This is a genomic window from Natrinema amylolyticum (genome assembly GCF_020515625.1).
In the GTDB taxonomy this organism is placed as follows: domain Archaea; phylum Halobacteriota; class Halobacteria; order Halobacteriales; family Natrialbaceae; genus Natrinema; species Natrinema amylolyticum.
Genome location: NZ_JAIWPJ010000001.1, coordinates 1,632,858 through 1,685,418 on the forward strand (window position 1 = coordinate 1,632,858; position 52,561 = coordinate 1,685,418).

Below are 52,561 nucleotides of genomic sequence, written 5' to 3' on the forward strand. Positions count from 1 at the left end.
ACCGGTCCTCGGCCGCGCGAGCCGCCGTCGCGCTCGTCGGGTTCGATACCGATCCCCCAGGCGCGCTGCGTGAACAGCCAGAAGACGACCGATGCGGTCCCCATCCAACCGATGTGCCACCACAGCCAGACCGGAAGTCCGGCGACGACAGTCGCCGACCCCCACAGGAACCACGGAATCGCGAGTCCGGCGAGGACGAGTCCGACGACGATCCAGAGCCCCAATTCGTTCCGGCGCATGCATGACACTTCGTCCCGACGTGGGTAATTCTTACTATTCGAATGCCGATATCGAAGAGAATTATTCATCGATCTAACTCGCCGGTCTCGTCTGGCGGTTTTCGATAGCTGAAATCGCTCTTTCACCGAGGAAAAAGAGTATATGTGTTTGACATCGAATAGGAATCGAACCACGATATGGCCCGTCTCTTCCCCTTTCGCTCCGACACGGCCGCCGAAGAGGGCCAGCCCCGCGTTGTCGACCTCGAGGGCGAGGACGCCGACGCGGTGTTCGGCGCGCTCTCCTCGACGACGGCCCGTGAGATCTACTCGCGTCTCGACGACGAACCCGGCACGCCGAGCGACGTCGCCGACGCGGTCGACTCCTCGATCCAGAACGTCCGATATCACTTGGAGAATCTCGAGGACGCCGGCCTCGTCGAGATCGTCGACACCTGGTACTCCTCGCGCGGCAACGAGATGAGCGTCTACGCAACTACCGACGGGCCGCTGATCGTGACGAGCGACGAGTCGCGAGCGAGCCAGTTGAAGGAGGCGCTCTCGCGGTTGATCGGCGGGATCGGCGTATTGGCCGGCGGTAGTTTGCTCGTCCAATACGCGATGACGCGGTGGCTCGCGCCGACCGGAACGGGAGCGACGGCGAACGGCGGCGCAGAGTCGGCGGGATCGGACGGTGGACGCGACGGCGAGTCGTCTCAGGAGACCGACGACGGGGCAGCGGACGGCTCGAGTTCGGAGCCGACCGAACAGCACGAGAGCGACGAGTTCAGTGCTGCGGACACCGAAACGACGGACCGCGGCTCGGCCGACGGCGCCAGCGGCGGCGATGCGGGGACGACGGAGTCGGCCGATGACCCGGGAGCGACGGATCCGACGCTGGACGCCGACAACGAGACGCTCCAGAACGCCACCGACGGCGGCGCGGAGGCGATCGAGACGGTGTTCGGAACCGTCCCGCCGGGACTGCTCTTCTTCCTCGGCGGGTTGGTCGTTCTCCTCGCGATCACGGTCTACTGGTACTGGTATCGGCCGGCGTATTGAGTGACGGGCGGCGCGGGGGACGCGCGGTTCGGATTGCGGTACGGGGGACGACACGCTTCGGACTGCGACGTGGGCGCAGATATCCTTCAGACCATTGTCGCTCCCGTCGACTGCTCGCGCTATAGTTACCGCGTATGCTCAAGGAATTGTCTTATGCTACCATATATCATAGTCGGTTTCGGGGTGGGAGACAGTGGCCAAAACAACGGTAGACCCCGAACAGCTCGTCAACCAGTACGTCGAGATTTGGAACGAACAGGAGTTCTCGAGGCTATCGGACGTCGTCGCCGAATCGTTCACCTTCACGTCACCGACGACGGGGACGATAGAGGGGCGCGAGAACGTCGAGGCGTACGCTCGCGACGTCGTAGAAGGCTTTCCTGACTTCGAGATAACCGTCCACGAGATGCTCGCCGACGAGACGCTCGTCATGTCCGAAGGGACGCTCTCGGGGACTCACGAGGGAGCATTCGACGGCATCGAACCGACCCACGAGACGCTCGAGATTCGTGACATGGCGAGGTTCGTCGTCGAAGACGGCAAGCTTCAGGAAGAGCGGGCGTTCTTCGACCGACACGAGTTCCTCGAGCAGCTCGGACTCCTCGAGGAGTGACCGGCGCTCTCCTCTTTTCGACGCCGTCGCGTTTTCGGTCCCGGTGCGGCCAGTTCGCAGTCGTCGCGACCGCCCGTCGCGTCTCGCGGTCCGCGGAACCGCGGCGACCGGTGGATTCGGAGGTCAACAGCTATTTGCCGCTCACGAACGAAATCCTATATAAATCGGTCTCCGACGCGATTCCCGCGTCATCGCCCCTCGCGGGGACAGATCTCCAATGGAAGACACTTCGAAATACCTCATCCACGCGGACGTCACGGCTGACGGGGTCGTCGAGCGCAGCGACGTCGTCGGCGCGATCTTCGGGCAGACGGAAGGTCTGCTCGGCGACGACCTCGACCTCCGCGACCTCCGGCAGTCCGGCAAAGTCGGCCGCATCGACGTCGAAATCGCGAGCACCGGGGGTCAGTCCCACGGTCAGGTGACGATCGCCACCAGCCTCGATAAAGTCGAAACCGCCACCCTCGCCGCCTCCCTCGAGACGATCACCCGGGTCGGTCCCTGTCGGGCCGACCTCGAGGTGCGCGAAATCGAGGACGTCCGGGCGGCGAAGCGCAAGGAAGTCGTCGATCGTGCGAAGGAACTCCTCCGGACGGGCTTCGACGACACGATCATGTCCTCCGAAGAGATCCTCGCGGAGGTCCGCCAGCACGTCCGCGTCGAGGACATCACCGAGTACGAGGGGCTGCCCGCCGGTCCCCGCGTGACGGACAGCGACGCCATCATCGTCGTCGAGGGCCGCTCCGACGTGCTCACCATGCTCAAGTACGGCATCAAGAACGCGATCGCGGTTGAGGGGACGAACATTCCCGATTCCGTGGCCGAACTCACCCGCCACCGGACCGTCACCGCCTTCCTCGACGGCGACCGCGGCGGCGATCTGATCCTCGAGGAACTCGCGCAGGTCGGCGACATCGATTACGTCGCCTTCGCTCCCGCCGACAACTCCGTCGAGGATCTCGACCACCACGAACTGTTCGCCGCGCTTCGGAACAAGGTCCCCTACGAGACCGTCTCGGAACTGAACGAACCCCGGGAAGCCGTCGCCGCGACGGATGGCAGTTCGTCGCCCGCACCGCGGCCCTCCGAACCCGCGGCCGCGTCGCCGAAGACCATCGACGAAGGGCCGACCGGGCCCGACGGCGATTCGAACGACCAGACCGAGCCGTCCGCCGGCGCGAACGAGTCGGCCGCGGTGGCCGACTCGAGTGACACCGGTTCGACGACCGAGGCGACGGCGGAACCGGCGGCGAGAGCGAAGACCGAACGGGCGGACGCGGAGCCGACGTCGAACGGGTCCCAGTCCCCGGCACAGCGAACCGAGAGGGTCGAGAGCGGATCGGCCACCGAAGAACCCGGCAACGAGAGCGGATCCAATGCCGCGACCGATGCGGCGGACGGTCCTCAAACCGTCTACGGCCACGCGACCGCCGTCATCCGGTCGGAAACCGACCGCGTTCGGTTCCTCGATGCCGACGGTGAGACGATCGACGAAGTCGACGCGTCTGATACGTACAGCGCCCTCGAGGACGTCGAGACGGTGCCGACGACGGTCGTACTCGACGACATTCTCGGCCAGCAGCTACTGGATCTGGCGGCCGATCGCGGCGTCGAGCGGATCATCGCACGCTCGCTCGGACAGTTCACCAAGCGCCCGACCGGGATTCGGATCCACGCGGTCGACGAGATCGCCGAACGGCCGCCGGAGAGAAACTGATTGCCACCCCGGTTCTCCGACCGGTTCCGATCCGTGTCGTTCATATATCGACGGCGCAGACCCACCCGCAATGACACCGCCACCGATGGCCGCGCTCGCACTGCTCGGCGGTACCATCTTCATGATGCTCTGGGCGACGACGAGAGTCAGAACGCCCGGATCGCGGATCGATGACGGATACGAATCGATCGATCCCGACACGCACTGCGAACGGTCCGATTGGTCGACCGACGACGGCCGCTCAGCCCGCTCTTTCTCCGACGCGGACGACTGACCGCCGTCCGCGACCGATCGATCCGAATCGATACATCGCGTCCGGTCGGCCCGTTTCGAGTCGAACGCGTCGACGGCGATCCGCGTGACGGTCGTGTCGTCAGCCGAGCACGGCGAACGACAGCACAAGTAACGCACCCACGAGCGCACCTGACAGCGTCGCCAGGAAGTTCACGCCCTGATTGCCGAGGAGCGTGCCCTCGAGCGTCGCACCGAGCAGGCTGTCGACGGTCATCCCGACGACGCCGGCGGCGACGATGACGGCCGCGCCGACGAGTTCGACCTCGGGGAAGAGCCCGTAGGCGATGCCGGCGACGACGGCCGCACCGACGATTCCGGCGAGTTCCCCTTGCCAGGTGACGCCGCCGTCGGTCCCGGGATCGACCGGCTCGAGGGTCGTGATCAGTCGCGGGCGCTCGAAGACGCTGCCGATCTCGCTCGAGAGGGTGTCGCTCATCGCGGTCGCGATAGAGCCGGCGAAGGCGAAGAGGAACAGGTCGGGTTCGTGGGGCAGGAGAGCCGCATCGCTGGCGGCATAGCCGAGGACGGCGGCGAGCGCGACAGCGGCGTTACCGAGGACGTTGCCGCTGCCGCGTGCGCCGTTGTTATCCTCGGCGACGCCGAGGGCCTCCTTTCGGTCGTAGCGGAACTTCGTCGAGAGCCCGCCGATAGCGAAAAAGGAGATGAGGACGGCGAACCAGCTGTAGCCGCCGAGAACGATGGTCAACAACCCCAACAATACCCCGGTCAGCATTCCCGCAATCGAGGCCGTCTCGAGGGCGTAGGAAGCGTATCCGAACGCGACCGTGACGGCGAGCGCGATGACGATCTCACCGGTGGCGATGCCCGGCTCGAGTTCCGCGAGCAGCCAGAGGAGGAGGCCGACCGCGAGGACGACGATCGGATCGTCCGAGCGCAGCAAGACGTCGCGGAGGAGGGCAGCGAGAAGGGCACCGCTGGCGGCCAGAAAGACGAGTACCGGGACTGCGGACGCAGCGGTGTTGCCAGTGAGGGTATGAGTCACCGTCTGGCCGGCGACGGCGGCCGCGATCGCGACCAGACAGAAGCCGCCGACGCGGACGACCGCGTTCTCCGTGCGCAGTCGGACGAGTTGCTCGCCGAGATTGCCGTAGCCGACGAGCAGTATCGTCCCGACGAAGACGGCGACCGGCATCGATGTCGCGGTCGCGATGAGCCCGAGCGCGACCCCCGCGAGGACGAATGTAATGAGTCCGTAGAGGCGCGAATCCTCGTAATCACCCGGATAGGCGAGCAGATCGAAGAGCGGACCGTCGGGAACGACGTACGCCCCCAGCAGGACGACGCCAGCGACGGCTGCCCCCACTCGCGGACCGAAAAGCGGAACGGCGAGCGAGAGCGTACAGAGGGCCGCGAACACGCCGGCTCGCCGAACGGGTGCTGTCACGATATCGATCCCTTTCTGTGGCGTTCACTTGAAGGTTCGTGAACCCGTCTCGAGACGGGTTTCACTGCCCTCAGACGCTCGGAAAGTGCATTCAGATTCTCAGAACGATCGTCGGACGAGCGCGACCCGTAACCGGTATGCCACCGGCCGTGAAAGTCGCTGGCGTGGGACTGTACGAACGGTATCTGGCGCTTCGCATCCGTCGCCACGAGGCCGAGCCGCCCGATCACGTCGCGCTCGTGATCACCGAACGCGACCTGTTAGAGCGGGGCGCGTACGAAACGCTCACGGACTTCTTCGAGTGGGCCGTCGAGTACGCCTCACAGATAACGGTCTACGTGAGCGTCCTCGATGCGGCGGCGGTGCCCGCCTTACAGCGCGAACTCGAGACGATCGACGCGCCGCGGCCGGTCGCCGTTCGCGGTCCGGAAGACAGAGCGCGGGCCGACGCGCCGATCCGGATCGGGATCGGTCTCGGCGGGAAACACGAGTTCACCAGCGCGGTCCGGACCCTCGCGGAGCGCGTCGAAGCGGGCGATCTCGAGCCCGACGAAATCGACGACGAGCACGTCGAGGACCACCTCGTCTTCCCGTCGGAGCCGGACCTGGTGATCAAGACCGGGGCGGAGCGGCTCTCGGACTTCATGATCTGGCAGTCGGTCTACTCCGAACTGTACTTCACGGACGTGAACTGGCGGGACTTCCGCAAGCGGGACTTCCTGCGGGCGGTCCGCGAGTACTGCAATCGGTCGCGACGCTTCGGTCGTTAGTCGGCCGAGTCACGCGGCGGCGAGGGACTCGAGCCCATCGATTCGGGTCGATCGACGAGCGCCGCGACCGGGTCGTCGACGGCGACGACCGGCCGGTCCAACTGGACCGTCCCGACGTCGCGATCGTACTCGAGGACGTCGTGAGCCTCGAGTTTCGGGAGGACGCCGTGGCTCAGCGCGGCCCGAATGGTGCGCTCGTCGGCGTCGTCTCGACTGGCCACGGCGTCGGTCAGTCCCTCGAGCGAGAGCGGTGATTCACACGTCGAGAGGACGTGGAGCGTGAGACGCGTTCGGGGGTTCGCGAGGAGCGCGTACGCCTCGTCGAGGGGCACGTCCGTGAGGCGAACGAACCGCTCGACGTCGACGGCAGGGGCGCTGTTCGATGCCGACATCGTGTATACCGTTGCTATAATGACAAATAAATGTCTTTGGGTGGGGTTACGTCCGGCGGCCGATCCGTTGTGCGACGAGGAAGAGCGCCATCACGGTCGCGACCGCAGTGAATCCGGGGATATCGTCCTCAGTCGGCGGTTCGTCGGCGGATTCGTCGTCGCTCGCGACCGTATTCTCGGGTTCCGTCGATCCGTCGGTCGCGCTGGTTCCGGCCGCGGACTCGTTCTCGGTCTCCGACCCCGAGTCGACGATGTCCGTAGTCGGCGTCTCGAAATCGGCAGCGTACCGCGTCACCGATCCGTTTTCGTGGATGACTGCGGCCGGTGATCCGTTCGGATAGTGCGTCTCGAGCGCTGCTGGTTCGCGCTCGAGATGGATGTGAACCGATTCGTTCGCGGACGGGGAAACGTTATACAACGGGAGCAACGAAGTGCGTTTCTCACTCGGATCGACGTGTTCGACATCGAGGACGGATCCACCGGTCGGATCCGTTACTCTGATTTCGCCACCGTGAGAGAGTTCGACCGCCACCCTGATCGCCTTCGAGACGTTTCGGCGAGATCCGTTCGCCGTCGCGTTGACGTCCTGTACCTCGAGTCTAGCGTGGGACTCCAGCACGGATCCCCTCATCGTCCGGAGGGACCGGCCGTCGCGACGCAGCTCGAGCGTGTACGCCGTTCCGTGGTCGACGTCGCTGAGATCGAACGAGAAACGGCCTTTTTCGCGATCCCCGTCGACCGGTTCGACGGCCGCAGTCCGTGTCACGCCGTCCTCGAGTTCGAGACGCGCCTCGAGATCGTCGACTGTGCCGATGTTCGCCACAACGTCGTGCCGGATCCGTTCGGTCGGAAGTGGCTCACCGTCGGACAGATACGACACCTCGATTTCGTTCTGGTAAAACCGAACGGCGGGTTCGTCCGAGTCGAGTGTCACCGCTTCAGTGTCCAACCGAAGGGAATAGGAATACAAGTCACCTCGGAAAACCCGTTTCCCTCGCTGATTGACGGAGCGGCTATCGACGAGTACGTAGGTCGCGTTTCCGCTCCGCCGAAGGGTCGTATTCTCTGGCCCGAGAGGGACATCAAACGTCGCCAGTCCCGGTGGCTTCGGCTTCGCCGAGAGAACAACGTCCCGGCCAGTGGTACCCGCCTCGCTCGAGTCGAAGAGGGCCTCCGTCGGAGAGCTGTTTTCCGCCTCGAGTTCGGCGGCTAATCGGTCGGACTCGATTTCGACCACCAGCGTTTCGTTTACCACGAGCCCCGAGGTGTTCTCGATCGTTCCGTTTTCGATCCCCGCTCGTATGTCGGATACGCTCTCGAGGTCGGCGCTGTCGTGTGCACGGTACATCGTCACGTTGCCGTCGGGGGTGTCAGCGGTGGCAGTCGCACTCGCGGGGGACACGGTGGCGACTCCACAGAGTAGCACGACGGCGAACAGGGTCCAGCGGAGGTGGCGGTGCATATACCAGTCACCGCACCTGACAGATTAGAATGCTGTGGTGTTCAGCCCGGAATCAGTCGGCGGCTCGACCGTCCGAGTCGCTCGCCTCGAGCGTCTCCGTGTCGGGCCGTTCGCTCGACGGCAGCGAGTCGCGGAACCGATCGACGATCGAGCGGGCCTCGGCGAGTTCGGGTTCGCTGACGGCTCCGAGCAGTGCCAGTGCGCGGCGCGCGCGAGTCCGTCGCCAGGATTCCGCCCGGTGTTCGTACGTTCGAATCCCGCGCAGGAAGTCGGCCTTCGAGAACTCCGGCCAGTAGGGGGTACAGAAGAAGACCGCGGCCTCGTTGCCGTTCGCGTGCCAGGGCAGGAAGTTCGACGTGCGCTCTTCGCCGCCGGGCCGGATGATGAGGTCGACGTCTCGCACCGGCTGGTCGTACAGCCGACGCTCGATGTCCTCGACGCCGATCTCGTCGGGCTCGAGGTCGCCGGCCGCGACGCCCTCGGCGACGCCGCGGGTCGCGTTGAGCAGCCGCGAGCGGCCGCCGTACGCGAGCGCGATGTTGAGCACGAACCTGTCGTAGCCGCGCGTGCGCCGTTCGGCGTAGTCGACGGCGTCCCGGACCCGATCGGGGAGCATCTCGGTCTCGCCGATCGCGCGGATACAGACCTCGTTCTCGTGGACGCGGTCCGCCTCCGCGAACTCCCGGAGTTTCTCACAGAGGAGGTCGAACAGCGCCTCGTTCTCTTCGGCCGGTCGCTCGAAGTTCTCCGTCGAGAACGTGTACAGCGTCAGTTCCTCGACGCCGATCTCCTGACACCACTCGAGAACGCGTTCGGTCGTTTCGGCACCCGCACGGTGGCCCTCGGGGGCGTCGTCGCCCTGACTGCGGGCGTACCGTCGGTTCCCGTCCTGAATCACCGCGACGTGGGTCGGCGCGCCGGAAACTTCGCTGGAGAGCAGCCGCTCGTATGCCGCGTCGACGCGCTGACGGAGCCACCGCTTCATTACTCGAATAAAAGTCAGCGACGACTATGTGTCTTGTGTGTGAAGTCCTGCCATCGAGAGAAAGCGATACACTCACGGTCCGCGGCACCGATACCGTATAAATTCCCGTCGAACGACGGGTCGTTCGCGCCATCGGAATCGTGACGGCTATCAGTCCGGCCCCGCTCGAACCTGACAATGGCAAACACGAACTCCGACGCGCTCGACGAGGACCTCTACCAGCGGACCAAGGCGCTGCTCGAGCCCGGCGAGGTCGAACTCAACGGAGCGATCGTCCACACCGATTACGACGGACAAGAGGACGTCAAGATGATGCAGGCGACAATCGACGTCGGCGACATCATCGCCGAACACTCGGGGTACGACCCGCAGGACTGTTTCGTCCACTCGGGCAACGACGACCCCGACTTCTCTTCGAACCAGCATCAGGGACTGACCTTAGAGGACGAGGCGTTCGTCTGGGAGTGCCAGCAACTGCTGCGCGAGGGCAGCTTCGATATCGTCATCTACTACGAGGCGAGCGCGGACCACGAGGCGATCCTCGAGGACATCGAGGGCCTCGGCTTCGACGTAACGGGCGTCGAAGGGGAGTGACTGCAGCGGATCCCCGATTCCGGGGTCTCCGACGGACACGCTTCTCGAGGGTGCTATCGAAGTCCGCGTCGTTCGCCGCGCCACGGCACGCGTCGCCGCGCGGAGACGCGTCGATCTGACGGTTCGGAAAGTACACTCCTTCTGACCTCGAGTCGCCGTTCCAATCCGCTTATACACCGTCAGCCGTGAGTAACGCGTATGACAACGGACGTCGACCTCACGGATGGCGAGCGGGCGGTCGTCAACGCCTTTCAGGGCGGGTTCCCCGTCGTGGAACGGCCGTTCGAGGACGCCGCGGCCGCCATGCGCGACCACGGGGTCGACATCGATGCGGCGGGACTGCTCGCGACGATTCGCGACCTCGATGAGCGGGGCGTCCTCTCGCGGTTCGGGGCCCTCGTCAACGCCCAGGAGATCGGCGGCGCGGCGACGCTGGTGGCCATGCACGCCCCCGAAGACCGGTTCGACGAGATCGTCGAGGCGGTCAACGACCACCGCGAGGTGGCCCACAACTACGAGCGCGAGCACCCCCACCTGAACGTCTGGTTCGTCGTGAGCGTCGCCGACGAGGACCGCGTCGAGGAGGTGCTCGCCGAGATCGAGGACGAAACCGGCCAAGAGACGTACAATCTGCCGAAGCGAGAGGAGTTCCGCGTCGAAGCCAAGTTCTACGTCGACGGTCCGCTCGACGGCGACGGGGACGTCGCGGCCGCCGGGATCGACTGCTCGGCTCTCGGTCCCGACATCGCACCCACCGACGAATCCGTGCTCTCGCCGGCCGAACGGGACCTCGTCCTCGAGATTCAGGACGGGTTCCCGCTGACCGAGACGCCGTACGGGGACATCGCCGACGCGATCGGGCAGGAAACGGAATGGGTGCTCGAGACAGTCAAACGGTTCGAACGGGAGAGAAAGATTCGGCGGATCGGCGTCGTGCCGAACCACTACGCGCTGGGCTACACGGAAAACGGGATGACGGTCTGGAACGTGCCGGACGAGGTCGTCTCCGAGGTCGGCCCCGAAGTCGCCTCGCTGCCGTTCGTCACCCACTGTTACCGACGCCCGCGCCACGAGGGCGTCTGGCCGTACAACTTCTTCGCGATGACGCACGGCCGCAGCGAGGCCGAGAGTCAGCAGCGCATCGAACGGGTGCGCGAGGTCATGAGCGAGCGCTGGGACGTGTCTGACGAGGACTGGGACTCCCTGTTTTCGACGCAAATATTGAAGAAGACCGGTATACGGATGGCAGAGCGCGCCGATGCAAACACCAGAGAGCAGTAATACCCCACGTCTGATCCATCTCACCTTCAATGATTCCGCTTTTGCACGATTTCACGAACGAGACGGTGCTCGTCGTCGGCGGCGGTCCAGTCGGTGCCCGAAAGGCCCGGCGGTTCGCCCGCGAGGCGCGGGTCCTCGTCGTCAGCCCGGCCTTCGCCGATCGGGACTTCGGCGACGCCGAACTGATCCGGGCCGCGCCCGCTCCCGACGAGATTCCGGACTGGCTCGAGCGATCCGCGCCCGCGCTGGTCGTCGCGGCGACGGACGACGAGGCGATCAACGAGGCCGTCGCCGACGCGGCCCGCGAGCGAGGGATCCTCGTCAATCGGGCCGACCGATCGGGAGAGCGCGAGGCCGGCAGCGTCGTCGTTCCCGCGACCGTGCGCGAGGAGCCGGTGTCAGTCGCAGTCGCGACCGGCGGGACCGCGCCCGCGCTGAGCAAGTACCTCCGAGGGGAACTCGAGGAGACGCTCGACGGGGCCGGTGAGATGGCGCGGGTCTGTGCGGGGTTGCGCGAGGAGCTCAAGACGCGCGACGTGTCACCGGACCGACGTCGTGAGATCGTCACGGACGTCGTCAATTCTCCGGACCTTTGGACAGCTTTACGTACGGGTACTTCCAACTGTCGGCAAGTGATCGAGGACGTGCTCGGCGAGGAACTGTCAACTGGGGGTGAACGGCCGTGATGTCGACCGGCGTCGTGACCGCCGCGCGGGTGACCCACGAGAGCGGAAGCGTCGACCAGCTGGCCGCTGCCAGCCCCGAGAGCCAAGAGAGCGCCGTAGCGGAGCTCTTGACCGTTCCCGGTATTGAGGAAGCGTACGTCCTCTCGACGTGTAATCGGGTCGAAGCCTACGTCGTCGGCACCGACCACGCCGTCGGCCGGGCCGCGCTCGAGGAGTTCTTCGCCGGGATCGACGACGAGGCCGTCGTCACGACCGACCACGATGAGAGTCTGCGACACCTGCTACGGGTCGCCGCCGGCCTCGAGTCAGTCATTCTCGGCGAGGATCAGATCATCGGACAGGTCCGGACCGCATACGAGGACGCTCGCGACGCCGGCGGGATCGACTCGATGCTCGAGGCCGCCGTCACGAAGGCCATCCACGTCGGCGAGCGTGCACGCACCGAGACGGCGATCAACGAGGGGGTCGTCTCGCTCGGGTCGGCCGCGACGCGGCGGGCCGCCGACGAACTCCCGCTCGAGGGCGCGACCGCGCTGGTTGTCGGGGCCGGCGAGATGGGACGACTCGCCGCTCGCAGCCTCGCAGACAGCGGCGTCGACGAACTCGTCGTCGTCAACCGGACCGTCGCCCACGCCGACCACCTCGTCGCCGATCTGGAAGCCGAGACCGACGCGAGGGCCGCGCCACTGGAAGCGCTCGATACCGTCGCGGCCCGTGCCGACGTCGTGGTCACGGCGACCGGCAGCGAGGAACCGGTGCTCGGCCCGCGCCAGCTCGAGACCGACACCGACGGCGACGCGGCCGAGACCGAAACCGGGACCGAGCAGGTGATCGTCGATCTCGGTCAGCCACGGGACGTCGCCCCGGCGGCCGACGGACTGCCGACAGTGCAGGTGTTCGATCTGGACGACCTTGAGTCGGTCACCGAGGAGACCCGCGAGCAGCGGGCCGACGCGGCTCGGGAAGTCGAGGCGATGATCGACCGCGAGTACGACCTGCTCACGGAGCAGTACAAGCGGGCCCGCGCCGACGAGGCGATCGCGGCGATGTACGAGTCCGCCGAGCGGATCAAGGACCGAGAGGTCGAGACCGCGCTCTCACACCTCGAGGGCGAGGTCACCGAAGGACAACGCGAGGTCGTCGAGGCGATGGCCGACTCGCTGGTCAACCAGTTGCTCGCGCCGCCGACCAAGAGCCTCCGCGAGGCGGCAGCAGAAGACGACTGGAGCACGATCCATACCGCACTGCAGCTGTTCAATCCGGAGTTCGATGCGGACGACGGACCGCTCGCACCGCCGTCAGTCGCCACCGCGAACGCCGATTCGGGAATCGGCGCGACGGACGACGACTGAGCGAGTGCCAGGCGAATTCGATTTTCGTTTCGGTTCGGACCCACTCGAGCGCCGACGGCTCAGTACCGAGCACTGGCGGTTTATTACGTCACAGAATTGCTCCGATAGCACCCGAAACCCCCATCCCACTCACCTCACTCGGTACCGCGTTACCGGTTCGGCGCGCCGTACTCCACGTGGACCGTCGGGACGCTCGGAGAGTCGGGCGCTTCGTCGCCGTTCCAGTCGACGAGACGGACGTTCGCCATCTGCCCCGAGAACCGGAACCGCTGGACGCCGACGTCGATCGCGCCCTCGGCGACGCCGCCCGCGACGACCGTTCCCTCGGCGACCGGATCGTCCGCGAGCATCTCGAGGTCGCCGTCGACGGCGATCTCGTAGTTCGACGGGACGCCGCGCCCGACGATCGTGACGAGGTTCGGGAGTTGACTGGCGTTCGCGGCCGCATCGGTTCGATTTCGTGCTGACTTATCGCGTGTCATGCTTCGATAAGCCCAGCATCCCGGCATAAGCTTTCTTGTCGAAAAAATGGTAAGATGAGATGAATACGGCGGGCTGACAGTCTCTCGACGCAACCAGTGGGCGTCTGGCTAACGTTTACGTCGTGCGGGATGGTCGACAATTATGTGCTCGAACTCTATCAGGCGGAGGGCTGTCCGCACAGCACGGCGGTTCGCGAGAAACTGACGGAACTCGGCGTCTCGTACGTGATTCACAATCCGCGGCGGCCGGGTCACGAGGGCGGCGACGTGCTCAACGAGTGGGCCCAGCGGGCGATGACGGATCTCGGTGGCGAGGATTCGATTCCGTTTCTCGTCGACACTGACCGACGAGAACAGCAATACGAGAGCGACGACATCGTCGACTACCTCGAGGAACACTACGGATAGCGAGGGCCGCTTCCGCGAGTCGGTGGCGACCGAGTGAAGCCGCCGCGGCCGCTCACTCGTTCGAGGGAACCAGATCGCGAACGAGAACCGTCCCGGAGACGTCGGGGACGGTCGGTCGGACGATCGATTCGCTCGAGTCGATCGTGTGTCCCGTTTCGACGTGGTGTTCGATCGCCGCCCGCGAGCGGCTCCGTTGGGACGGTTCATCGGCGGCGGTTTCGCTCCAGTCGCAGTCGAGACAGTACTTCATCGTGACTTCGTCTCCTGCTGTGATCCTGAATCCTTTTCGGTCTCGGGATCGCCCTCGAGCGCGACTCGGCCGTCGCTCTCGACGCGGATCTCGTGTCCGCGATACGTGAACGAGACGGTACCGTTCGGTCGCTGACTGGCTCCCGTCGGTTCGAAGAGGTCGTCCAGTGCGGTCGGATCGAGGACGTCGTGGAGCGGCGGCGACACCTCGAGCGGATCGATTCCCTCTCGTGCTGCGACCGCTTCGATGACACGGATCGAAACCGGAGCCTGGGCATCGGGGGAGGGTCGGTTCGATGACTGGGTATCCATTATCCGAGTAAGGCCGTCGCGATGTATAAGTATCGTGGTAAGTATCGTTGTGCACTGCCAGCAGCAAATATTCGTTCTGTCCGCTATCCACGAAACAAAGCTGCAATCCGTTGCAAGCGATGAATAAAAGATAGAGGGAGATCTCACTCCGATCCGGAGTCGTCCACGACTTCGGAGCCGAAGTGATCGAACGGGCGGCTGTACTCCGTGCGAAGCATCTCGGAGTGTTCGATCTCGAGGCCGAGGGCGTCGAGTTCTTCGGCGACGGTCTCGATGTCCTGGGATTCCATCCCGACGACCTCGACGTGCAGGTTCCGGGCCCCCGTCAGCAGTTCGCGAGTGCGGACCACGTTCGAGACCTCGACGACCTGCTCACAGAGGGACTTGCGGTCGGCGATCGGCGCCGTACAGATGAACAGGATGTGGTGTGGCGCGCCCGCCGCTTCGTAGTCGATCACCGGATCGAACTTCTCGAGGATTCCCTCCTCTTCCAGTCGTTGAATGCGGTTACTGACTGTGCTCGAGGAAACGTCGAGTCGCTCGGCGATCTCGTCGTGGGTGAACCCCGCCTGGGTCTCCGCCTGCAGGAGATACAAAATCGCGTGATCCGTGCTGTCAATGTCCATACTGTCCCTTTTCCCTCCATCAGAAAGGGAGCTTCCCTTGAATTGTCGGTCCGCGACGGGTCAGGACAGTTCGTCGAACGAGCGGACGCGATAGTCGCCGAGCACGCACTGGCCCCGGCGCTCGTGACCGACCCGTTCGACGTGAATCGCGTCGAGCCCGGCGTTCCAGGCCGCACCGATGTCGCAGGCACCGTCGCCCGCGAGAACGCCCCTATGGCCGTTGTGGCCGACCCCGAGGTCGGCCATGACGGACTGGACCGGCCCAGGGTCGGGCTTCCACCCCGTCTCCTCGGTACAGCACAGCCGCGCATCGAACCAGTCGCGGATCCCCACCTCGTCGAGGACGGGCTCGGCGAGGAACTCCTGACAGTGGGTTACCAGCCCGACCGGGACGTCGAGGTCGGCGACGAACGCGGCGTCCTCGTGGAGATAGGTCTGCTCGGCCCGGACCAGGGGGTCTTCCTCCTCGTGGAAGGCCGTCCAGAACGACGTCGGATCGACCCCCCACTCCTCGAGCTGGCGGTCCCGGGAGCCGGTGAGGCCGTTCCAGAGGATGTCGGCCTCCCGATCGGTGAACTCGCGGCCGAGCCGGTCGCCGACCCGGTCGAACACCTCACGAGTGTAGGACCACTCGACGTCGACGAGCGTCCCGTCGAGGTCGAGCAGCCAGAAATCGTACTCGCGCTCGAGAGTCATGCGGAGCCGAACGTAAGGGGCTCTCGAGTAAATGTCTATCGCCGATCGCCGGGCGGCAAGCGCGCCCGGTCTCAAATTCCGGATCGGCCATCGCTCCCGGAAGGAGCAAACGACCGCCGCAAAATTTAGAGGTAATCTAGTAAGATCTCACGGAGATATTCCGGAATATCATCCCAAATACATATTTTAGTGGTGCTCCCTCCTACTGTCATGGTCGAGACGGATCCCGACTCCAACGGCGGTCACCACAGCAACGGACCCGAACGCGAACCGATCGTCGCTTCGAGCGTCGCCGACGGCGGGGTGCCCGATCTCGACGAACTGTTGCGGGTACTGAGTAATCGGCGTCGGCGATGTGTGCTCTACTGTCTGCTCGCGGACGACCTCCGAGACGTCGACGCGCTCGCGAAACACGTCGCCGCCCGATTGGAACGGACGGGCCCGGAGAGCGTCGAGGACGCCCGCTACGAGGAGATCAAAGTCACGCTCGTCCATGCCGATATCCCGATGCTGGCGGAGACCGGCGTTGTCTCGTACGATCGGCGAACGGGCGACCTCCGTCTCGACTATCCGCCGACACCGATCGAAACGCTCCTCGAATCGTGTGCCGCGGTCGACGAGTACGCTGACGCGGACGAAGTGAGAGGCGACGGCTCGGACAGGGCGTCATCGCGCGATCGGTAGGGTCAGTTCGCCTTCGGGTCCGTCACTCCGCCGTCGGTCGGACCCGATCGGCGTAGTCGTCGACGATCGGCTCTCCGTCGGGGCGGAACGTCTCGGTCCACACCGCGTCCGGATCGATCGCTCCCTCGAGCAGCGCCGTCTCGGAGAGCGTCTCGCCGAGGCGCTGCCAGCGGGCCGGATCCTGTGCGCCCCACCCGTGATCCCGGACGTACGGCGTGAACTGCAGCCGGTGGGCGGCGGTTTCGAACTTGAGGCGCTCGATCTCACGGTTGCGCTCGAGCGTGGCGTTGCGCTCGACGAGCGCGTCGACGGCCCGCTCCGGGTCGCGGGTCGCGGCAGCCCAGCCGCGGGCGGTCGCACGGAGGAACGACCGAATCGTCTCGGGCCGTTCGTCCGCGAACTCGGGCCCGGTGACGAGCGTCATTCCGTAGATGTCGAGATAGTCGCCGATCGGGAGCTCGTCGGGCGTTCGATCGTGTTCTCGGCCGATCTCGATCCCGTTGGTGACCACGCCGACCGCCGCGTCGACCGTCCCGTCGATCACCTTGTGCTGGACGCGGTGGTGCGTGTGCGGATCGACCTCGAGGAGGTCGACCTCGTCGCGGATGCCCGCGTTCTCGAGCAGCTGGGCGGTCAGGATTCGCGTCTTCGTCGCGGAGGGCGCGACGGTTCGACCCGCGAGCTGCTCGGGTTCGGAGAGGGGGTCGCCGAAGACGTCCCGCAGCGTGTAGACGGCCGCCGGCGTCTTCTGGGTCACCGCCGCGACCGCGAGCGGCTCGAACCCCTCGCTCTGGACCGCCAGCACGGCGCTCGCACCGGCGAGTGCGATATCGGCGTCGCCGCGGGCGGCGCGTTCGGCCGCGTACGGCGAGCCGTGGCCCTCGACGAACTCGATCTCGAGGCCCTCCGCCGCGTAGAACCCCTCCTCGCGGGCGAGGAAGTACGGCGACTGGAAGCCGTTCGGCTCCCAGTTGAGCTGGAAGGAGAGCGATTCGGTCGCGGTCATGCTTCCACCTCGAGGTCCGTCCGAAACAGCCCATCGGGGAGTTCGTCGATGCCGAGGGCGTCCGCACCGGCGACGGATCTGAGGTGGTCGAACAGCCGTTCCATCCCCTCGACGGTGGTCTCGTCCCAGTCGGGGACGACCATCTCGCGCCACTGATCCCGCACGGCGCGGACGACCGCGGGATCGTCCTCGTACATGAGCCGCTCGCCGATCTCCGTCCAGAGTTCGTCGTCGCGTCGGAGCCGCGCGACTGCGTCCCGAAAGGCACCCCGGAACCCGCGGACTGCATCAGGGTGGTCGTGCAGGTACGCCTCACTCGTCAGGAACGTCGAGATGGGGATCGGCCGATCGTCGTCGGTGTCGGCGAGACGGTCCACTAGCCGTGACATCGGCAACACCTCACGGTACGGCCCGGTCTCGACGATCTCCGGGATTATCTGCCAGAACTGGAGGATCGCGTCGACCTCGCCGTCCTCGAGCAGCCGGGTGAGTTCGACCTTCGACCCGGCCTCGACCGGCGCAGCCGTCTCGTCCGGATCGAAACCGTGGAACTCCCGGCAGGCCGCCCGGACGAGGATCCAGTTCTTGTCGAGCCGTCTGACGACGCCGATCCGGTGACCCGAGAGGTCCTCGAGCCCCTCGATCGCCGAATCGGTCGGCGTGACCAGTCCACCGACGGTCTGGCCGTACGGGTGGAAGGCGACGATCGGCGCGCCCGCAGCGCGCTCTCGGGCCGTCGAGATGTAGTCGATGTCGATCAGATCGGCGTCGCCCTCCTGTAGTTTCGCCTCGACCGTCTCGCGGCCCTCGTCCAGTTCGTCGGAGACGAGTCGCAGGTCGAGGTGGAAGTCGTGGTCGTGGTCGTAGCCGAAGCGCTTGATCGTATAGAGCATGTACCGCGGGCTACCGTTGTGCTCAAACCGCGCTCGTAAAACGGGACGGTCGCCGGAATCGCCCTGAAACTCGTCGATCGCGGCCTGCTGGGAACTGATGTCGATGTCGGTCATAGTTTGGTCGTGGTATTTCTGGTGGTCGGTGGAAGCGGTTACAGCGGCGCGACGATGTCGTCGATCGCCGCGCTCTCGTCGATCAATCCGCGATCCTGCATCCAGGCGAGGTGCTCGTCGAGTTCCTCCCGGTCGACGGGCTCCGGAACGTCGTACTGCGGCACGGTGATCTCCTCGCGGACGGCGTCCACGTCGACGTCGTCGAACAGGTCGGGCGCGACCGCGGCGTCAGCCTCGAGCATCTCCAGATACGTCCCGCGGAAGGCGTCGGGATCCGCGTTGATGTCCTCGACGGCGCGACCGTAGGCCTGCAGGAACGCCTCGAGCAGGTCGCGATCGATCGCGTCGTCGCCGACGATTCCCATGTGGTTGTCGTACTCCAGCAGCCGCCGGAAGCCGAGGTGATCGGCGAGCGTGCTGTGAGGATCGATGAGCGTCACGGCGTCGACCCGACCCTCGTGGAGCGCCCGCAGCCGGTCGGTGGGCATCCCGCAGCCGACGAGGTCGACCTCGTCGGCGGCGACGTGTTCCTCGAGTGCCTTGCGCGCGGTATACTCCTGTCCCGTTCGCCGGTTGACGCCGACCGGAACGTCCGCGAGGTCGGCCGGCGTCTCGATTTCCGATTCGGGACGCGTGAACACCGTGTACGGGAGGTTCGCGAAGGTGCCGTTCGCGACGATTCGGCCGTCGCCCATGGTCCACGTCCGGCGGATGCTCTCCCACTTGCAGATGGGATAGAGGTCCACGTCGTACTCGCCGGTCAGCGTCTCCGCCGCGGGGATATACTTGACCTCGACGTCGCGCCTGTCTCGCTCCACCAGGTCGACCGCGAGCCCTTCCTCGCGGAAGTAGCCCCGCTCGCTCGCCACCTTCTGTGGCAGCATGAACGAGAACGGGAGGTGGAACAGCCGGATCGGTCGGTCTGCTAGCATGGGACACTCCACACCGAAGAGGGTTTTAAAACGTTTTCATGATACGTTTATCAGTGCGGCCGTGGGGAGTGTTGCCTGTTCCCATGGAACGACTATCGACGACCCGCGCGGCGTTCGAGGAAGTCGCAGACGGGGTGCACCTCGCGGACCTGCAAACGGGGGAGCGGGCCGGTATGGTCTACTGGCGGATCGAATCGGGGGCGACACTCCCGTCCCACACACACGCGAACGAACAGATCGGGTTCGTCCTCGAGGGGGAACTCACCGCGATCGTCGAGGGCGAGGAGTACGCGCTCGCGGCCGGTGACGCGTACATGTTCCGGAGCGACGAGCGTCACGGCGCGGAAAACCGGAGCGGCGAGGACGCGGTCGGGATCGGAGTGCTCGCACCGCCCCGCGAGGAGCCCGACTGGCGACGGACGCCCTCCGCGGTCGAACGTGGCTGAGCCGGGACCGGCGTTCGGTCACGATTCCGGACCGCGACTCACGGCTCAAGTTCGGCGAGCCGATCCGGCGGCACGGTGCCGTCCGGGTTCCAGCCCCGACGGCGGTAATACGTATCGAGCGCCGACTCGAGGCCCTCGAGATCGTACGGTAGATCGTCGTCGTCACCGCGGTCGAAGCCGCGCCGAGCGTTGAAGTCGCGCTCGAGGGTTACGATCCGCTCGCCGAGTCGCTGGAGGGCCTCGTCCGTCGTCGCGAGCAGCGCGGGGAGTTGCCCGCTCTCGACCGTCGTCCGGGAAAACTTACAGAGGATCGCGCTGTCGAGGACCGCCTTCTTATTCTCGGTCCGAACGAGGCGGTCAACCTTGCCCTCGAGTCCGGCCGGCTCGAGGGCTCTCTCCTGCTCGACCATCGGATACTCGTAGACGTACATGCTGCCGTAGAGGTGGTCCGCGCCGCGATTAGAGGTGGCGTACGCCAGTCCCTGCCCGTTGAGTCGCCGCCCGTCGTGGGCCGGGAACGCCACGCCCTTCATCGACCAGTCGGGGACGCCGAGGTCGTCGTGACACCGGGCGACCCCCTCGGCGAGCAGGTCGCCGACGCCCTCTCGAGAGGCGATCTTCTCGACGAGGTCGTGGACGAGATCGGCGTCGCCGAAGGCGTCCTCGCTCGCGAGGTAGGCCGCGACGGCCGCCCCGCACTCGATCGTATCGAGGCCGAGCGCGTCACACCGCTCGTTCGCACCCATCACGTCGACGATATCGTCGACGCCGACGTTCGATCCGAACGCCATCACCGTCTCGAACTCCGGCCCTTCGGTCTCGAGGCCGGACTCGTCGTCCTTGGTGGGCAGTTTGCAGGCGAACGCACAGCTCGAGCAGGTACCCCGCTCGTACTTCTTCTCGGCGACGCGCTCGCCGCTGATACCGTCGATCCCCTCGAACGAGCGCTCGCTGAAGTACCTGGTCGGCAGCGCTTCGATCTCGTTGGCGAACCCGGTCAACCCCGCGGTCCCCTGCCGTTTCATCACGTGGTCGCTCTCGGCGGCCGCGGCGTGAATCTCCCCGGCGACGTCCGGCACGTCGATCGAGGGAGCGGCGTCGCCCTCGAACGTGAGGTACTTGATATTCTTCGATCCCATCACCGCGCCCAGTCCGCCGCGGCCGAAGACCCGACCGCCCGAGGTCACGATCGCGGCGAACCGCACTTCGTTCTCACCGGCCGGACCGACGCAGGCGACGTGCGAGGCCGCCTCGTCGTCGTCGAAGCCGCGCCGATCCGCGACGCGCGCCGTCACCTCGGGGACGGTCGCGCCGGCCAGTTCCGGTACCTCCTCGAACGAGACGCCCTCGTCGGTCACGTGAACCGCGAGTAGCCGGTCGCTCTCGCCGGTCACCTTGAGCGCGCCGTAGCCGGTGTTCGCGAACGGCCGGGAGAGGAATCCGCCAGCGTTCGACGAGACGAGCCCGTCTGACAGCGGCGAGACGGCCGTACAGTTCAGCCGGCCGGTGAAGCTCGTCCGCGTCGTCTGCAGCGGACCGGCGCTGAAGAAGAGCGCGTTCTCCGGGCCCAGCGGATCGACGTCGAACGGCAGCCGATCGTGTGCGAGTTTCGTTCCGACGCCTCGGCCGCCGACGTACCTCGAGAGGACGCCGTCGATCCGGTCCGTCTCGGCGGACCGCGCACCGACGTCGATCGAGAGCAGCGGCCCTCGTCCGGTCAGCATTCAGTCGTCCCACCACGGCGACCGTCATAAATCCGGGACCCGCCGCCGGATCGCGTGTCGTCGTCGGTCCGCGCCCTCGGACTCGGCTCGACGGCGCTGCCACGGACAGGCTCTTGAAGCCGTCCGTGGTACCACTGCGCATGGATTCCGTCGATCACATCAACGTCGACGTCGACGCGCTCGAGCCCTGCTACGAGTTCTATCGCGACGTCCTCGATCTCGAACTCGTCAGACCGCCGGCGGATTTTCAGGGCGAACACGCGATGTTCCGGGCCGGCGAAACGGTCGTGACGCTGGCCGAAACGGGCCGCGCCGAGAACTGGGACGAGCGGGGGCTCGATCATCCCCTCGACAAGGCCCACCTCGCGTTCGAGACCGATCGCGAGACCTACGCGGCGCTGATGGACGACCTCGATGACCAGTTCCCGAACCAGGGTCCGTACGACTGGGACGAGTTCGAGGGGTTCTACTTCCTCGACCCCGACGGGAATCTCCTCGAGGTCGTCACCTACGAGTCCCCGCCGGGCGAGCGAACGCGACCGTTGCTCACGCACGACGACGTCGAGTGAGCGCCGAGCAGCGGCGTCCGATCGATCTGAGACGTGCACACGGGCTCGTCGAGCGCTCGCGGTTCGACCGCAGTGAGCCGCTCGTCGACGGGGGACGTCCGCTATAGTAACAACTGAAACGATTTACACGCCGATCGCACGACAGCTGTGCGATCGGGTGTGCATTGACTTTCAGTGGCTACTAGAGTCGCCCTCGTCCGTGTCGATCACCCGAACGCTCGAGCCGAGATACTTCGAGAGGGCGTCCGAGACGTCGTCGGCCTTGAACGCCTCCAGATCGGCCGCGATCGCCGACTGCAGCGCGTCGAAGTACTCCTCGTCGGTCTGCAGTTCGCGGAAGTCGACGCTCTCGACGGTCCGCTCGGGGACGCCGAGCCACTCCGCAGCGAGTCGGCGGCCGTACTCCCGATCGGCGACCTCGCCGCGCCACAGCGTGTTTCGGAAAAACAGCCACCCCTCCGTGCCAGGCTCCGGTGCCGCTCGAGAGAGCGTGACCGTCGTCTCCGCGGAGTTGGGCTCGAGGGAGACGAACTCCCGTGCGGGCTCTATGCGAAACCGGACGCGGAAGACGTAACTGGCATCCATCGTGAAGTCGGGTGTCGTCTCGGGGTCGGATTCAGGTTCGGATCCGAGGTCGGGCGTGGGGGCCAGATTCGGTCTCGAGTCCGAGATCAGGCGTCGCGCTCGGACTCGATCAGTTCAGCCATCTCGATGTCGTCTTCGGTGATGCCGCCCTCCTCGTGGGAGGTCAGCCGGATCTCGACGCCGGAGTAGCGGATGATGATCTCGGGGTGGTGGAACTGCGCTTCGGCGATCTCGCCGACCATCTGGGCGAAGTTGACGCCCCGAAGGTAGTCGTCGAACTCGTAGACGCGAACGATCTCGTCGTCCTCCCGCTCCCACTCGGCGGGGAGTCCCTCCTCGATCTCCTCGTCGGAAAGTAAGTCAGCCATATGGGGCCGAACGCAAGCCAATCAAATAACGATTGTGCAGCGTTCCCATCCCGTCGCGGGCGATCACCGGCCGATCGGTCCGCGATCGGCGCTCACTCCAGCCGCGACTCCTCCCCCGCGGGCTGGAGTTCGGCGTCGACCAGCGTCTCGTAGGCCCGCCGGAACCGTTCGGAGAGCGCCTGATGGGAAATGCCCAGCTCCTCGGCCAGTTCCTCCATCGACACCCCGCGGGGGATCTCGAAGTAGCCGTACTCGAGCGCGGCCTCGAGCGCTTCCCGCTGTTCGGGCGTCAGTCGCGTCTCGTGGCCCTCGACGTCGGTCACGTCGGTCACGCGTCGCAGATCGGCGTTGACGCCGCGGTCGACCAGCCGATCGTAGGCGTCACAGAGCGTGTCGCGATCGCGGTAGCGCACGGTCACCTGCCACCAGCCGTCGCTCGCCCGCGCCTCGAGCAGGGAGCCGCCGTCCGCGAGCAGGTCGTCCCAGAGGTGGGTCGTCCCGGCGCCCGCGGCGAAGGTCACGTCGTACAGCAGTCGCGACCCCGTTTCGACGAGGAGTTCGGCCTCCTCGACCGAGGGATCGGCCTCGAAGGCCGCAGCGACCGTCTCGGAATCCACGCCGGACACCCATAGCGACGGCCGCGTCTTCGAGACCGAGGACTCGAGTTCGAACGTGGCCTCGGGCGCGCGCTCGAAGGTGGTCGCCAGGGCCGTCTCCGCCGCCGGAAGCCGGAGGTCGGCTATCGTCGACATTGGGCTTCGTACATCGAGGCGGCGTAAAAACCGCAGTTACGACGAGAGTGACTGTCGGACTCGGTGATACCGCTCGGGGCGCACGGATCGGATTCAGTCGGCACTCCGAGGGACCCGTCGTCACCAGCGCTGCTCCGTCGGGGCCGTCGAACCGAACCGTGACCGCTGCTCCCGAACGCCGGAACTGGCCGGCCACACCGTCAAGGTCGGCGACCGCCGAGCACGGCGTATGAACTCGCGTATCGACGCCGAGACCGACTTCGAGGAACTGACCGCCCGCATCCGCACGCAGTCACAGCAAGCGCCGGGATCGGACACCGAGCGCGTGACGATCCGCTCGCTCGAGGCGGTGCGCTCCGATTCGCTCGAAAGCTTACTCGAGGCCGCGGAGAGCGAACACCTCGAGCCGGGGGAGCTCGTCTTCGTCCTCTCGCGGGCCAACGCCGAACGCCTCTGCGAGCGGGAGTTCGACATCGACGACGTCGACGAACTCGAGTCAGTGCTCGGCCGGCGGATTCGGGTCGAAGACGAGATGCCCGACGACACGGTCCTCCTCTTACACCCCGACGCCGTTGAGGGTGAGGAACTGATCGAGCCCGAGGCGATCGCCTGCGGAATCGTCGGCACCGACGGGACCGACGACTGACGGGGACCCGTCCACTGCCGCCCGGAGGACTATCCTCGGCTCGCGTGTGTCCCCGGTATGCGCTATCGAAGAGCGACGCCGACGGACAGGAGACAGGTCGATCCGCGAGTGCAGCATCAGGGAAGGTTTATAGTGTTAGTGGGGCAACTATTTCGCATGGCTTACGCTCGAAAAGGGGACCGGTACGTCTCCCAGTCGACGTGGTTCGCACTGAGTCAATCGACGCTCCAGTTAGTGACGACCGTCACGCTCCTCTCACTTACCGCATCGCTGCTGGCGGTTTCGATGGGAGCGCCCGATGACGTCGCAGTGATCGCGCTCGCGGCCGTTGGCGCGATCGGCCTCGGACTCGCCCTCGTTCGACTCTTCGGCTTCCTCGAGGCGAACGGGATCCCGCTGCTCGAATCGGAGTCCGCCTCGACGGCATAACCCCTGTTCTACAGACTTCGTCCGCCGTTCGATCCCCGAAGAGGACGGCCGGCGGACCGAAGTGACTCGCGTCTCGAATCTCTTGCAGTGAAAGAACGGCGACACGATCCGTCTCGAGACCCCGTCAGCGCTGGAGCCCGAACGAGACGTGGATCGTCGTCGTGTACGATTCGATCTGTCCGCCCTCGACGTCGGCCGTCTGTGACTCGATTTCGATGCCGGTGATCCCCTCGAGCGTCTCGTCTGCGTCGTCGAGCGCGGTCTGTGCGGCGTCTTCCCACGATTCGGTCGACGTGCCGACCAGCTTGATGACTTTGGCAGTTTCACTCATGATCCGCGGAAACGGACACCGGCAGCGAATATAGTCCTTGGCCGGGGGTATGCCGGCCCAGGTCGACCCGACTCGAGCGCAGTTACCCGGGATCCGAGGACGGCCGATACCGGCGACTCACCGCTTTCCACCGGCCGATCCGAAACAGCCAGTAGTTGATCCCGCCCGGCACCGCCGTCTCGAGGAAGAGCGCCAGATAGAGCCCGCCGACGCCGAGCGGCGTGACCAGCCCGAGCGCGGCCGCCGGAAGGGCGAAGGCGTAGCGGCCGATCAGGGAGGCGACGAACGGCCAGCGGGTGTCGCCGGCCCCCAGCAGCGCCCCCGCGGCGGCCCCGTCGATGCCGTACCCGATCGAACTGACCGCGCCGACGGCGACGAAGACGGCGGCCTGCGCCGCCGCCGCGGGATCGGTGACGAACAGCCCCGCGATCGGTCGCGCGAGGAGTACGACCAGAACGGTCAGCGCGGTGTAGAGCACCGCCGAGAGTCGAATGATTCCCGCGCCGTAGGCTCCCGCCTCCGTCTCCTCGCCGGCACCGAGGTGCTGTCCGACGAGCGAACTCGCGGCCAGCGATAGCCCCCAGTTGACGCTGTTTATCAGGGCCCGAACCCGTCGGCCGACCTCGAGCGCCGTGACGACGACGGGGCCGAACGAGGCGGCGATCCAGAGCAGCGGGAAGACGATCGCGCCCTGTGCGAGCCGCCGGCCGATCTCCGGCAGCGAGATCTCGACCAGCTGGCGGATCAGCGTCGGCTCGAACCAGGGGCCGCCTCGAGCGATGGGGACGGGACTGGGCTCCATCCCGAGTCGGCCGTACGATCGGCCGAGCATCCCCCACGCGAGGACCACCGTCACGAACCCGCTCGCGAGGGTCGTCCCGATCGCGGCACCGGCAGCGCCCAGTCCGAACCAGAAGATGAGCAGGCCGCTGAGGACGATATTGAGGACCGCGCCGCCGGCGCGGGCGACCATCTCGGTGAACGTGTCGCCGACGCCCGTATACGTTCGACTGGCGATGAGATTGAGTAGCTCGAAGACCACCGCAGGTGCGACGTAGACGAGATAGATGCTCCCGTGACGAAGCGCGTCCGGCCCCGCACCGAGCAGCCCGATCAGCGGGTCGGGGGCAACGAGAAAGACGCCCGCGATCGGAAGCGAGAACCCGATCGCGAGCAGGACGCTCTGGTTGACGGCCAGCGACGCGCGAGCGGTCGCCTCGCCGCCATAATTCTGTGAGACGAGCGTGACGGTACCGCCCGCGAGGCCGAGTCCCAGCAGCGTGACGATCTGCCAGTAGCCGAGCGCGAACGCGAGCCCCGCGGTCCCCGCCGTCCCGACCGCGATCCCGACCATCGCGAGGTCGGCCGTCTGCTTGGACATGATCGCGAAGCCGGTGACGATTCGGGGCCACGCCAGTTCCATGGTCGGGCGGAACCGTTCGGCGTCGATGATCCCGCAGCGCTCAAGCGTGCGCGCGGCGGCCCGCACGACGGCCGCTCCCCGTTCGGTCATCCGGTCCGTTCTTCCGGTACCGACGCCTTCCGTCTGTCGTTCGGCGGACCGCCGACGGCCGCGTAAATGTAGAAAACTATACTTATTTATCCCCGTCGCGAATCGGACGAACCATGCGATTGCCAGCCCTCCGCGTCCGCCGGATCGCCCTCGGGGTACCCTCGTTCCTCGCGGCCGGTCCGTCGACGGCGCTCGCTCAACGCGGCACCGACGAAGTCAGAACCGGCGTCGAGACGGTAAGCCAATACCCCTGGTACGTCGACGCGGTCATCCCCGCCCTGATCACGCTCGTCATCGGCGGGCTCCTGATCGTCGTCAGCCCGGACGGGACGCGACGGCGCACCGATCGCGCGCTCGAGTCGCCCGGTCCGGCGCTCGTCTACGGCGTCCTGAGTCTGGTCGTCGTCATCGGCGCGTCGTTCCTGTTGGCGATGACGGGAATCGGGCTCGTCATCGCGCTTCCGTTGCTCGCCGGCTACGTCATCGTTCTGCTCGTCGCCAGTGAATTCGGCTATCTCGCGGTTGGTCGGCTCGCGGCCGGCGGCTGGCTCCCCGCGCTGGCCGTCGCGACCGTCGTCTCCGCAGTGACCGGAGTCGTCCCCGTCATCGGATCGATAGCCGGGTTCGTGATCGGCATGATCGGCGTCGGAACGGTCGTCGGGGAGTTCGTGTCGTGACCGAGTCAGGCCCGTGAGAGCACGGCTTTGAGGTGCTCGAGCGAGACGAGCGACGTCGGCCGATCCATGTGGACGCCGATCTCGCCCGACAGCGCCCCCAGCCCGAGCCGCTGGACCGGCTCGGGCAGCGAGTACGCCCGCCGGATCCAGCGACCGAGCGCCTGTTCGCGCTCGAGGTCGTCACGCCAGGCGCGCTCGTAGGCCGCGAGCGTAGTCGGTCGATCGGGGTTGATCTCGCGAGCGGCGTGATCGGCGCTGGTCATGCTGTAGAGGATGCCGCCGCCGGTGAAGGGCTTGGTCTGGGCCGCCGCGTCGCCGATGAGAAAGGCTCGACGGCTCGTCACGCGGTCCGGCGGTCCGACCGGGATCGCCCCGGAACAGCGGTGAGAGACGTCGATCTCGTAGCCGTCGATCAGTTCCTCGAAGTGCTTGGTCACCTGAACGCCCGGGGGAGCCGCGAGGCCGTACTCGACGCCGGCCTCGCCGCGGGGAATCCGCCACGCGAAGAAGGTCGGCGGCGTGAGGTGGACGTCGACGAAGTCTTGGTGGTCGTCCTCCTCGGAGAAGGCGAGCACCCCGTGGAGCAGTTCCTCGGGCTGAGGGAGGTCGAGTTCGTCTCGCACTCTCGAGCGCGGGCCATCGCAGCCGGCGAGCATCTTCGCCTTGAACTCGACGGTTCCGTCGGGCCCGCTGGCGACGACATCGACGCGGTCGTGATGTTCGGTGACCGACGTGACCGTGTGTTCCTCGCGGACGTCCGCGCCCGCCTCACGGGCGAGGTCGGCGAGGTGGCGGTCCAGTCCCACGCGGTCGATGACGTTCGACGCGACGTCGTCCTTGTAGAACGGGTAGGCGTCGCTCCCGGGGCCGCCGACGTGGAACCGCGCGCCGTAGATCTCGTTCTGGAACAACTCCTCGCGAGCGCCCTCGCCCGTGAAATTCCAGATGTCCGTACTCACGTGGCCTGAACAGGCCAGCGGCTCGCCGACCTGCCCTTTCTCGAGGGCGAGTACGTCGTAGCCCTCCTCGGCCGCCTGGCGGGCGAAGCGCGCGCCCGGTGGGCCGACACCGACGACGACGAAATCGTACATGCTCGGGACGTTCACGGCGGACGGTAAATAGGTTCTCGAGATACTCGCGGAGTCAGTACTAAATGGATTCCGCTGGTCGTGGCCCGTATGAGTGGTTTGATAACATCTGACGAAACTACCTTGATCGACCTCAGCATCGGCCTCGAGGACGGCGTGGCGAGCGAGCCGACGCCGCCGAGTATCGACGCGTTCGACCACGAGGCGGGCGCGAAGCGCCTCGCCGAGACCCTGCAGGAACAGGGGTACGACGTCGAGCCAGACGACTTCCCCGACGGAATGGGACTCGCCTGGGAGGACGTCGAGGCCATTCCCCACGCCGGAACCCACCTCGACGCGCCGTGGCACTACGGCCCGGAGGTCGACGGGGAACCGGCGAAGACGATCGAAGAGATTCCCCTCGAGTGGTGTCGCGGGTCGGCGGTCGTCCTCGATTTCCGGACCATGGAGCCCGGCGAAGAGATCGGGGTCGCCGATCTCGAGGACGCCCTCGCGGAGCTGGATCACGACCTCTCGACGGGCGAGATCGTCCTGCTCCAGACCGGTGCCGACGAGCTGTGGGGCCAACCCGAATACCTCACGCAGTTTCCCGGGATGAGCGCAGAAGGAACAAAATTCCTCGTCGAGCAGGGGGTGAGGGTGATCGGGACGGACGCCTACGGCTTCGACAAACCGTTCGCCGCGATGGGCGAGCGCTACGTCGAGTCCGGCGACGAGGACGAGTTGTGGCCGGCCCACGTCGCCGGCCGGGCGGTCGAGTACTGCCAGATCGAGAAGATGGCCAATCTCGACGCGCTGCCGCGCAAGACCGACATCCCCCTCGTCGCGTTCCCGATCAAGATCGAGGACGGGAGCGCGGGCTGGGTGCGGCCGGTCGCGATGCTCGAGGGCGGGGCGGCCGACGGAGACGGAGCGACCGACGGAGCCGACGCCGAAACCGGGGGTGAGGCGGCGTGAAGCTCGCGACGTTCGAGGTCGACACCCCCGTCGGCCCCGTCGAGCGAATCGGAGCCGTCGACGAGTCGACCGACTCCGACGACACCGCGGCCGGCGAAGCCGCGCTCGTGGACCTCACCGCCGCCTACGGCGCGGTCCTCGAGGCCGACGGCGAACCCGCGCCCGCGGATCTGGCCCGCGCACACGTCCCGCCGGAGATGATCGCCTTCTTAGAGCGCGGCGACCGGGCGATCGCGGACGCCAGAGAGGCCCTCGAGTACGCGGCCGAAACGAACGCCGAGCGCGGCCCCGGCGGCGCGACGCTCCGGTACGAGCCCGGCGAATACCGACTGCTCGCGCCGCTGCCGCGACCGAACTCGCTGCGGGACTGCATGGCCATCGAGGAGCACGTGCAGAACAGTATGGACGGCGAAATCGCCGACGTCTGGTACGACCTGCCGGTCTACTACAAGGGCAACGCCGACAGCGTGGTCGCGCCTGGCGAGACGATCCGGTGGCCCGACTACTCCGATATCATGGACTACGAACTCGAGATCGCGGCCGTGATCGGGAAGCGCGGGCGGGACATCTCCGCAGACGAAGCCGAGGAGTACATCGCCGGCTATACGGTTTTCAACGACTTCAGCGCCCGCGACATCCAGGGCGAAGAGATGGAGGGCCGGCTCGGGCCGGCGAAGGGGAAGGACTTCGCGAACGGGCTGGGTCCCTATGTCGTCCCCCGCGAGGACATCGACGTCCTCTCGGCACCCATGACCGCCCGCGTCGACGGCGAGATCTGGTCCGAGGGCACGGTCGACGAGATGTACCATTCCTTCGCGGATATCATCGCCCACGTCTCCCAGTCCGAGACGCTCCACCCCGGCGACGTCATCGGCAGCGGCACCGTCGGCGAGGGCTGCGGGTTGGAGTTAGGGCAGTGGCTCGAGGACGGCAATACCGTCGAACTCGAGGTCGAGGGGATCGGCACGCTCGAGCACACGGTCGTCGAATAACTCGATCGGTCGCCGGGAGGACGATCGGCGAACCGCGGCGTATCGCCGTTACGACTCGCCGTCCGAGTCCTCGAGTAGCGTCCAGAACCGCTCCGTGTCGCCCTCGAAGCGCTCGAGCAGGTCGCGCATCTCGGCCCGGTGGTCGTCGGTGACTTTGACGTGGACCATCCCCTCGTCGGGTTGGCCGTAGACGACGCTCGCGCCCTCGGGCGCGGCGACGATCGCCGGCAGCGCGACGAGGTCCTCCTCGCCGTCGACCAGAATCGTCGTGGGTTCGTCCGTCGAGAGCGCGCGTCGGAGTGCCCGAACGACCGGCGCGGAGAGTTCGGCGGGCGGGTTCCGCACTTCGATGCTCGCGCCGGACGTGACCGCGTCGCGGATCTCCTCGTCGACCGCGCTGCGCTTGGTCCGCCCGTCGACGAGCGCGACGTCCGGTCGGCGGCCCGCCTGCAGGAGGTGATAGGTGACGACGTCGCCGACGGCGATGATGGGGCCGTCGACGGTCTCGAGGAGCCGTTCGGCGTCGGTCTCGATCGGTCCCATCGGCTCCTTGAGTTCGTGGCGGAGCTCGTCGGGCAAAACCAGTAGCTGATCGTCGGCGGCGAGCGTCGGCTCGTCGTCGTCGTCGCGGGTCACGCGAGTCAGCGAACCTTCAGGGCGTACGCGCCCGGTTCGGTGATCTGCATCTCCGTCGCGATCTGACTCTCTTCGGGGTGGGCGATGATAACGTAGCCCGCCCAGTCCTCGGTCAGTGACGAGGAGTTGCAGGCGTCACAGGTCTCGTTGTCCGGTTCGTTGACCCGGTGACACTCGCGACAGACGAGGCGGTCCGATGCCATGGTTATTCACCTGCGGTCGCTTCGCGTTTCTCTCGCTCTTCCTCGAGCCAGCCGTGTTTGCCGAGGCCGGGCTGTTTGGCGGTGAGCCCGATCTTCGAGTCGCGGGGGTTGCGCTCGTCGATGCTCTTGGTGACGATGCGGGCCCGGACGGCGTCCTCGACGCCGAGCGAGCGCGCGGACTCGTTCGAGGCCAGCCGCTGATTCTCGCCGTCGAAGGCGAGATACTCGTCGCTGATCTGCGAGACGTGCAACAGTCCGTCGACGGGGCCGATCCCGACGAAGGCACCGAATTCGACGACTTCGACGACGGTGCCGTCGACGACCTCCTGCATCTCCGGATCGAAGGTGACGGCGTCGAACTCGGCCTCGTAGTAGACCCCCGGCCGGTTCGGCAACACCGTTCCTTCGCCGATATCGTGGACGTCGGTGACGGAGACGACGCTCCCGACCTCTTCGTCCATCCGTCCCTCGAGTTTGTCCTGGAGCAGTCGCTTGACTCGATCCGGCGAAACGTCGCCGAGCTCTTCCGGCGGTACTTCTACTGTGTCCTTCAGTCTAACCCGTTTGTACATCTATGGTTGAGTGATCGCTAACTTGTTTCTCCCGCGTAATGCAATTACCGGTCTGCTCGCCTCGAGCACTCGGTCGCGCAGCGGGCGGTCGTTCGTGACGACGTAGTCGACCGCGCCCTCGCGGGCGAGTTCGACCAGGGCGTCGTCGGCGTACGATGCCTCCGTATCGACGACGAGACAGCGTTCGGTCGCCAGATCGTGGCCGACGGTCGCGGCCGTTCCCTCCTGACCGCCCTTCTCCGAGAGCCGCCGGAGTTCCTCGAGGACGGCCTGCGGAATCGTTGGTTCGAACGAGTCCAGCAGTCTCTCGAGTTCCTCGAACAGCCGCACGTCGAGTTCGACCGGCATCATGAGCGCGCTCGTGTCGAGGGCGACCCGCGTCCGCGTGCTCATCGCCTCAGTCCGTAAGCGTTCCCAGGCCGATCAGCCGCCAGCGCGCGCCGATGCGGCGGTTGATCGCGATTTTCGTTCCCGGATCGGCGGCGACGGGGCGCTTGAGTTTGACCTCGCACTCGCCCTCGCGAGCGCTGGTGACCGAGCCGACGGTCGTCGCCGTCCCGACGGTCATCATCAGCGGTTCGCCCGTGCTGATCTCGTCGACCGTTTCGCCGCTCTCCGCGCCGACGACCCGCTCGAGCAGGTCGACGTCCATGGTGAACTCGTTCCACGTCGGCGGGAGCGTCCCCGGCGGACCGGCCATCCGGCCGGCCAGCGCGTCGCCCTTGGTGAGCGAGGGGTCGAGTCCGGTACCGACGCCGAGCAGGCCGCCCGGCGTGACGGTGTCGGCGGTCTCGCCGCCGGCCTGTAGCGAGCGAATGGTCGTCTCGATCGGGACGTACTCGGACTGGCCGCCCTCCTCGACCTCGCGGCCGGGCCGGATCTCGATATCGTCGCCGACCTCGAGCTCGCCTTGCACGAGACTCCCGCCGAGGACGCCGCCGGCGAGGTCCTTCGCGGTCGTCCCGGGTTTGTTGATGTCGAAGCTGCGGGCGACGTGCATCCGGGGATCGGCGTCGGGATCCCGGTCCGGTGTGGGGATCTCCTCCTCGATCGCCTGGATGAGCAGGTCGAGATTGACCTCCTGCCCCGCGGAGACGGGGACGATGGGGGCGTCCTCGGCGACCGTGCCCTCGACGAACTCCTTGATCTGGTCGTAGTTGTTCCGGGCGGTCTCGCTGTCGACGAGGTCCACCTTGTTCTGTGCGATGACGATGTTATCGATACCGATGATATCGAGCGCCATCAGGTGCTCTTCGGTCTGGGGCTGTGGCACGGGCTCGTTGGCGCTGACCACCAACACGGCACCGTCCATCAGCGACGCGCCCGATAGCATCGTCGCCATCAGGGTCTCGTGCCCCGGAGCGTCGACGAACGAAACGGTCCGGAGCGGCTCGCTCGGCGAGCCGTCCGCACACTCCTCCTCGACGGTGTAGCATTCGGGTTCGTCCAGTCCCTCGCAGTGCCGGAACGTGGCGTCGGCGTAGCCGAGCCTGATCGAAATCCCGCGTTTCATCTCTTCGCTGTGCTGGTCCGTCCACGAGCCGCTGAGAGCTTGCACCAGCGTCGTCTTGCCGTGGTCGACGTGACCGACGAGCCCGATGTTCACCTCCGGTTGTCGATTTCCTACCATAAGACGATGAGTAATCTTGGGTAGTGATTCCGCTGTGCGACTGATAAAGGTTGCGAGCTATCCCTTGTCTCGGACGGCATCGATGTACGACGAATTGACATTCGAACCGGCCGATTCCGCGTCACTCCGTCGACGGCTCGGCCTCGGAATCACAGTCGGTCTCGACCGGTTCGCGACCCCGTCGGTCCGCTCGAGACCACCGAATCCGACGACTTATTTCCGTTCCCGCCCTCCCCGTGACCGTGTCGGAGTTCGCGTTCGAACTCGAGTTGTGCGCCCGTCTCGAAGAGCGACGCGACGGAATCGTCGCGCGCCAGCTCGGCGGCAGCGTCGCCGAGCCCGGCGGACGGATCCTCGACGTGCTCTGCGTCGAACCCGGCCCCGAATTCGCGGATCGCGTCGCGATCGCGAGCGAGTCGATTCCGGACGCCGCCATCGAGTCTGCCGTCGGAACCGGGCAGGCCCGCTACTGGAAGGACGCCTTCGACTGTCACCCCGAGCGCGCCCGCAGCGCCACGGAGCGGGCCAAAGAGATCGGCTTCTTCGAGCGCGATCGGAGCGCCAGCGCGACCGCGAGCCGCGAGTACGTCCGACAGGTCGCGCGCTATCCCGACTGGTACGACCGCATCGTCGGAATCGAGAACAAGCCCGACCTCGGTCGGCCGGGGGATCTCGAGGCCCAACTGCGGACGGACGTGAGCCTCGCGCTGGTCGACGAAGTCGTGCTCGCGACCGAGAGTTACGTCACCGGCGCGCACTTACACCGGATCCCCGACGAAGTCGGCGTCTGGCGGGTTCACCGCGACGGGTCGGACGCGGGCCGCTCGCTCGAGATCGAGGTAATCCGCGAGCCGATGACGCTCCCCGTCGACGAGCCCGGAATCGAGCCCCTCGAGTCCCACCCCGGTCGGACCGAGATCGAAGTCGTCTCCCCCGCGGCGAAGGCGCGAACGCGTCGTCGGATCGCCGAACGGGCCTACGGCAAGGGCTGGCGAACGTACGACGTTCCCGACTGTGCGGCCTGTCGCCCGGACGACGGGAGCGGTGCGACGCTTCCCTACTGCGAGTGGAAGGGCCGCGCGGTCGACGCCGGGTCGGAGTGCGGGTCGTCGTGTCCGGGCTACGAGGACGCGCCAACGACTGCCGTCGATCTCGAGGCCGAACGCGACCGTCGAACGCCGTGGGAGGCCGAACCGAGCGGAAAGCGACGACGGCAGTCGGGGCTCGATCGGTTCGGCTGACGATCGCCACCGGACTCGAGAGAGAGAAAGTGAGCGAGTCCGCCGCTCACAGCACGTACTGTTCGCCGTCGATCGCCAGCGGCTCCTCGAACGCCTCGTCCGCGGGGTAGAAGTGCGCGAGGTGGACCAGCCGCGTCCGATCGGCGTTTAGTTCCTCGGCCAGCGCGAGCGCCCCCTCTCGCGTCATGTGCTTCGTCCCGAAGGTCCACGGGACGCCGTCGGGCTCCTCGTGGCGGCCGCCGATCGGGTGATAGTCGGCGAGGCTCGCCGGGACGATCGCGTCGGCCAGCAGGAGGTCTGCGTCGGCGAGTACGGCGCGGGACTCGTCGGGGATATCGTAGCTCGTATCGCCCGTGATCGACAGCTTCGCGCCCGTCTCGGGATCCTCGACGGCGAGTCCGTAACAGACCAGCGGCGGGTGCTCGACCGGCACCAGCGTCACGTCGAGCCCGCAGATCCGGACCGTCTCGAGCGGCGTCGTCGGCACCACGGTGACGGGATCGAGGTAGTGATAGTCGTCTCGAATCGTCTCGGCGACGCTCTCGCCCGTCTCAGGGTCAGTCTCGTCGGCCGCATATACCTCGAGGTCGTCCAGCACGCGGAAGACGTTGCCCAGCCCGTCGAGGTGGTCGAAGTGGATGTGCGTGATGACGGCGGCGTCTGGCAGCGGGACCTCGTCGCGGAGGAACTGATAGCGGAAGTCGGGGCTGAAGTCGATCAACAGTGACTCGCCGGTCCGTTCGTTTTCGATGTGGACTGAGAACCGCGTGCGCTCGACCCCGCGCTCGCGCGCTGCGGTACAGGTGTCACAGTCGCAGCCGACGGTCGGCGTCCCCGTCGTGTCGCCGGTTCCGAGCAGGGTCACCCGCATCGTCACGTCGCCCCTCCGAGAGCAGTCGCGGCGCGGAGAGCGAGCGATCGTCGAGACCGCTCGAGTCGCCGTCGCCTACACATACGAGTGCCCTTCTTCGAGCGCCGTTCGGACGAACGGATGGTCCGATTGCGCGTCGAACCGCTCGGCCGGCAAGACGTGAACCGAGAAGACGACGCCGTGCTCGAGCCCGACGGTCTCGGCGAGGACGTCGAGCTGCCGTTCGATCTCCTCGTCCGCCTCCTCGAGGACCAGCAGTACCTCCACGGACGTGTGGACGCCGCGGTCGTCGCCCCGGACTGCATCGCCGAAGACGACGAGTTCGCGGATCGAGTCGCCGTGGTCGGCCTGTGCCCGGGCCGCGAACGCGTCCGCGGCGGGTTCCTGTGACGCGTCATCGCTCATAGGGGGTGATTGACAGCCGTCGCATAAAGGGTATTCCCCGCGGGACGGAGCGGTCCCTACACCGTCTCGGGATCGCCCGCGCCGCCGTCGTCGTACTCGTGTTCGCGAAGCAGGTCCGGATCGACGTCGCGCAGGACCGCTTCGTGGGTCGCCTCGAGCACGACCGGCGGTGCGCAATCGGCCTCCTCGGCCTCGAGCCATCTGGCGAGACAGAGACACCACCGATCGCCGGGCTCGAGCCCCGGGAACTCGAACTCCGGCTTCGGCGTCGTGAGATCGTTGCCTCGCGCGCGGCTGAAGCGGAGAAACTCCTCGGACATCACGGCACAGAGTTCGTGTCGGCCCCGATCGGACTCGACCCGGCGACAGCACCCGTCCCGCAGGAATCCCGTCATCGGGTCGGTACAGCAGGGCTCGAGTTCAGTGCCGTACACGTTCCGGTCGTCAGGCATGTGCCTCGCAACGGCCGGCGGGTGGAAAAGCGTGGCGTCAGTTCACCGGCGGGCGAGGAGATTACTACCGACATTCACCGACCGCGTATCGCCCTGTATCCCGCGTACAGCGCCGTCGCGGCGAGGCCGCCGGCGACCGCCGTCGGGACTCGGCCCTGCCGAAACCGCGTGTAGAGGCTCGACTCGGCGACGTGGCCCTCGTAGCTGCCGCGCTCCTCGAGATCCCGAGTCGGCTCGTCGAGGCCGTTTCGGTCGCTCGGTGGCCGGTCTTTCCGCTGTTGGTCGTAAAACACCGTCTCCATCAGCGTGTCCATCGCGCTCGAGAGGGTCCGACCGAGGACGACCATGTTCTCGCCGCCGGCACCGACGGTAATCTCGCGCTGGGGGTCTTCCGCAACGTCGAGAATCGTCCGCGCGACTGTCTCCGGCGCGTAGACGGGTGCCGGAAGCGACGCTTCCGCGTCCATGTGATTCTTCGCGTGCTCCGCGAACGGCGTGTCGGTCGCGCTCGGTTTGACGAGCGTCACGGAGACGGGCGCACCCTCCCGTTCCAGTTCCATCCGCAGGGTGTCGGTAAAGCCCTTGACGGCGTGTTTGGACGCCGAATAGCTGCCCTGCAGGATGATGGCACGGTCGGAGACGATGCTCCCGATATTGACGATCGCGCCGCCCTCGTCCCGCTCTTTCAGGCGTTCGGCGGCCTCGAGCGAGCCGTACAGCAGTCCCCAGACGTTGATCTCGAACTGCTCGCGCATGTCTTCGACGGGGACGTCCGTCAGCGTCCCATAGATCGAGACGGCCGCGCCGTTGACCCACGTGTCGAAGCCGCCGTAGCTCTCCGCGGTCGTCTCGGCGATCTCGCGGACGTCGTCCCGATCGCTCACGTCGGCGACGACGTACTCGGCCTCGCCGCCGTCGGCCCTGATCTCCTCGGTCGCCTCCCGCAACGCGTCCTCGCTGCGGGCGGCGAGGACGACCCGCGCTCCGCGGTCGGCGGCCATCCGCGCAGTCGTCAGACCGATCCCCGACGACGCGCCGGTGATCACGATCACCTGTTCCTCGAGGGATTTCAGATTCGGAGTCGTACTCATAAGCAGCCAGTCTACCGCCTCGAGACGGTGCTACCTGACGCCTGTATTGGCATGGCGACCGGCCGGCCGACGAACGGGACGCTCAGACTCGGCAGAGAGGAGGCTCGAGTCGACCGCTCAGGACCGCGTTCGACTGCGATAGCTCGGAATTGGCCGTTCAGTTTCGCGTGCAGAAGTACCTTTTTTCTCGTCGGGTTCGCTCGCGTGACTCGCTCACCGCTCCTCGAAAAATCTATGCTAAAAAGGCCGCTCGCTCCCTTCGGTCACTCGCGGGTGCGCTCTTTCTGACTCGACCGCAACGGTAACTCCTTCGCCTGTACTTCACGTAAGTAATCCATTGAAATCACCACTCGAGACCCTAATCCCTCTAAAACTGCCAACAAAACAATACGGAGACTGGTTTCGAATCGACCGTCAGTGGTCGTGATCGTGATCGTGGTCGTGGTCGTGTGAGTGCCCGCCGTCGCTGGCCTTGCCGAGGTCCCCGCCGGCGACGAGCGCGTCGTGGTCGCCCTCCATCATGTCCATGTTCTTGAGCGTGTCGCGCTCCTCGAACTCCTCGACGGCGTTGAGCAGGTCCTCCTGGGTCAGCGTCGTGCGGTCCTCGGTCAGCGCCTCGAGGACGGCCTCCCGGAGCACCATCCGGAGGTCGCTGCCGGTCAGGCCCTGTGTGACCTCGGCGATGAGGTGGGGGTCGAACTCCTCGATGTCCATGGTCCGAGTGATGACGTCGAGGATGTCGGCCCGCATGCCGGAGTCGGGCTTGGGGAAGTTGATGATCTCGTCGAAGCGCCGCCACGCGGCGTCGTCGAGCTGATCGGGGTGGTTGGTCGCGCCGATGAGCAGGACGTCGTCCTCGATGAGCGAGACGTTGTCGATGCTCTTCAGCAGGGTGTTGACCGCCCGCTTGAGCGCGGCGTGTTCGTCGCTGCGCCGCGTTTTGGCGACGAAGTCGAACTCGTCGATGAAGAGGATACACGGCGAGAGTCGTTTGGCGACTTCGAACGTCTTGTCGACGTTCTTCGCCGTCTCGCCGAGATACTGGCTCGTGATCATCGAGAGCTTGACCTCGACGAAGGGGAGATCCATGTCCCGGGCCAGCGCCTGTGCGGTCGAGGTCTTGCCGGTCCCGGGCGGGCCGACGAACAGCAGCTTGCCGATCTCGCGCAGCCCGATGTCCGCGAGGTAGTCGCGGTGTTCGATCGCCTTCGCGATTTTGTCGATCTCGGCCTCTTGGCTCTCGGTGAGGACGAGATCGTCGAGCGTAATGTCGACCTCCTCGGGGGCGCGAACCTCCACGAGGTCGAGCATCTCCTCGTCGTCCTCCTCGTCGAAGTACTCGTTGAGGAGGCCGTCGATCCAGACTCGATCGGCCTGAATCGGCCGGTTCCGTTCGCGGGCCTCCTCGTGAGTCACATCGAACTCGTAGTCGTCGTGGTTCGCGAAGTGTTTCGCCAGCGTCGGGTTCTCGAGCAGTCGGTCCTCGTCGACGCGCTCGGCGAACCACTCCTCGGCCATCCCCTGTTGAGCGAGGGTGATCGTGCCGGAGAACTCGTCGCGCTCGGTGAACATCAGGTCGGAGACCGCCTCCCACGGGCGATCGACGCCGGTCGCCTCGCGAGCGGTGGTCGTCGTGACCGACAGCGGGCGACTGATTCCGGCGGGTTTCCGATCGCTCCCGCTACTGTCCCCGTCGCCGCTCCCGTCCTCGTCGTCGACGCCGCCAGTCCAGTAGACCCGGCGGAACGACGGCGGGAGATCGTTCTCGTCTAACGTCCGGTCATCCGAATACACGCTCGTCGTGAGCAAGAACTCCACGACATCGAGCGCCGCATCACTCATTCGGTGCACGTAGTCACTACACGTTCTTAACAGCGTCGTCCCGCGCAACGTATGCGAGTACGTTGCACCCGCAGACGGTCGCGGCCGCGGTTCACCCCCAGAAATCGGCACAACCGTTTTCGTGTATGGGCTCACAGTCACCCGTATGAACGTGTTGCTGGGTCTCGGCGGCAGCGACGAGTCGGTGAAGACGCTCCGGCAGACCATCGAGCGGACGCGCGAGGTCGGTGACGAGCTGACGGTCGTCGTCGTCGATAAACCCGAATCGAAACGCTCACAGGACGAGATGTATCAGCAGGCGCTCGACCAACTCGAGGAAGCCGGCATCACCGACGTCGAGATCGAGAAACTCGACGGGGATCCCGGAAGCGCCCTCGTCAACTACGCCGAGCAGGGGGAGTACGACCAGCTGGTCATCGGCGGCGGGACCCTGAGCCCGATGGGGAAGATTCAGCTCGGCCCGATCACCGAGTTCGTCCTGTTGAACGCGCCGACGACGGTCAAACTGGTGCGATAACGATGGTCGGCACCCGTCAGTATCCCGACGAACCGTCCGGACCCTTCCCCTCGCCCCCGACGACAGTCGAGGACCGAGAGGGTCGGTCGATCGAAGTCCGAGCACCCGAGACGTTCACCGACGAGACGCTCGACGACGTCGTCGAGATGTACACCGAGTTCGACCCGACTGATCGAGCGCAGGGGATTCCGCCGACCGGCGAGGAGCGGATCCGCACTTGGCTCGAGACGATCGGGGACGACAGCGTCAACGTCGTCGCCCGCCACGACGGGGACGTGGTCGCCCACGCGATGCTCGTTCCCGACACCGACGATCCGTCCGCGATCGAACACAAGTCCGACATCGAGTGGGAGCTAGCGATCTTCGTCCTGCAGGCGTACCAACGGGCCGGGATCGGAACGATCCTGCTGAAGAACCTCCTGGGCCACGCGAGCGAGGTCGGCATCGAGCGAGTGTGGCTGACCGTCGAGCGCTGGAACAACCCGGCGATCGCCCTCTACGAACGGGTCGGATTCGAGTCGACCGGCACCGAGAGCTTCGAACAGGAGATGGCGATTCGCCTCGAGAGCGAGACGGACGCAGAGAGCAGCGACGAGGGCTGACCCCGTTCCGAAGTGCGATCTTCGACGGGGAAATGACACTCGAGACCCGCTTCCGGGGGTCGATCCCAGTCGCAGCGTAGCGAGACGGGGAGCGTCCAGTAAGCTTGTACGGGTGCGAGTATCAAACGGTGGCATGAGTAACGCACAGTCGCTCCGGGACGTCCTGACACCGGCCGACGAACTCACGATCGTTTGCCACAACAATCCGGATCCGGACTGTCTCGCGAGCGCGCTCGCGCTCGGTCGGATCGCCGCGGCCGTCGGGATCGACGATCGGCGCATCCTCTATAGCGGGGACATTTCCCATCAGCAGAACCGGGCGTTCATCAACCTCCTCGACATCGACCTCACCGAGTTCGATCCGGCACGCGTTCGAAACCGGTCCGAGGGCTCGTTGCTCGCGTTCGTCGACCACGCGATCCCCGGCGCGAACAATCAGGTCCCCGAGGGGACCCCGATCGACGTCGTCATCGACCACCACCCAGCGGAGGCCATCGACGCTCGGTTCGTCGATCACCGGGAGGCGATCGGTGCCACGGCGACGATTCTCACCGAGTACGTCGCGGAGTTCGACATCGAACTCGATGCCACGCTGGCGACCGCACTCCTGTTCGCGATTCGTCGCGAAACGCTCGGATTTCTCCGGGGCGCGACGCGCGAGGAATACGCTGCGGCGGGGTCGCTCCACGACGCTGCGGATCTGAATCTCCTGCGACAGCTCTCGAGCCCCTCGGTGACCGGCGCGACCGTCGACGCCATCGCGCAGGCCATCGGGAACCGAACCGTCCGGGGATCGGTCCTCATCACGCACGTCGGTCGGACGAACGAACGCGATGCCCTTCCGCAAGCGGCGGACTATCTCGCCACGTTAGAGGGCGTCGAGACGGCTATCGTGTACGGGATCGTCGACGAGAGTATCCATCTAAGCGCGCGGTCGACGGATACGCGGGTTCATATCGGAAACGTCCTCAGCGAGGCGTTCGCGGACGTGGGGAGCGCCGGCGGGCACCGGGAGATGGCGGGCGGCGAAATCCAACTCGGAATCTTTGCCGATTCTATCGGTGACGACACGCAACTGGTCATGATCGTCGAACAGATTATCACCGCTCGACTCGTCGCGGGCCTCAACCTTCAGGACGACCGGAACGGTCAAGATAGTCCCTCAGAGGACGGCTGACAGCTATCACTCCGCCGATCGGCAGTGGACGCTCACTCGTCCGCCAGCCGTGCGAACGGTGCGTGATCCGTTTCACTCGCGCTCGAGTGGGAGTCCGAAGCCGAACCGGTATTCGTCCCGCTCCCTGCCGTCGGGAGATATCGTCTCGGCCGGCGGTCACGGTGGGCGATTCGTCACCGACACCGTCTCGAGATCCGCGAGACGGACCGCGATCAAACCGACAGGACGGGCTGGCTCGCGTAGGAGAGGACGTACTCGGCGGCCTTCTCGAGGACTTCGGCCTCGGTTTCGGTGACCGGTTCGCGGGGGAGGACGATGAAATCGGCGTCGATCTCGTCGGCGGTGTCGAGGACGACGTTGCCCGGATGGCGCGTCTTCCGCGTCTGCGAGAAGCCGTCGTCGACGGACGTGACGAGCGGCACGTCGGCGTCGGCGGCGATATCGCTGACGTCGTCGAAGAATCCCTGCGTGTTCTCCGCGACGTCGGTTTCGTCGACCGTCCCGGCGTCTAGTCCCCGAACGACGCCGCGTCCGAGGACGAACAGCGCGTGGACGGTGGCGTCGTAGCGGTCGGCGACGGCGACGGCGTACTCGACGGCGGTGGCTGACTCGTCGCTCCCGTCGACCGGTGCGAGAACGGTGTCGACGGTAAACGGCTCGCTGGCGTCCATACGCGGCAGTGGGTGGCCCGTCACAAAAAAGCCACCCCACCGGTTCCGGGACGGGCCGACTGCCGCGGCCCCATCGAACGGAGACGTTTAAGCAACCCCGAGCGTAATCTCCAGCCATGTTCGACACGGTCGTGGTCGCCACCGACGGCTCCGACAGCGTGAAACGGGCCGTCGACGTCGCGCTCGATCTCGCCGACCGCTTCGACGCCGAGGTCCACGCGCTCTCGGTGATCGACGCCAGCGAGGTCGACGCCTCGCCCGAACAGCTCCGGGACGAACTCCGCACTGCCCTCGAGACGACCGCCGACGCCGCGCTCACTACCGTCGAGGAGCGGGCGGACGGTGACGTAACGACCGCACTCCGCGAGGGGCGGCCCGCCGCCGAGATCTGCGAATACGCTCGCGACGTCGACGCCGACGTGGTCGCGACCGGAACCCGCGGCCGCCACGGCGAGAACCGCCTCCTGCTCGGCAGCGTCGCCGAGCGCATCGTCCGGACGTCGCCCGTCCCCGTGTTGACGGTCCGGCAGCTCGAACCGGCGGGCGATGACGACGGGGACGCCACCGCCGTCTGACCCAACAAGTCCCAATCGAGCGGCCACGTTCCGCCGGTCCCAGAGACAGCAGCGGACACGCGCTCGGGAAGCGTTTTTGTCGATAGCCGTTCCACGACAGGCAGTGCCATGGTCTCAATAGGTCCGGGAGTGCGAGCGAACGAGCGGCCGTCAGCGTCGATCGGCGGAGCCGAACGGACGAGACGGAGGAGCGCATGACTGCTGCCGTCGTCGCCGGCCTCGCGACGCTCCCGAACGGGACCTACGAGGTGCCGGAACGCGACCTCGCCGGCCGAGTCCTGCTCGAGGCCGTCGAAGACGCCGGCGTCGCCCTCGCGGACGTCGACGGGCTCTACCTGCCGAAGCCGCGGCCGTGGACGCCCCAGGGGTTCTTCTCGACGCTGCTCGGCAATCAGTTCGGCCTCGAGATCGACGAGGGAACCGAGATCTACACCGGCGGCACGTCGAGCGGCCGCGCCTTCCACGCCGCGGTGCGCGACGTGCGCGCTGGGACCGTCGAGTGTGCGGTCGTCCTCGCGGTCGAGCGCAACTCCGTTATCGAGACCGACGACTACCTCGAGTACGTCCTCTCGATCTTCGATCGGGAGTTCCAGTCGCCCGCGGGGCCGACGATCCCCGGGCTCTACGCGATGAGCATGCAGCGATACCGACACGAGCACGACGTCGAACGCGAGGACATCGCGAGCGTCGTCGTCAAAAATCGCCGGAACGCAGCCGAGAACCCCGAGGCGCTCTTCGACGAGCCGGTGACGGTCGAGGCGGTGCTCGACTCTCGGCCCGTCGCCGATCCGCTGCGGCTCTACGAGTGTCCGGCCCCCTGCGACGGCGCGGCGGCGCTCGTGGTGACGACGGCCGACGCCGCGAGCGAAACCGAGAGCGAGACCGAGGCGGTTCGCGTTCGCGGCGTCGGGTCTCACGAACCGCCGAGTCACCTGCTGGGCGGTCGCGACGAATCGCTGGCCGCGTTTCCGGCGGTGTCGGCCGCCGCCGAGCGCGCGCTCGCGGACGCCGACCGCGACGTCGACGACCTCGACGCGCTCGAGCCGTACGCGCCGTTCCCGCACACGGAGGCGATACTGACGGAGGCGCTCGGCCTCTTCGACCGCGGCGACGGGGCGGCGGCCTGCGCCCGCGGCGAGACGGCACCCGACGGATCGATCCCGGTGAGCCCCTCCGGCGGCTGTCTCGGCCGCGGCCATCCCGCGATGGTGACGCCGCTGTTGAACCATGCCGCGGCCGTCCGGCAGAGACGCGGTGAGTCGCCCGTCGTCGACGATGTACGGACGGTTCTCACGACCAGCGAGCACGGCCACATCGACGGCGTCACCGCGACCGTTTTCGGAGGTGAGAACTGATGGACGCCGCGAGCGATCCGTTCTGGGACGCGCTCGAGGACGGCCGATTCTCGCTCCCGTCGTGTCGCGACTGCGGCGAGCCGTTCTTCCCGCCGGCACCGGTCTGTCCGCGGTGTCACGCGCGGGACGTCGAGTGGATCGAGAGCGACGCCGAGGGGACGCTCTACGCGGTCACTCGCCAGCATCGCACCGCGCCGGGGATCCCCTCCCCCCTCGTCCTCGGCGTCGTCGAACTGGACGAGGGGCCGCGGCTGTTGGCGCGTGTGCAGGCCGAATACGGCGACCTCGAGATCGGGACCCGGCTCCGGCTGGAGCCCTGCGAGTACGAGGGACCCGTCGACCGCGGACGGCTGTCCGACCGGCCGTTCTTCGAAGCCCGCCCCGTCGAGTGACGGCGGCGTAGCCGGCACCGGCACGGGAGCGACGGATCGACCGGCGGCGGTCAGCCGACGGATAGGTCGGCGCGACCCGGCCCGACGAGTCTCGAGACCGGCGATTACTTCCCGACCGGTCACCCAGTACGCACTATGTACGACGAACTCATCCAGAGCGGCGATCTGTCGCTCTCGCGGAAGTCCGTCCTCCCGGGAACCGGTTTCTTCTTGCCCGACACCCTCGAGGAGGACTTAGAGGAGCAACAGACCGAGGCCGCACTCGAAGGGGCCGAGGTCGCGGTCATCGCAGACCCGGACGCCGACGGGCTGGCCTGCGTCGCCCTCCTTCGAGAGGCCTACGGCGACGTGCAAAACGTCCCGGAACCCGACGATACCGAGAGCGAAGACGCCGACGAGGACCGGCCGGAACCGGTCGCCGACGCGACGGACGACGCCGACGAGCAGAACACCGTTGTCGCGGCCGGCGACGCCGACGAGCCCCTCGAGGAACCCGAGCCGACGCCGCACAACGTCGCGCTCATCCCCGCGAGCCCCCACAACGTCGAGGACGCGCTGGCTCGCGTCGCCGAGTTCGGCGACGAGGGAATCGACATCTTCGTCTGCGACCTCGCGCCGGACCGGTACGAGTACGTCGAGGACGAGCTCGACGCGGCGCTCGAGACCGCCGACCGCGTCGCGTGGTACGACCACCACCAGTGGGGCGACGACGTCGCGCAAGCAGTCCGGGACGCGGGCGCTGACCTCGTAATCGGCGACTCGGAGGAGGAGTGCAGCGCCGACGTGGTCTATCGCTCGCTCGAGTACGACTTCGACCCCAAGTTCGAGGAACTCGCAGCGGTCACCCGGGATCACGACCTCTGGCTGCGCGAGGACCCGCGCAGCGACGACCTGGCGGACTACGCCTACTGGACCGACCCCGCCGAGTACGTCGAGGTCGTCCGCGAGTACGGCGTCGACCTGCCAGAGTGGGTCACGGACTACATCGCCGAGCGCCGCGTCGAGAAGGAGGCGCTCATCGATCAGGCGGTCGGCCGCGCGGAACTCCGGGAGATCGGCGGCTACACGGTCGGGATCACCTACGGCCGCTGTTCGCAAAACGAAGTCGCCGAAGCGATGCGCGAGCAGGGTGCCGACGCCTCGGTGATCGTCAAACCCGCCGGCTCGGCCTCCATTCGGGGCACCGACGAGTTCGAGCTCTGCCACGAGGTCGCGGGGAAGGTCAACGGCGGCGGCCACCCCAAGGCCGCGGGCTGCAAACCCGATATCTACGACGACATGCTCGACTACGCGAACCACTGGACCACTCGCGGTGCCGTGACGAAACGCGTCATTCTCGACGCGTTCCGAGACGTCGTCGACGAAGCGGAGGAGGACGCCGAGAACGACGCGGACGCAGACGACGACTGATCTGCTCGAGAATCGATATCGAATCGACCATTGAACCGACCGCTCTCGTTATGCTGTCCTGTTCATCCAACGAACATTTCGGAGTCGTTTTTCGCGTGAGATGAAAACGGGATCCTATGTCTCAGGACCGCCGCTTTGCCGGAATCGCCGCCGCGATCGGCGTCGTCGCGCTCGTCCACGCGGCGTTCACGTGGCCGATAGACGCGACGCTCGCGTTCTTCGGTGGCGGGGCGCTCATCGCGTTCGTCGCCGAAGCGGTCGTCATCGAACTCGGCTGGCTGGAACACCATATCGGTCCGAAAGTCATCGGCGTCCCGCTGTACGTCCTGTTCGGCTGGACCGGGACGATCTACGTCGCATTTCGCGTCGCACTCCTCGCGACCGACGGCTGGACGGCGGTCGTCGCAGCCGGCGTCCTCGCGACCACCTACGACGCACTCACCGATCATCGAGGCGTCGCGGACGGCCACTGGACGTACACGGACGACCTTCCCGGCCCCCGACATCGCGGCGTTCCGTGGTGGAACCTCGTCGGTTGGTTCGTCATCAGTTGCCTCACGGCGGCGCTCGCTGCCGTCTCGCTCTGACTCGTCGCTTCCTCCGAGGAGCCACTAAAGCGCTCATCGATCACCCACGCGACGCGAAGTACCGCATTACGAGTTGCAAGACGTGGACGAAGACGCCGGCGACGGCGATGTAGACGCCGATCGTCTGGAGCGCGACCGACTCGCTGCGCCGGTCGCGAACCTTCCAGATCTCCCAACCCAGCCGGAGCAGGAACCCCAGAAAGATGAGGACGAATCCGAGGAGCAACACCGGCGCGTAGAACGTCCCGATTAGAATCGCGACGAGACCCCCGATGAACGCGTAGTTGGCGTAGGAGCCCCAGTGCTCGAACGTCTTCGAGCGGGCGTAGACGTACGCCGAAATGACGGCGGTCAGCACGGCGACGACGATCGCCGTCACGACGAGGATCGTCAACTGGGATTCGCGGGGCGCAAACCGAAGCACGCCGGCTCCGAAGATTCCGAAGGCCAGTTGCAAAATCACCATCCCGACGAACGCGATGCCCATGTCGCCGCCCTCGACGCCTCGTTCGGCGACCAGTTGCCCGCCCATGATCGCCGCACCGTAAGCGATCGCGCCGACGATCGGGAACGAGAACAGGTAGTCGTTGACGGTCGCGAGCGGCGTCACCACGAGGACGTACATCAACAGCACGTTGATGGCCATCAGGGCGCTCGCGCCGCCGATTACGCGCGCTTCGCGACTCGAGAGACCGAACCCGCGGCCGGTCTCGTACGGGGTTTCGGTCGAACTCATTCCGCGTTGGTACGCCGGTCGCGAGCAAAAGCGGACGGCTGACACGTGACGGTGTCGGGCGACGGGACAGTCACCGACTGCGGACCGTCGGACCGTCGATGGGCGACCGACGAGTTACTGTCCGGCCTCGTCGGTCACGTTCCATCGATCCGAGAACGCCGTCCCGCACGTACACTGGGCGTAGGAGTGGACGACGGCGCCCTCGGCGTAGATGCCGCCGACCTCCTCGTTCTGTGCTTCGGCGAACGCGAAGACGAACTGGATCGCGTGGTCCTCGTCCTCTGTCGCATCCGGGCAGTGACCGCCGGTCAGGTCGTCCTCGATCTCCCCTTCGTTGCTCATCGCGGACTTGGCGAACTCCATCGCGCCGGTGCCCGTCGCCGCCTGAAAGGCGCCCCGACCGCGCTCGCCGTCGACCACGATCAGGGTGCCGTCGTCGACGCGGTCGCCGAACTCCTCGAGTCGGTCGTCCGAAACGTAGGAATCGGCCAGAAACAGCGCGACGTCCTCTAAGCGCTCGCCCGCCAGAAACTCCTCGCGTGGGTTACTCATGGCGTCGGATTCGCGCTCGAGGTGGAAAAAGGGCGGTATTCGCGTCGCACGTGGGGTTCGGCCGCATCCGCGAACTCGATCGCGGCGTCCGCGGCGACTGACCGACTTACTCCGTCATCGGACGCGAGAGGGACTCGTCGCCGAACGGCCTCTCGCCGGAAAAGCTCCGTCCCACTCTCGTTTACGGGCGGTTCAGCTATTGAAGTTTGGAGAGTCACTCATGAGTTATTAATTTATGCGCACGGGCGACCGTTCGTTTCCCTGCCGTTTAATACGGCTCAGCGTCAGGAACTCAGTAGTCACGTCCCGTCCTCCCTGTCCGTTGGCGGGACGCAGTCGGCGGTCGAAGACGGGCGATCTCACGACCCCATTTAGTGATCATCAATGTCTGAAGAGCCTCCCGAGCCTCCCGACGCCGAATCCGTGCTCGACGAACTCTCGGCGGCGACTGCGAACAGTCGATCGGAGCCGTCCGATCACTCCCTCGACTCGAGCGAGGACGCAGCGAGAGAGATCGAACGCAAACTCGACGAACTCATGGAGCAGGTACACGGAGCGTTCCCGGTCGACGACGTCCAGTTCGACGAGGCCATGGTCAGGGAGAACCTGGAAGAACTCCTCTTGATGCTCATCGCGCTCCACGGGGAAACTCACGGCAAGGAACTCATTTCGGACCTGAACCACCTCTTTGGAGCCCGGCTCAGTCCGGGTACCGTCTACCCGAACCTGCACAACTTAGAGGAAGCGGACGTCCTCTCGATGCACGCCCAGGTGCGAACCAAGGAGTACGCCATCGCCGACGAAGAGTACGTGCGTGCGACCGTCGAGCAGACGATGGTCCAACACCTCGCCTTCGGGCTCTTACTGTACGCCTTTCTCCCGCGTCTCTGAACCGGTCGCGACTGTCTTCGGAGTCACTCGAGAGGACGGATTCGACATCGACCCGGACGAAGTACGATAGCGACGCACTCGAGAGAGTGAGTGAGAAAGAGAGGGAGAGAGCAGACGCTTCGCGAAGCGTCGATCGGCTTCGACCCGTCGGCTGCGATTTCGGAACCGGGCTACTCGTCCTCGAGGTTCTCCGCGATCTCGCTCAGGCTCTCGTTTGGCGGTTCGCGGGCGTCGTAGTAGGTCGTCTCGCCGGGTGCGCGAAGCCCGTAGAGGAACTCGGGTTCGACGACGTCGATCAGCACCGAGCCGCCCGCCGGGACGTCCTGCTCCGCGGTCCACTCGGTGAGGCGATCGGTCCCGTCGCTGGGGTTTCGAGCCAGATTCGGCGTGTCGTACACGCCCGGAATCGACAGGTCATCGCCGGTCAACGCCCGTTCGACTTGCGCAAACCGTTCCTCGCCGTCGAGGACGATCCGGACAACCTCGTCGGTCGGGAACGCCTCGCGGTCGTCCGCTGGTACCTCGAGTTTGACGCCCGTCGCCGTCTCCGTACACGCCGATCGGACCGTCTGCACCGAGGGATGGTCGCTCGCAACTCTGTCTGTCATTGGAAAACGAATGAAAGGAGGCGGCGGGTTACTCGTCGTCGCCGTCGTCGCCGAGCAGTTCGTCGACGTCGGTGCTGCCGCGGTCGACGATCGAGGCGTTGATCTGTGCGACGGCGTCGGACACTTCGCGGCCGCGGACGGTGATCCGGCGGCGCTCGCCGTCACGGGACGGCTTGTAGCCCGTCTGTTCTTCCTTCATCAGGACTTCCTTCAGGTTCGGCCCCGCGACCTCGTCGGTGAGCGGACGGCCGGCCTCGTCGGAGCCGCCGGTGATCTCGAGCGTGTAGCCGTCGAGTCCGACCGCGCTCCCGTCGACTTCCTCGCCGATGGACTTGCCGATAAAGCGATTCGCGTCCTGTTCCTCCGCCTCGAGCTGGTGGGCTAACCCGGATTCCGGGTCGCCGACAACGACAGTGAAACTTGCCATGCCCGACGGAAGACGGCCGTCGCTCAAAAGATCATCGATCGGGACCGAACTTTTGCGCTGCGGGCGCGGCATAGCCGCGCCCTCGGCAAAATCTCGAGAGAGCGAAGCTCTCTCGGACCTCGCGGGAGCGAAGCTCCCGCTTAGCTTCGATGAAAAGCACTCCTCCTTCCATTCCGCTCACTTCGTTCGCTCCATATCAGTCGTCGGCCCGCTCGCTCACTTCGTTCGCTCGCGGTGATAAACGGTCGAATGCCTGCCCTCCCCCGAGTCCGACGGCTCTCGCGTTGCTCGAGCCGACCTCCCGGCCGATGAAACCAGATTCGTTCTGCGTCTGTTCCGCTCGAACAGTCAAGTAGATCGAACGCCTACGTCGACCCGTGTTCATCGATCCCGAGCGACTCGAGAGTCGCCTGCGAGCGGAGTTCGGTGGGACGAGTGGTCAGTCGCGGGTCGTCGTTCGGCAGGCCGTCGATCTCGCGGACTCGGGTCGGTACGAGGACGACGCAGGGGTGACGCTGACGAACGATCTCGTCGTCGCGGAGCTGTCGGACGCCCCTGACGGGGCCCCGGCGGAGCGGTGGAACTGGTGGATCGGCTCGCTCGAGATCGCATACGGCGGATACGAGCGGTTCGGGATCCAGCAGTATCGGAAATAGTGATCGGACCGAAGGGTAACACCGATTGTCTTCCGCGACGTACGGCGGTGTAATGAGAGACCTGTCGCGACCGGTCTGGCCGGCGTATCCGCTGTCGGCGCTCGCCGCCGGCCTCGGTCACTGTTATCTCGGACAGTGGAAACGCGGCGGTATCTGGTTCGTCTGCTACGGCCTCGCGCTCGCGTTCCTGAGCGCGCGGTCGCTGTCGGGCGCGCTCGATCCGGGCGCGCCCTTCGTCGTGACGGCCCTGCAGTTCGACGCGGTGAGCTACACCGACGTGGCCGTCCCGCTCGCGATCCTCTTGATCTGCCTGCTCGACGTCTATCTCATCGGGTTGGCCGAGCGGACCGCCGCCCTGAGTGCGGGACCGGACGATCGGCGCTCGAACAGTTCCTGATCACCGAGCCGGTGACTCGAGAGCACCGATCCGAGCCGGACGGGACCGTCCCGTCGGCGCGTCGTTTTTGTGCGTGTCGATCGAATGACGGGTATGGGACGACTCGGTTCCGCCCTGCTAAAGGGAGTCGGCGTACTCGTACTCGCACTCATCGTCCTGAGCGTCATCGCGACGGTCGTCGGTATCGCCCTCTCGGTCGTCGCAGCCGTCGTCTCGATGGTCGTCTCGATCGCCGTCCTGGGCGCGTTCGTCCTGACCGTCATCGGATTGATGTCCGTCCTCAGCGACGGCTCGGAGACCGATTCGCGGGCGGTCGCGCCGCGGCGGGCCGACGATCCGCCCGATCCCGAGGACCGCCTCCGCTCGCAGTACGTCGCCGGCGAACTCGACGACGCGGAGTTCGAACGCGAACTCGAGCGGGTGCTCGACCCGGACGAGCGACGAGGCCGAACGGGGACCGATCGATCGGTCGATCAGAACGCCTCGAGCGACCGAGAGCGACGCCGTGAGTGGGAGCGACGGTAGTCATCCTCGAGATGCGCTACCGGACCCACGACGAGAGTCATCGAACCAACGGACGCAAGCCGGCCGAACTCGAAGGGACTCGTAATGGACGTTCAGTTGCTGGGCGGCGGGCGCGAGATCGGTCGGAGCGCGATCTATATCGACGAGACGCTCTTGCTCGATTTCGGGATGGATTCGGGGAATCCGCCGGCGTTTCCGATCGACGACGTCGATCCCGAGGCCGTCGTCGTCAGCCACGGACACCTCGATCACGTCGGATCGGTCCCGTCCCTGCTGTCGGGCGACGCGCGACCGTCGATCCACTGGACCCCGCCGACGTACGACCTCACCATGGTGCTGGCACGCGACACGCTGAAGCTCCACGGCGGCAGCTACGACTGCCCGTTCACCGAGGCGGAACTCGCTCGCGTCGCGGAAGTCTCCGAGACCCACGGCTACGAAGAGTCGTTCGAGGCCGCGGGGTACGAGATCACGTTCTTCGATGCCGGCCACGTTCCGGGCAGCGCCCACGTCCTCGTCGATGACGGGGAGACCAGACTGCTCTACACTGGCGACTTCCACACCGAGGAGCAACGGCTGCTCGACGGTACCACCGCCCGGCCCGACGCCGACGTGGTCTGCTGTGAGAGCACCTACTCGGACGTGACGCGACCCCCGCGCGAGGAGATCGTCGACGAGTTCGTCGAGAGCCTCCGGACCACGATCTGGGAGGGCGGTACCGTCGTCGTCCCCGCCTTCGGCATCGGCCGCACGCAGGAGGTGCTCTGCATCTGTGCGGAACACGACCTCGAGTGCTACGTCGACGGCATGGGCAAACGCGTCACCGAACTCTTCTTGCGCGACCGGAACAGGGAGTTCCTCCGCGATCCGGACCTGCTGCGCCGAGCGAAGGGAAACGCCCGATTCGTCGACGGCCGGAACGGCCAGCGCGAACGCATCGCGGCACAAAATACCGTCATCGTCACCACGAGCGGGATGCTCCACGGCGGCCCCGCGATGACCTACGTCCCCGCGATCCGGTCCCATCCGACGAACAAGATCGCCATGACCGGCTATCAGGTCGAGGGGACGCCCGGCCGAGACCTGCTCGAGACCGGCAGCGCCGAGATCGACGGCCGAATGATGCCGGTCAGCGCGCAGGTCGAACAGTACGATTTCTCCGCGCACGCGGACCGAGACGGGCTGCTCGCGTTCCTCGAGTCCTACGAGGACGCGCGGGTGCTCGTCAAC

The 52,561-nt window shown here is 66.3% G+C and carries 67 protein-coding genes (2 of these 67 only partly in view); 32 read left to right on the forward strand and 35 right to left on the reverse strand.

The window, feature by feature from the left end:
• Positions 1–239, reverse strand: partial view of a DUF3311 domain-containing protein gene (locus LDH66_RS07990; RefSeq protein WP_226480525.1) — the 5' portion only. The gene continues 49 nt to the left of window position 1, outside the view; the window shows 239 of its 288 coding nt (coding positions 1–239); it begins with the start codon at positions 237–239; its stop codon lies off the left edge, out of view.
• Positions 240–416: 177 nt separating this feature from the next.
• Between LDH66_RS07990 and LDH66_RS07995 the strand changes: the two genes are divergently transcribed.
• The 4 genes from LDH66_RS07995 (at position 417) to LDH66_RS08010 (ending at position 3,884) form a co-directional block, all read left to right on the forward strand.
• The gene (locus LDH66_RS07995) at positions 417–1,280 is read left to right on the forward strand and encodes an ArsR/SmtB family transcription factor (protein WP_226480526.1); all 864 of its coding nucleotides are present in this window, start codon (positions 417–419) and stop codon (positions 1,278–1,280) included.
• 193 nt (positions 1,281–1,473) lie between these two features.
• Positions 1,474–1,893 carry an ester cyclase gene (locus LDH66_RS08000; RefSeq protein WP_226480527.1) on the forward strand — a complete coding sequence of 140 codons (420 nt, stop codon included), beginning with the start codon at positions 1,474–1,476 and terminating at the stop codon, positions 1,891–1,893.
• Positions 1,894–2,110: 217 nt separating this feature from the next.
• On the forward strand, positions 2,111–3,610 hold the full coding sequence (dnaG, locus tag LDH66_RS08005) for a DNA primase DnaG (RefSeq protein WP_226480528.1): 1,500 nt from the start codon (positions 2,111–2,113) through the stop codon (positions 3,608–3,610).
• Between the two features lie 70 nt (positions 3,611–3,680).
• Positions 3,681–3,884, forward strand: a complete 204-nt coding sequence (locus LDH66_RS08010) for a hypothetical protein (RefSeq protein ID WP_226480529.1) — start codon at positions 3,681–3,683, stop codon at positions 3,882–3,884.
• A 99-nt stretch (positions 3,885–3,983) separates the two neighbouring features.
• Here the strand turns inward: LDH66_RS08010 and LDH66_RS08015 are convergent, their stop codons facing one another.
• The gene (locus LDH66_RS08015; protein ID WP_226480530.1) at positions 3,984–5,309 is read right to left on the reverse strand and encodes a DUF92 domain-containing protein; all 1,326 of its coding nucleotides are present in this window, start codon (positions 5,307–5,309) and stop codon (positions 3,984–3,986) included.
• Between the two features lie 164 nt (positions 5,310–5,473).
• On the opposite strand from LDH66_RS08015, the gene LDH66_RS08020 reads away from it, so the two are divergent.
• On the forward strand, positions 5,474–6,079 hold the full coding sequence (locus LDH66_RS08020; RefSeq protein ID WP_226480531.1) for an undecaprenyl diphosphate synthase family protein: 606 nt from the start codon (positions 5,474–5,476) through the stop codon (positions 6,077–6,079).
• Here LDH66_RS08020 and LDH66_RS08025 read toward each other — a convergent pair.
• The 3 genes from LDH66_RS08025 to uppS are packed head-to-tail and all read right to left on the reverse strand — an operon-like array spanning position 6,076 to position 8,918.
• On the reverse strand, positions 6,076–6,471 hold the full coding sequence (locus tag LDH66_RS08025; protein ID WP_226480532.1) for a DUF7344 domain-containing protein: 396 nt from the start codon (positions 6,469–6,471) through the stop codon (positions 6,076–6,078). The genes LDH66_RS08020 and LDH66_RS08025 overlap by 4 nt on opposite strands.
• 46 nt (positions 6,472–6,517) lie before the next feature.
• Entirely contained in the window at positions 6,518–7,933 is a 1,416-nt protein-coding gene (locus LDH66_RS08030; protein WP_226480533.1) for a hypothetical protein, read from the reverse strand.
• 52 nt (positions 7,934–7,985) lie between these two features.
• Positions 7,986–8,918 (reverse strand): polyprenyl diphosphate synthase, encoded by a 933-nt coding sequence (gene uppS / locus LDH66_RS08035; RefSeq protein ID WP_226480534.1) that lies wholly within the window; start codon positions 8,916–8,918, stop codon positions 7,986–7,988.
• A 177-nt stretch (positions 8,919–9,095) separates the two neighbouring features.
• Here uppS and LDH66_RS08040 point away from each other — a divergent pair, with 177 nt between their 5' ends.
• The 4 genes from LDH66_RS08040 (at position 9,096) to hemA (ending at position 12,831) form a co-directional block, all read left to right on the forward strand.
• Positions 9,096–9,512 carry a DUF5778 family protein gene (locus LDH66_RS08040; protein ID WP_226480535.1) on the forward strand — a complete coding sequence of 139 codons (417 nt, stop codon included), beginning with the start codon at positions 9,096–9,098 and terminating at the stop codon, positions 9,510–9,512.
• A 198-nt stretch (positions 9,513–9,710) separates the two neighbouring features.
• Positions 9,711–10,793, forward strand: a complete 1,083-nt coding sequence (ahbB, locus tag LDH66_RS08045) for a siroheme decarboxylase subunit beta (protein ID WP_226480536.1) — start codon at positions 9,711–9,713, stop codon at positions 10,791–10,793.
• Positions 10,794–10,822: 29 nt separating this feature from the next.
• On the forward strand, positions 10,823–11,479 hold the full coding sequence (locus LDH66_RS08050) for a precorrin-2 dehydrogenase/sirohydrochlorin ferrochelatase family protein (RefSeq protein ID WP_226480537.1): 657 nt from the start codon (positions 10,823–10,825) through the stop codon (positions 11,477–11,479).
• Positions 11,479–12,831 carry a glutamyl-tRNA reductase gene (gene hemA, locus LDH66_RS08055; RefSeq protein ID WP_226480538.1) on the forward strand — a complete coding sequence of 451 codons (1,353 nt, stop codon included), beginning with the start codon at positions 11,479–11,481 and terminating at the stop codon, positions 12,829–12,831. The genes LDH66_RS08050 and hemA overlap by 1 nt, the downstream gene beginning before the upstream one ends.
• A 149-nt stretch (positions 12,832–12,980) precedes the next feature.
• On the opposite strand, the gene LDH66_RS08060 is transcribed toward hemA, so the two are convergent.
• Positions 12,981–13,313 carry a hypothetical protein gene (locus tag LDH66_RS08060; protein WP_226480539.1) on the reverse strand — a complete coding sequence of 111 codons (333 nt, stop codon included), beginning with the start codon at positions 13,311–13,313 and terminating at the stop codon, positions 12,981–12,983.
• 144 nt (positions 13,314–13,457) lie between these two features.
• Here LDH66_RS08060 and LDH66_RS08065 point away from each other — a divergent pair, with 144 nt between their 5' ends.
• Positions 13,458–13,721, forward strand: a complete 264-nt coding sequence (locus tag LDH66_RS08065; RefSeq protein WP_226480540.1) for a glutathione S-transferase N-terminal domain-containing protein — start codon at positions 13,458–13,460, stop codon at positions 13,719–13,721.
• Positions 13,722–13,773: 52 nt separating this feature from the next.
• Here LDH66_RS08065 and LDH66_RS08070 read toward each other — a convergent pair whose 3' ends face one another.
• The 4 genes from LDH66_RS08070 to LDH66_RS08085 all read right to left on the reverse strand — a co-directional run bounded on the left by LDH66_RS08070 (position 13,774) and on the right by LDH66_RS08085 (position 15,604).
• Positions 13,774–13,971, reverse strand: coding sequence for a hypothetical protein (locus LDH66_RS08070; protein ID WP_226480541.1), 198 nt, complete (start codon positions 13,969–13,971; stop codon positions 13,774–13,776).
• Entirely contained in the window at positions 13,968–14,282 is a 315-nt protein-coding gene (locus tag LDH66_RS08075) for a HalOD1 output domain-containing protein (protein ID WP_226480542.1), read from the reverse strand. Before LDH66_RS08075 ends, LDH66_RS08070 begins: the two co-directional genes overlap by 4 nt.
• A gap of 143 nt (positions 14,283–14,425) precedes the next feature.
• On the reverse strand, positions 14,426–14,908 hold the full coding sequence (locus tag LDH66_RS08080) for an Lrp/AsnC family transcriptional regulator (RefSeq protein WP_226480543.1): 483 nt from the start codon (positions 14,906–14,908) through the stop codon (positions 14,426–14,428).
• A 60-nt stretch (positions 14,909–14,968) separates the two neighbouring features.
• Positions 14,969–15,604 (reverse strand): HAD family hydrolase, encoded by a 636-nt coding sequence (locus LDH66_RS08085; protein WP_226480544.1) that lies wholly within the window; start codon positions 15,602–15,604, stop codon positions 14,969–14,971.
• Positions 15,605–15,814: 210 nt separating this feature from the next.
• Here LDH66_RS08085 and LDH66_RS08090 point away from each other — a divergent pair, with 210 nt between their 5' ends.
• Entirely contained in the window at positions 15,815–16,288 is a 474-nt protein-coding gene (locus LDH66_RS08090) for a DUF7344 domain-containing protein (protein WP_226480545.1), read from the forward strand.
• Positions 16,289–16,310: 22 nt separating this feature from the next.
• Here the strand turns inward: LDH66_RS08090 and LDH66_RS08095 are convergent, their stop codons facing one another.
• The 3 genes from LDH66_RS08095 to LDH66_RS08105 are packed head-to-tail and all read right to left on the reverse strand — an operon-like array spanning position 16,311 to position 19,233.
• Entirely contained in the window at positions 16,311–17,294 is a 984-nt protein-coding gene (locus tag LDH66_RS08095) for an ABC transporter substrate-binding protein (RefSeq protein WP_226480546.1), read from the reverse strand.
• Positions 17,291–18,301 carry an ABC transporter substrate-binding protein gene (locus LDH66_RS08100; protein ID WP_226480547.1) on the reverse strand — a complete coding sequence of 337 codons (1,011 nt, stop codon included), beginning with the start codon at positions 18,299–18,301 and terminating at the stop codon, positions 17,291–17,293. Before LDH66_RS08100 ends, LDH66_RS08095 begins: the two co-directional genes overlap by 4 nt.
• Positions 18,302–18,339: 38 nt before the next feature.
• Positions 18,340–19,233: an ABC transporter substrate-binding protein gene (locus LDH66_RS08105; RefSeq protein WP_226480548.1), complete on the reverse strand. Its 894-nt coding sequence runs from the start codon at positions 19,231–19,233 to the stop codon at positions 18,340–18,342.
• Positions 19,234–19,316: 83 nt separating this feature from the next.
• On the opposite strand from LDH66_RS08105, the gene LDH66_RS08110 reads away from it, so the two are divergent.
• A complete protein-coding gene (locus LDH66_RS08110; RefSeq protein ID WP_226480549.1) occupies positions 19,317–19,679 on the forward strand; it encodes a cupin domain-containing protein in 363 nt (120 codons plus the stop codon).
• A gap of 38 nt (positions 19,680–19,717) precedes the next feature.
• Here the strand turns inward: LDH66_RS08110 and LDH66_RS08115 are convergent, their stop codons facing one another.
• A complete protein-coding gene (locus LDH66_RS08115) occupies positions 19,718–21,403 on the reverse strand; it encodes an aldehyde ferredoxin oxidoreductase C-terminal domain-containing protein (protein ID WP_226480550.1) in 1,686 nt (561 codons plus the stop codon).
• 140 nt (positions 21,404–21,543) lie between these two features.
• Here LDH66_RS08115 and LDH66_RS08120 point away from each other — a divergent pair, with 140 nt between their 5' ends.
• Entirely contained in the window at positions 21,544–21,972 is a 429-nt protein-coding gene (locus tag LDH66_RS08120) for a VOC family protein (protein WP_226480551.1), read from the forward strand.
• Between the two features lie 171 nt (positions 21,973–22,143).
• On the opposite strand, the gene lwrS is transcribed toward LDH66_RS08120, so the two are convergent.
• The 3 genes from lwrS to LDH66_RS08135 form a co-directional block, all read right to left on the reverse strand.
• Positions 22,144–22,557 (reverse strand): LWR-salt protein, encoded by a 414-nt coding sequence (lwrS, locus tag LDH66_RS08125; RefSeq protein ID WP_226480552.1) that lies wholly within the window; start codon positions 22,555–22,557, stop codon positions 22,144–22,146.
• Positions 22,558–22,643: 86 nt separating this feature from the next.
• Entirely contained in the window at positions 22,644–22,925 is a 282-nt protein-coding gene (locus tag LDH66_RS08130) for a 4a-hydroxytetrahydrobiopterin dehydratase (protein ID WP_226480553.1), read from the reverse strand.
• A gap of 92 nt (positions 22,926–23,017) precedes the next feature.
• The gene (locus LDH66_RS08135; RefSeq protein ID WP_226480554.1) at positions 23,018–23,677 is read right to left on the reverse strand and encodes a helix-turn-helix domain-containing protein; all 660 of its coding nucleotides are present in this window, start codon (positions 23,675–23,677) and stop codon (positions 23,018–23,020) included.
• Between the two features lie 229 nt (positions 23,678–23,906).
• On the opposite strand from LDH66_RS08135, the gene LDH66_RS08140 reads away from it, so the two are divergent.
• Together LDH66_RS08140 and LDH66_RS08145 are read left to right on the forward strand one after the other, a co-directional pair.
• Positions 23,907–24,323 (forward strand): hypothetical protein, encoded by a 417-nt coding sequence (locus LDH66_RS08140; protein WP_226480555.1) that lies wholly within the window; start codon positions 23,907–23,909, stop codon positions 24,321–24,323.
• Between the two features lie 156 nt (positions 24,324–24,479).
• Positions 24,480–24,752 carry a hypothetical protein gene (locus LDH66_RS08145; protein WP_226480556.1) on the forward strand — a complete coding sequence of 91 codons (273 nt, stop codon included), beginning with the start codon at positions 24,480–24,482 and terminating at the stop codon, positions 24,750–24,752.
• A 124-nt stretch (positions 24,753–24,876) separates the two neighbouring features.
• Here the strand turns inward: LDH66_RS08145 and LDH66_RS08150 are convergent, their stop codons facing one another.
• Positions 24,877–25,083, reverse strand: coding sequence for a dodecin family protein (locus LDH66_RS08150; protein WP_226480557.1), 207 nt, complete (start codon positions 25,081–25,083; stop codon positions 24,877–24,879).
• An 82-nt stretch (positions 25,084–25,165) separates the two neighbouring features.
• Complete coding sequence (locus LDH66_RS08155) at positions 25,166–26,596, reverse strand: MATE family efflux transporter (RefSeq protein ID WP_226480558.1); 1,431 nt, start codon at positions 26,594–26,596, stop codon at positions 25,166–25,168.
• Positions 26,597–26,709: 113 nt separating this feature from the next.
• Between LDH66_RS08155 and LDH66_RS08160 the strand changes: the two genes are divergently transcribed.
• A complete protein-coding gene (locus tag LDH66_RS08160) occupies positions 26,710–27,273 on the forward strand; it encodes a DUF8173 domain-containing protein (protein WP_226480559.1) in 564 nt (187 codons plus the stop codon).
• 5 nt (positions 27,274–27,278) lie between these two features.
• On the opposite strand, the gene LDH66_RS08165 is transcribed toward LDH66_RS08160, so the two are convergent.
• Positions 27,279–28,364, reverse strand: a complete 1,086-nt coding sequence (locus tag LDH66_RS08165; RefSeq protein ID WP_226480560.1) for a geranylgeranyl reductase family protein — start codon at positions 28,362–28,364, stop codon at positions 27,279–27,281.
• 87 nt (positions 28,365–28,451) lie between these two features.
• Here LDH66_RS08165 and LDH66_RS08170 point away from each other — a divergent pair, with 87 nt between their 5' ends.
• A complete protein-coding gene (locus LDH66_RS08170; RefSeq protein WP_226480561.1) occupies positions 28,452–29,318 on the forward strand; it encodes a cyclase family protein in 867 nt (288 codons plus the stop codon).
• Positions 29,315–30,310, forward strand: a complete 996-nt coding sequence (locus tag LDH66_RS23105; RefSeq protein ID WP_226480562.1) for a fumarylacetoacetate hydrolase family protein — start codon at positions 29,315–29,317, stop codon at positions 30,308–30,310. The genes LDH66_RS08170 and LDH66_RS23105 overlap by 4 nt, the downstream gene beginning before the upstream one ends.
• 48 nt (positions 30,311–30,358) lie before the next feature.
• On the opposite strand, the gene LDH66_RS08180 is transcribed toward LDH66_RS23105, so the two are convergent.
• Genes LDH66_RS08180 through LDH66_RS08200 form a run of 5 tightly spaced genes read right to left on the reverse strand, consistent with a single transcriptional unit; the run spans position 30,359 to position 33,351 of the window.
• Positions 30,359–30,946, reverse strand: a complete 588-nt coding sequence (locus tag LDH66_RS08180) for a GTP-dependent dephospho-CoA kinase family protein (RefSeq protein WP_226480563.1) — start codon at positions 30,944–30,946, stop codon at positions 30,359–30,361.
• 5 nt (positions 30,947–30,951) lie between these two features.
• Positions 30,952–31,149 (reverse strand): transcription elongation factor subunit Spt4, encoded by a 198-nt coding sequence (gene spt4 / locus LDH66_RS08185; protein ID WP_006185929.1) that lies wholly within the window; start codon positions 31,147–31,149, stop codon positions 30,952–30,954.
• A gap of 2 nt (positions 31,150–31,151) precedes the next feature.
• Positions 31,152–31,721 carry a DNA-directed RNA polymerase gene (locus LDH66_RS08190; protein WP_226480564.1) on the reverse strand — a complete coding sequence of 190 codons (570 nt, stop codon included), beginning with the start codon at positions 31,719–31,721 and terminating at the stop codon, positions 31,152–31,154.
• A complete protein-coding gene (locus tag LDH66_RS08195; protein WP_226480565.1) occupies positions 31,722–32,114 on the reverse strand; it encodes a type II toxin-antitoxin system VapC family toxin in 393 nt (130 codons plus the stop codon).
• Positions 32,115–32,118: 4 nt separating this feature from the next.
• Positions 32,119–33,351, reverse strand: a complete 1,233-nt coding sequence (locus LDH66_RS08200; protein WP_226480566.1) for a translation initiation factor IF-2 subunit gamma — start codon at positions 33,349–33,351, stop codon at positions 32,119–32,121.
• 242 nt (positions 33,352–33,593) lie between these two features.
• On the opposite strand from LDH66_RS08200, the gene LDH66_RS08205 reads away from it, so the two are divergent.
• Complete coding sequence (locus LDH66_RS08205; RefSeq protein WP_226480567.1) at positions 33,594–34,592, forward strand: DUF5787 family protein; 999 nt, start codon at positions 33,594–33,596, stop codon at positions 34,590–34,592.
• Positions 34,593–34,638: 46 nt separating this feature from the next.
• On the opposite strand, the gene LDH66_RS08210 is transcribed toward LDH66_RS08205, so the two are convergent.
• From LDH66_RS08210 to LDH66_RS08230, 5 genes are all read right to left on the reverse strand, one after another.
• On the reverse strand, positions 34,639–35,463 hold the full coding sequence (locus LDH66_RS08210; RefSeq protein WP_226480957.1) for an MBL fold metallo-hydrolase: 825 nt from the start codon (positions 35,461–35,463) through the stop codon (positions 34,639–34,641).
• Positions 35,464–35,538: 75 nt separating this feature from the next.
• Complete coding sequence (locus LDH66_RS08215) at positions 35,539–35,868, reverse strand: hypothetical protein (protein WP_226480568.1); 330 nt, start codon at positions 35,866–35,868, stop codon at positions 35,539–35,541.
• A gap of 56 nt (positions 35,869–35,924) precedes the next feature.
• A complete protein-coding gene (locus LDH66_RS08220; protein WP_226480569.1) occupies positions 35,925–36,320 on the reverse strand; it encodes a DUF2237 family protein in 396 nt (131 codons plus the stop codon).
• 74 nt (positions 36,321–36,394) lie between these two features.
• Positions 36,395–37,411, reverse strand: a complete 1,017-nt coding sequence (locus tag LDH66_RS08225) for an SDR family oxidoreductase (protein ID WP_226480570.1) — start codon at positions 37,409–37,411, stop codon at positions 36,395–36,397.
• Between the two features lie 414 nt (positions 37,412–37,825).
• Complete coding sequence (locus LDH66_RS08230; RefSeq protein ID WP_226480571.1) at positions 37,826–39,253, reverse strand: ATP-binding protein; 1,428 nt, start codon at positions 39,251–39,253, stop codon at positions 37,826–37,828.
• A 145-nt stretch (positions 39,254–39,398) separates the two neighbouring features.
• Between LDH66_RS08230 and LDH66_RS08235 the strand changes: the two genes are divergently transcribed.
• The 3 genes from LDH66_RS08235 to LDH66_RS08245 all read left to right on the forward strand — a co-directional run bounded on the left by LDH66_RS08235 (position 39,399) and on the right by LDH66_RS08245 (position 41,549).
• On the forward strand, positions 39,399–39,770 hold the full coding sequence (locus tag LDH66_RS08235; protein WP_226480572.1) for a universal stress protein: 372 nt from the start codon (positions 39,399–39,401) through the stop codon (positions 39,768–39,770).
• 2 nt (positions 39,771–39,772) lie between these two features.
• Positions 39,773–40,372, forward strand: coding sequence for a GNAT family N-acetyltransferase (locus tag LDH66_RS08240; protein ID WP_226480573.1), 600 nt, complete (start codon positions 39,773–39,775; stop codon positions 40,370–40,372).
• A 133-nt stretch (positions 40,373–40,505) separates the two neighbouring features.
• Complete coding sequence (locus LDH66_RS08245; RefSeq protein ID WP_226480574.1) at positions 40,506–41,549, forward strand: DHH family phosphoesterase; 1,044 nt, start codon at positions 40,506–40,508, stop codon at positions 41,547–41,549.
• A gap of 212 nt (positions 41,550–41,761) precedes the next feature.
• Here the strand turns inward: LDH66_RS08245 and LDH66_RS08250 are convergent, their stop codons facing one another.
• On the reverse strand, positions 41,762–42,220 hold the full coding sequence (locus LDH66_RS08250; RefSeq protein WP_226480575.1) for a universal stress protein: 459 nt from the start codon (positions 42,218–42,220) through the stop codon (positions 41,762–41,764).
• Between the two features lie 116 nt (positions 42,221–42,336).
• On the opposite strand from LDH66_RS08250, the gene LDH66_RS08255 reads away from it, so the two are divergent.
• From LDH66_RS08255 to LDH66_RS08275, 5 genes are all read left to right on the forward strand, one after another.
• A complete protein-coding gene (locus LDH66_RS08255; protein WP_226480576.1) occupies positions 42,337–42,795 on the forward strand; it encodes a universal stress protein in 459 nt (152 codons plus the stop codon).
• A gap of 194 nt (positions 42,796–42,989) precedes the next feature.
• Positions 42,990–44,150, forward strand: a complete 1,161-nt coding sequence (locus LDH66_RS08260; RefSeq protein ID WP_226480577.1) for a thiolase family protein — start codon at positions 42,990–42,992, stop codon at positions 44,148–44,150.
• The gene (locus tag LDH66_RS08265) at positions 44,150–44,542 is read left to right on the forward strand and encodes a Zn-ribbon domain-containing OB-fold protein (RefSeq protein ID WP_226480578.1); all 393 of its coding nucleotides are present in this window, start codon (positions 44,150–44,152) and stop codon (positions 44,540–44,542) included. The genes LDH66_RS08260 and LDH66_RS08265 overlap by 1 nt, the downstream gene beginning before the upstream one ends.
• A gap of 135 nt (positions 44,543–44,677) precedes the next feature.
• Complete coding sequence (locus LDH66_RS08270; protein WP_226480579.1) at positions 44,678–45,952, forward strand: DHH family phosphoesterase; 1,275 nt, start codon at positions 44,678–44,680, stop codon at positions 45,950–45,952.
• A gap of 116 nt (positions 45,953–46,068) precedes the next feature.
• Entirely contained in the window at positions 46,069–46,539 is a 471-nt protein-coding gene (locus LDH66_RS08275) for a carotenoid biosynthesis protein (RefSeq protein ID WP_226480580.1), read from the forward strand.
• 40 nt (positions 46,540–46,579) lie between these two features.
• Here LDH66_RS08275 and LDH66_RS08280 read toward each other — a convergent pair whose 3' ends face one another.
• On the reverse strand, positions 46,580–47,275 hold the full coding sequence (locus LDH66_RS08280; protein WP_226480581.1) for a hypothetical protein: 696 nt from the start codon (positions 47,273–47,275) through the stop codon (positions 46,580–46,582).
• A 114-nt stretch (positions 47,276–47,389) separates the two neighbouring features.
• Positions 47,390–47,827 (reverse strand): DUF5807 family protein, encoded by a 438-nt coding sequence (locus LDH66_RS08285; protein WP_226480582.1) that lies wholly within the window; start codon positions 47,825–47,827, stop codon positions 47,390–47,392.
• 384 nt (positions 47,828–48,211) lie between these two features.
• Between LDH66_RS08285 and LDH66_RS08290 the strand changes: the two genes are divergently transcribed.
• Positions 48,212–48,718, forward strand: coding sequence for a helix-turn-helix transcriptional regulator (locus LDH66_RS08290; RefSeq protein ID WP_226480583.1), 507 nt, complete (start codon positions 48,212–48,214; stop codon positions 48,716–48,718).
• 170 nt (positions 48,719–48,888) lie between these two features.
• Here the strand turns inward: LDH66_RS08290 and LDH66_RS08295 are convergent, their stop codons facing one another.
• Both LDH66_RS08295 and LDH66_RS08300 read right to left on the reverse strand, forming a co-directional pair.
• The gene (locus LDH66_RS08295; RefSeq protein WP_226480584.1) at positions 48,889–49,326 is read right to left on the reverse strand and encodes a DUF7112 family protein; all 438 of its coding nucleotides are present in this window, start codon (positions 49,324–49,326) and stop codon (positions 48,889–48,891) included.
• 28 nt (positions 49,327–49,354) lie between these two features.
• Positions 49,355–49,753, reverse strand: coding sequence for a 30S ribosomal protein S6e (locus LDH66_RS08300; protein WP_226480585.1), 399 nt, complete (start codon positions 49,751–49,753; stop codon positions 49,355–49,357).
• A 377-nt stretch (positions 49,754–50,130) separates the two neighbouring features.
• On the opposite strand from LDH66_RS08300, the gene LDH66_RS08305 reads away from it, so the two are divergent.
• From LDH66_RS08305 to LDH66_RS08320, 4 genes are all read left to right on the forward strand, one after another.
• Positions 50,131–50,409, forward strand: coding sequence for a WNWW family protein (locus LDH66_RS08305; protein WP_226480586.1), 279 nt, complete (start codon positions 50,131–50,133; stop codon positions 50,407–50,409).
• Positions 50,410–50,461: 52 nt separating this feature from the next.
• A complete protein-coding gene (locus tag LDH66_RS08310) occupies positions 50,462–50,806 on the forward strand; it encodes a hypothetical protein (protein ID WP_226480587.1) in 345 nt (114 codons plus the stop codon).
• Positions 50,807–50,899: 93 nt separating this feature from the next.
• On the forward strand, positions 50,900–51,331 hold the full coding sequence (locus LDH66_RS08315; protein WP_226480588.1) for an SHOCT domain-containing protein: 432 nt from the start codon (positions 50,900–50,902) through the stop codon (positions 51,329–51,331).
• Between the two features lie 84 nt (positions 51,332–51,415).
• A protein-coding gene (locus LDH66_RS08320; RefSeq protein WP_226480589.1) for an MBL fold metallo-hydrolase crosses the window boundary here: on the forward strand, positions 51,416–52,561 show its 5' portion. Its footprint extends 93 nt past the window's final position; 1,146 of the gene's 1,239 nt are visible here — the first part of the coding sequence; its start codon is at positions 51,416–51,418; its stop codon lies beyond the right edge, outside the window.

Coding starts and splice junctions, on each gene's coding strand:
- LDH66_RS07995 (WP_226480526.1), top strand. CDS start 417: ATGGCCCGTCTCTTCCCCTTTCGCTCCGACACGGCCGCCGAAGAGGGC.
- dnaG (WP_226480528.1), top strand. CDS start 2,111: ATGGAAGACACTTCGAAATACCTCATCCACGCGGACGTCACGGCTGAC.
- LDH66_RS08010 (WP_226480529.1), top strand. CDS start 3,681: ATGACACCGCCACCGATGGCCGCGCTCGCACTGCTCGGCGGTACCATC.
- LDH66_RS08025 (WP_226480532.1), bottom strand. CDS start 6,471: ATGTCGGCATCGAACAGCGCCCCTGCCGTCGACGTCGAGCGGTTCGTT.
- LDH66_RS08030 (WP_226480533.1), bottom strand. CDS start 7,933: ATGCACCGCCACCTCCGCTGGACCCTGTTCGCCGTCGTGCTACTCTGT.
- uppS (WP_226480534.1), bottom strand. CDS start 8,918: ATGAAGCGGTGGCTCCGTCAGCGCGTCGACGCGGCATACGAGCGGCTG.
- LDH66_RS08040 (WP_226480535.1), top strand. CDS start 9,096: ATGGCAAACACGAACTCCGACGCGCTCGACGAGGACCTCTACCAGCGG.
- ahbB (WP_226480536.1), top strand. CDS start 9,711: ATGACAACGGACGTCGACCTCACGGATGGCGAGCGGGCGGTCGTCAAC.
- LDH66_RS08050 (WP_226480537.1), top strand. CDS start 10,823: ATGATTCCGCTTTTGCACGATTTCACGAACGAGACGGTGCTCGTCGTC.
- hemA (WP_226480538.1), top strand. CDS start 11,479: ATGTCGACCGGCGTCGTGACCGCCGCGCGGGTGACCCACGAGAGCGGA.
- LDH66_RS08060 (WP_226480539.1), bottom strand. CDS start 13,313: ATGACACGCGATAAGTCAGCACGAAATCGAACCGATGCGGCCGCGAAC.
- LDH66_RS08070 (WP_226480541.1), bottom strand. CDS start 13,971: ATGAAGTACTGTCTCGACTGCGACTGGAGCGAAACCGCCGCCGATGAA.
- LDH66_RS08075 (WP_226480542.1), bottom strand. CDS start 14,282: ATGGATACCCAGTCATCGAACCGACCCTCCCCCGATGCCCAGGCTCCG.
- LDH66_RS08080 (WP_226480543.1), bottom strand. CDS start 14,908: ATGGACATTGACAGCACGGATCACGCGATTTTGTATCTCCTGCAGGCG.
- LDH66_RS08085 (WP_226480544.1), bottom strand. CDS start 15,604: ATGACTCTCGAGCGCGAGTACGATTTCTGGCTGCTCGACCTCGACGGG.
- LDH66_RS08090 (WP_226480545.1), top strand. CDS start 15,815: ATGGTCGAGACGGATCCCGACTCCAACGGCGGTCACCACAGCAACGGA.
- LDH66_RS08095 (WP_226480546.1), bottom strand. CDS start 17,294: ATGACCGCGACCGAATCGCTCTCCTTCCAGCTCAACTGGGAGCCGAAC.
- LDH66_RS08100 (WP_226480547.1), bottom strand. CDS start 18,301: ATGACCGACATCGACATCAGTTCCCAGCAGGCCGCGATCGACGAGTTT.
- LDH66_RS08105 (WP_226480548.1), bottom strand. CDS start 19,233: ATGCTAGCAGACCGACCGATCCGGCTGTTCCACCTCCCGTTCTCGTTC.
- LDH66_RS08110 (WP_226480549.1), top strand. CDS start 19,317: ATGGAACGACTATCGACGACCCGCGCGGCGTTCGAGGAAGTCGCAGAC.
- LDH66_RS08115 (WP_226480550.1), bottom strand. CDS start 21,403: ATGCTGACCGGACGAGGGCCGCTGCTCTCGATCGACGTCGGTGCGCGG.
- LDH66_RS08120 (WP_226480551.1), top strand. CDS start 21,544: ATGGATTCCGTCGATCACATCAACGTCGACGTCGACGCGCTCGAGCCC.
- lwrS (WP_226480552.1), bottom strand. CDS start 22,557: ATGGATGCCAGTTACGTCTTCCGCGTCCGGTTTCGCATAGAGCCCGCA.
- LDH66_RS08130 (WP_226480553.1), bottom strand. CDS start 22,925: ATGGCTGACTTACTTTCCGACGAGGAGATCGAGGAGGGACTCCCCGCC.
- LDH66_RS08135 (WP_226480554.1), bottom strand. CDS start 23,677: ATGTCGACGATAGCCGACCTCCGGCTTCCGGCGGCGGAGACGGCCCTG.
- LDH66_RS08140 (WP_226480555.1), top strand. CDS start 23,907: ATGAACTCGCGTATCGACGCCGAGACCGACTTCGAGGAACTGACCGCC.
- LDH66_RS08145 (WP_226480556.1), top strand. CDS start 24,480: ATGGCTTACGCTCGAAAAGGGGACCGGTACGTCTCCCAGTCGACGTGG.
- LDH66_RS08150 (WP_226480557.1), bottom strand. CDS start 25,083: ATGAGTGAAACTGCCAAAGTCATCAAGCTGGTCGGCACGTCGACCGAA.
- LDH66_RS08155 (WP_226480558.1), bottom strand. CDS start 26,596: ATGACCGAACGGGGAGCGGCCGTCGTGCGGGCCGCCGCGCGCACGCTT.
- LDH66_RS08160 (WP_226480559.1), top strand. CDS start 26,710: ATGCGATTGCCAGCCCTCCGCGTCCGCCGGATCGCCCTCGGGGTACCC.
- LDH66_RS08165 (WP_226480560.1), bottom strand. CDS start 28,364: ATGTACGATTTCGTCGTCGTCGGTGTCGGCCCACCGGGCGCGCGCTTC.
- LDH66_RS08170 (WP_226480561.1), top strand. CDS start 28,452: ATGAGTGGTTTGATAACATCTGACGAAACTACCTTGATCGACCTCAGC.
- spt4 (WP_006185929.1), bottom strand. CDS start 31,149: ATGGCATCGGACCGCCTCGTCTGTCGCGAGTGTCACCGGGTCAACGAA.
- LDH66_RS08190 (WP_226480564.1), bottom strand. CDS start 31,721: ATGTACAAACGGGTTAGACTGAAGGACACAGTAGAAGTACCGCCGGAA.
- LDH66_RS08195 (WP_226480565.1), bottom strand. CDS start 32,114: ATGAGCACGCGGACGCGGGTCGCCCTCGACACGAGCGCGCTCATGATG.
- LDH66_RS08200 (WP_226480566.1), bottom strand. CDS start 33,351: ATGGTAGGAAATCGACAACCGGAGGTGAACATCGGGCTCGTCGGTCAC.
- LDH66_RS08210 (WP_226480957.1), bottom strand. CDS start 35,463: ATGCGGGTGACCCTGCTCGGAACCGGCGACACGACGGGGACGCCGACC.
- LDH66_RS08215 (WP_226480568.1), bottom strand. CDS start 35,868: ATGAGCGATGACGCGTCACAGGAACCCGCCGCGGACGCGTTCGCGGCC.
- LDH66_RS08220 (WP_226480569.1), bottom strand. CDS start 36,320: ATGCCTGACGACCGGAACGTGTACGGCACTGAACTCGAGCCCTGCTGT.
- LDH66_RS08225 (WP_226480570.1), bottom strand. CDS start 37,411: ATGAGTACGACTCCGAATCTGAAATCCCTCGAGGAACAGGTGATCGTG.
- LDH66_RS08230 (WP_226480571.1), bottom strand. CDS start 39,253: ATGAGTGATGCGGCGCTCGATGTCGTGGAGTTCTTGCTCACGACGAGC.
- LDH66_RS08235 (WP_226480572.1), top strand. CDS start 39,399: ATGAACGTGTTGCTGGGTCTCGGCGGCAGCGACGAGTCGGTGAAGACG.
- LDH66_RS08240 (WP_226480573.1), top strand. CDS start 39,773: ATGGTCGGCACCCGTCAGTATCCCGACGAACCGTCCGGACCCTTCCCC.
- LDH66_RS08245 (WP_226480574.1), top strand. CDS start 40,506: ATGAGTAACGCACAGTCGCTCCGGGACGTCCTGACACCGGCCGACGAA.
- LDH66_RS08250 (WP_226480575.1), bottom strand. CDS start 42,220: ATGGACGCCAGCGAGCCGTTTACCGTCGACACCGTTCTCGCACCGGTC.
- LDH66_RS08255 (WP_226480576.1), top strand. CDS start 42,337: ATGTTCGACACGGTCGTGGTCGCCACCGACGGCTCCGACAGCGTGAAA.
- LDH66_RS08260 (WP_226480577.1), top strand. CDS start 42,990: ATGACTGCTGCCGTCGTCGCCGGCCTCGCGACGCTCCCGAACGGGACC.
- LDH66_RS08265 (WP_226480578.1), top strand. CDS start 44,150: ATGGACGCCGCGAGCGATCCGTTCTGGGACGCGCTCGAGGACGGCCGA.
- LDH66_RS08270 (WP_226480579.1), top strand. CDS start 44,678: ATGTACGACGAACTCATCCAGAGCGGCGATCTGTCGCTCTCGCGGAAG.
- LDH66_RS08275 (WP_226480580.1), top strand. CDS start 46,069: ATGTCTCAGGACCGCCGCTTTGCCGGAATCGCCGCCGCGATCGGCGTC.
- LDH66_RS08280 (WP_226480581.1), bottom strand. CDS start 47,275: ATGAGTTCGACCGAAACCCCGTACGAGACCGGCCGCGGGTTCGGTCTC.
- LDH66_RS08285 (WP_226480582.1), bottom strand. CDS start 47,827: ATGAGTAACCCACGCGAGGAGTTTCTGGCGGGCGAGCGCTTAGAGGAC.
- LDH66_RS08290 (WP_226480583.1), top strand. CDS start 48,212: ATGTCTGAAGAGCCTCCCGAGCCTCCCGACGCCGAATCCGTGCTCGAC.
- LDH66_RS08295 (WP_226480584.1), bottom strand. CDS start 49,326: ATGACAGACAGAGTTGCGAGCGACCATCCCTCGGTGCAGACGGTCCGA.
- LDH66_RS08300 (WP_226480585.1), bottom strand. CDS start 49,753: ATGGCAAGTTTCACTGTCGTTGTCGGCGACCCGGAATCCGGGTTAGCC.
- LDH66_RS08310 (WP_226480587.1), top strand. CDS start 50,462: ATGAGAGACCTGTCGCGACCGGTCTGGCCGGCGTATCCGCTGTCGGCG.
- LDH66_RS08315 (WP_226480588.1), top strand. CDS start 50,900: ATGGGACGACTCGGTTCCGCCCTGCTAAAGGGAGTCGGCGTACTCGTA.